Below are 57671 nucleotides of genomic sequence, written 5' to 3' on the forward strand. Positions count from 1 at the left end.
GCGTCACCACCCACTGTACCAGTCACTGGAATGGATGAGGTCGCTTTGGCTTCTTCAATGTTGATGATGCCATCACCAGCAAAGTTTGCATCCAATGCAATGGTTGCAAACAGGTTTGGATTAATCGCCAACTTATAGTCTTGGGTATCAGTCGCGGTTGCACTGTTACCAGCAGCGTTGGTCGTTGTTACACTTGCCAGGATCGTGCTGTCTGAGTCAGCTGCCAGGTCTGCGCCAGGAACATTGATGGAGAACTTACCACCATCCAGAACTGCACCAGTGAAGGTCTTGTTGTTAATGGTCAAGGTAACAATGTCACCTGCCTTGAATTGACCACTCACGGTACCAGTCACTGGAATGGCTGCAGCAGTCGATTCAGCAACGTTCACAATGCCGTCACCAGCAACGTTTGCATCCAGGCTGATCGCCAAGGCTGGAGGCAATAAGTTCACGGTGTAAGTCTGCGTATCAGTTGCGGTTGCAGTGTTACCCGCAGCGTTGGTTGTTGTCACGCTCGCAAAGACAGTGCTGTCAGGGTCAGCGGCCAAGTCTGCACCAGGGACTTTGATAGAGAATGTACCGTCGGTCGCTACAGCACCAGTGAAGTCTTTGCCATTGATCGTAATCGTAACAATATCGCCGGCCTTGAATTGACCACTCACGGTACCAGTCACTGGAATGGCGGCAGCAGTCGATTCAGCAACGTTCACAATGCCATCACCAGCAACGTTTGCATCCAGGCTTATTGCCAAAGCTGGAGGCAACAAGTTCACGGTGTATGTCTGTGTATCCGTCGCGGTTGCAGTGTTACCCGCAGCATTCGTTGTGGTCACGCTCGCAAAGACAGTGCTGTCAGGGTCAGCGGCCAAGTCTGCACCAGGGACTTTGATAGAGAATGTACCGTCGGTCGCTACAGCACCGCTGAAGTCTTTGCCATTGATCGTAATGGTAACAACATCGCCGGCCTTGAATTGACCGCTCACGGTACCAGTCACAGGGATAGCTGCAGCAGTCGATTCAGCAACGTTCACAATGCCGTCACCAGCAACGTTTGCATCCAGGCTGATCGCCAAGGCTGGAGGCAACAAGTTCACAGTGTATGTCTGCGTATCAGTTGCGGTTGCGCTGTTACCAGCAGCATTCGTTGTGGTCACACTTGCTTCAATTGTTCTGTCAGCATCAGCCGCCAGGTCTGCGCCAGGAACATTGATGGAGAACTTACCACCATCCAACACTGCACCTGTGAAGGTTTTGTTGTTAATGGTCAAGGTAACAATGTCACCTGCCTTGAATTGACCACTCACGGTACCAGTCACTGGAATGGCTGCAGCAGTCGATTCAGCAACGTTCACAATGCCGTCACCAGCAACGTTTGCATCCAGGCTGATCGCCAAGGCTGGGGGCAACAAGTTCACAGTGTATGTCTGTGTATCCGTCGCGGTTGCAGTGTTACCCGCAGCGTTGGTTGTGGTCACGCTCGCAAAGACAGTGCTGTCAGGGTCAGCGGCCAAGTCTGCACCAGGGACTTTGATAGAGAATGTACCGTCGGTCGCTACAGCACCGGTGAAGTCTTTACCATTGATCGTAATGGTAACAATGTCACCGGCCTTGAATTGACCACTCACGGTACCAGTCACAGGGATAGCTGCAGCAGTCGATTCAGCAACGTTCACAATGCCGTCACCAGCAACGTTTGCATCCAGGCTGATCGCCAAGGCTGGAGGCAACAAGTTCACAGTGTATGTCTGCGTATCAGTCGCGGTTGCACTGTTACCAGCAGCGTTGGTCGTTGTTACACTTGCCAGGATCGTGCTGTCTGAGTCAGCTGCCAGGTCTGCGCCAGGAACATTGATGGAGAACTTACCACCATCCAGAACTGCACCAGTGAAGGTCTTGTTGTTAATGGTCAAGGTAACAATGTCACCTGCCTTGAATTGACCACTCACGGTACCAGTCACTGGAATGGCTGCAGCAGTCGATTCAGCAACGTTCACAATGCCGTCACCAGCAACGTTTGCATCCAGGCTGATCGCCAAGGCTGGAGGCAATAAGTTCACGGTGTAAGTCTGCGTATCAGTTGCGGTTGCAGTGTTACCCGCAGCGTTGGTTGTTGTCACGCTCGCAAAGACAGTGCTGTCAGGGTCAGCGGCCAAGTCTGCACCAGGGACTTTGATAGAGAATGTACCGTCGGTCGCTACAGCACCGGTGAAGTCTTTGCCATTGATCGTAATCGTAACAATATCGCCGGCCTTGAATTGACCACTCACGGTACCAGTCACTGGAATGGCTGCAGCAGTCGATTCAGCAACGTTCACAATGCCATCACCAGCAACGTTTGCATCCAGGCTGATCGCCAAGGCTGGAGGCAACAAGTTCACGGTATATGTCTGTGTATCAGTGGCGGTTGCGCTGTTACCCACAGTATTCGTTGTGGTCACGCTCGCAACAATAGTGCTGTCAGCATCAGCCGCCAGGTCTGCGCCAGGAACATTGATGGAGAACTTACCACCATCCAGAACTGCACCAGTAAAGGTCTTGTTGTTAATGGTCAAGGTGACAATATCGCCTACCTTGAATTGACCACTCACTGTACCAGTCACTGGGATGGAAGCAGCAGTCGATTCAGCCACGTTCACAATACCATCACCAGCAACGTTTGCATCCAGGCTGATCGCTAAAGCTGGTGGTGCTACATCAACGCTATAAACTTGTGTATCACTAGCACTTGTTGAGTTGCCTGCTACATCGGTGACAGTGATTTTTGCATCTACAGTGCGGTCAGAATCACCAGCCAAATCTGCACCAGGGACCTTAATTGAGAAATTACCATTTGCGTCTACAGCGCCGGTATAGTTATTACCGTTTACAGTAATGGTGACTATATCACCCGCCTTAAATTCACCAGCAACTTTGCCTGTTACTGGAATACCGGCAGACTGCGACTCTGTCAGATTCACAACACCATCACCAGCAATGTTGGAATCTAGCGTGATTGTGACTTTTGGTGCATCAACATCTACGGTAAACGTCTCACTATTTTTGGTGCTTACATTCCCTGCCAGATCAGTGACTGTAATGATTGGTGTATATGTTCCACTGTTTAAAGCAGCCCCCGTTAAAGGCACGGTCCATACAGCGGTACCATTAGGTCCAGCTGATACTGTGGCTGTGTAGTCTTTACCATCAATTGTAACCACCACTTTATCAGTGACTTTTTCTGTCGTCCCGATCAAAGTAGGGGCTTGGTTTTTGGTGATATTGTCCGTTTGACTTGCACCAGTATCGTCAATCACAGTTTCAGGCAATTGGCCACTGATCTTGCTCAAATCAGGCGGAGTAGTGTCCACATCGTAAGCTTGCTTGGTGTTGGCAGTGGTTGAGTTACCTGCGATATCAGTTGTGGTGATTTTCGCATCAACTGTTTTGTCTGGGTCTGTCGCCAGGTCAGCACCTGGAACATTGATTGTAAACTTACCATTTGCGTCTACCGCGCCGGTAAAGTCTTTACCATTGACAGTAATGGTTACAACATCACCTGTTTTAAACTCACCTGTTACTGTCCCTGTCACAGGAATACCCGCAGACTGAGACTCTGTCAGGTTCACAACACCATCACCTGCAATGTTGGAATCTAGTGTGATTGTGATTTTCGGTGCATCAGCATCTACGGTAAATGTCTCACTATTTTTGGTGCTTACATTACCAGCCAAATCTGTCACGGTCAGGACAGGAGTATACGTTTTGCTGGTTAATGGAGCAGCGTTTACATCTTTAAGGCTGAGACTCCATACCGCAGTGCCATTCGGACCCGCTGTCACTGTCGCGGTATACTTATTACCATCAATCGTCACTTCGACTTTATCGGTAACCTTCTCAGTCGTACCAGTTAAGGTTGGTTGCGTATTTTTTGTAATATTATCGGTTTGGCTGACACCTGTATCATCCACAACTGTTTCTGGAAGCTCACCACTAATCTTGCTCAAATCAGGCGGGGTGGTGTCCACATCGTAAGCTTGCTTGGTGGTGGCAGTGGTTGAGTTACCTGCTGTATCAGTTGTAGTGATTTTTGCGTCAACCGTTTTGTCTGGGTCTGCCGCCAGGTCAGCACCTGGAACATTGATTGTAAACTTACCATTTGCGTCTACCGCGCCGGTAAAGTCTTTACCATTGACAGTAATGGTTACAACATCACCTGTTTTAAACTCGCCTGTTACTGTCCCTGTCACAGGAATACCCGCAGACTGAGACTCTGTCAGGTTCACAACACCATCACCTGCAATGTTGGAATCTAGTGTGATTGTGACTTCCGGTGCATTAATATCTACGGTAAATGTCTCACTATTTTTGGTGCTTACATTCCCTGCCAGATCAGTGACTGTAATGATTGGTGTAAATGTTCCATTGCCTAAAGCAGCACCCGTTAAAGGCACTGTCCATACGGCTGTACCATTAGGTCCAGCTGACACAGTAGCTGTGTAGTCTTTACCATCAATCGTCACAACAACACGATCAGTCACCAACTCAGTAGTACCAATTAAAGTCGGATTACGATTGTTTGTTATATTGTCTGTTTGGCTTGCACCTGTATCATCAATCACTGTTTCAGGTAGTTGGCCACTGATCTTGCTTAAATCAGGCGGAGTGGTGTCAACCAGCGCAGAGTCTGAGGCTGTAGGTGAAGTCTGACCCGACTGATTTGTCACAGATGCAGAGACTAAAAGTGTTTGACCTTCCAGGCTTGAGGGTACAGGAATGCTAACATCTACAAATCCTGCTGCAATAATTTCAGCTGTCAAAGTAACCGTAATTGAACCAGTGTTATGCACCACATTCACAACATCACCTGGCTCGACGCCTATTGGCAGCCCGATACGCGCTGTCGTTTGACCATTCGTGACTTCACTTGCACTCAAAAGGCCTTCTGGTGCTTGATCATTAAGTAATGTAACAGTGGGTGAACTGGTTGCGGGTAAGAGGTAAACGTAGTTTGGAGGAATGTTTACTGCACCTGCATCTGCGCCGGCACCATTGCCGCCGTTATAGTTAGCCCCTGCTGCATCAGGCGTTTGAATACGATCCAAGTTAACGAAGGAGGCATTACCATCACTACCTGCTTCACCGGCTGCCGGGTTATCAAGCACCTCAGTGACATCGCGGCCTTCATTCAAGGCAGTTAAAACGGCGTCAAATACAGCTTGGTTAACAGCATTTTCTGTGACATCAGATACATCAACTTGCGCAAGGTTATCCGTAATTTTGACGGTTTGCGCTTCGGCAAAATTAACGGTTTCACCATTTGCAAGTTTCACAGTAACCGCTGCGCCAGAGGCAGTAATTACTTTATCTCCTGCATGCAGCGTTTCGCCCTGCTTCAACATATGGCGACTGCCATTTGCATCCACAACAATTGCCATACCTTGAACGTTTGTAACTGTACCGATCACAGTAGCCATTTTTTCCTCACTTTAAGTTGAGACAATTTTGATAGTCTCGTATTAAACGCGAGTAAACAATGAAAATCTATTGTACTAAAGTACAGTATGAAACTTGGGATATAAAACGCTTAAGTAATTTAAAAGTCATAACGCGTAGAGAGATATAAAAAAAAGCGGAGTCAAATGACTCCGCTTTCATTTAAACAACTTAATCGTCTTGGAATAATTACTCAACAGCCTGGAAACGAATAATTTCTACACGACGGTTGGCATCGTTACCTTCCACTGGATCGTTTTCAGCAATCGGCTGTGAGAAACCATAGCCCTTAACAACCAGACGCTTAGCATCAGTGCCTTTTTTGATCAGATAGTCGGCCACGGCTTTTGCACGTTTTTCAGACAACAGCAAATTGTACTTTTCTTTAGAAGTACTACGCTTGTCCGTGTGGCCGGCAATCTCAACCTTGTCGTTGCCCCACTCTTTGACAATATCATTCACAATATCCAGGTCGGCATAGGACTCTGGCAAGATAATCGCGCTATTAGCCTGGAACAGAATGCGTGGCGTAAATTTCATGGTCGCCTTTTCTTGCGCTTTAGGCTTAAAGGCTTCACCACTACCTTCCCATGGCTTGGCATTTGCCAGCAATGCTGCTTTATCAGGCACGATTTGCTCAGGCACTACTGCTTTACACACATTCTCGCGATCCATGTATTCTTCACGAGGATAATCACCCACATCTGTGCGTGTAACGCCGAGTTTGCTCAGCAACAAGCCTTGACCTGCATACGTTTTTGCATAGGCCGTATTCAAATCCATTTCCGCAATGGTGAAGCTACGACGTGACTGGAAGTATTCGTTTTCAGTATCCAGCAAGTCAAGCAAGGTACGCTGGCCGATTTCGTATTGTTTGCGATAAGCCAAGCGCGCATTTTCAATCGAATCCTGATGCTGTTTGCGGTAAGCCACTTGCTCAGTCAGTTGCTTAATACTGTTGTAAGAAATTGCAACCAGTTGGCGGGTATCAATACACGCTTTGTCTCGCAAGTCGTGTGAGCGGTTTAGGGTTTCAACCGCGGAGTCCAAATTGGATTTATCCGTAAAGCCGTTGAAAATATTCCAGCTCGCAGTCACTTCCAGCGTATCGGCAGCTAAAGTACTGAGTCTACTTTTATCGTTGACGTCAATAATTTTACGGCCTTGCAAATCAACACGCGGCATAAAGGCAGCTTTACGACCAGAAACAGATTTTTCAACCGCAATAATATTTTCGATCGCAGCCAGAACGTTCGGGTTTTGCTTGTAAGCAGCATCTAACACCTGATCAGCTGAAGGAGCAAGACCATCGCCCGTCATCATCACTTCATTCAGATTCTCCGGCGGCAACTCACCTACCAGACGCTGAAAGCGCGCAGAAACATCATACAAATTATTTGTTTCCGTCACCAGATTAGCCTCGGCCAAAGCAAGACGCCCTGTTGCTTGCTCAAGGTCAACCTTCTTACCTACGCCAGCATCTACACGAGACTTGATCTTATCGAAGACTTGCTTGTGCACGACAAAGTTATCCTGAGCATAAGAGACCAAGCGGCGGTAACGGATCAAATCGTAGTAAGCCGTGGCGGTATCTAACGCTACTGCCTGCATCTGCCCTTGCAACTCGTAGAAGCGTGACTTAGCCACATGGTCCAGACGACCGACTTCTGATGGCGTCGCCAGGCCATCAAAAATCATTTGGCGCAGAGTCAGGGTGGATTGCTGGTTAGGAGAATAGGTATTGCTTACATTAGGGGTCAGGCGCTCCTGATTTCTGAACACCTGATCTACAGTCACGTTCGGCAGATATTTGCCTTTGGCCGCAGACTCATCCAGTTCCGCTGACTTAAATGCATGAAAGCTCGCTTGAACTTCTGGGTTCTCTGATACTGCTTTCTCGATAATTTTTTCGAGACTTTCAGGACTCGCCGCCCAGGCCAACGAAGAATAAGAGAACACGCCCACGAGGAGCGCTGAGGCAATTTTTTTTAGTTTCATTTGCAGACTCTTAACAAGTTATAAAGATTCATCCAAAATCAGTATAACCACGGAACTAAGCCTGCACAAGAGTGGTCACCGCAATAAACCACAAACTTTTTGATAAATTTAGTGTAATTAGTCAAAAAAATGGAATTGATGCAATATAAAAACTCAAAAAAACCTTCATATATTCATATATTTACACGATAAATATATGAGTTAACTTATTTATTACACGTTAATTTAGTTGAGATTTATTTAAGCTGGGATTTTTAATGCCCACATTACCGGCAAAATGTCCCGGCGTGGACTGCCCCTGCAGAACCAAAGCCAAATGCAACCGGTCGCGCACCTTAAGCGTATCAAAGACAGAAGTAAGATGTGCCTTAACCGTACGCTCGGAGATGGCCAGTAAGCGGGCAATCTCTTTATTACTACTTCCTTTAGCGGCCTCTAACGCCACCTCTCGCTCACGCTTGGTCAAATTCTCCAGAATATCCTCTGGCACAGCTGACGTGGCTTTGCCACCGGTTGTGAGGCTGATCAGATGCTTGAGTACATCACGTCCCAGCCATACCCCGCCTTGCGAAACCACACTAGAAACCTCTTTGAGCACATTTGGATGTGCATACGCATGCAAATAGCCAACCGCCCCTGACTCCAGTGCCTGCATGGCTTCAACTTGCTCGGGGTTATTGGAGAGGACGATGACTTTGGCGGCAGGCAACACGCGAAGAATGTGTTGCACAGATTGACGCCAAAGGCTGCCCTGCTCTAGTTGCGCATGCACCCAAATGATGGGTGCCCCTGCAATATCTGCAGAAATCACATCAGAAATGAGGGTTGATTGAGGAAAGGCCTTTTGCCAGGACTCGATTGCGTTTTTGAGGGTCGTGATAAATATATGCTTCATAGTTTTTAGCGCTCGGTCAATGCGTACGATTTAGCTTTTAACACTGGTTTTAATAAATAAGACAGCACCGTTTTTTTACCTGTGAGGATATCTACCTGTGCCACCATCCCCGGAATAATCGGCAGATGGTCGCCAAGATTATTCTTGGTTGTCCTCACTTTAACGACATAATATGCATTACCTTTATCGTCTATCGTGGAATCTGCAGCAATATCTTCTACAACACCATCCAAACTACCATAGATAGTGTAATCGTAGGCCGTGAGTTTGACCACTGCCGGCTGTTGCGGCCGGATAAAGGCGATATCCTTGGTTTGTACTTTGGTTTCAATCACCAGTGCATCATCGCCTGGCACAATCTCCATCACCTCTTTACCAGGCTGAATGACGCCGCCTACCGTATTATAGTAAAGCTTGCTGATTTTGCCGTTAACCGGCGAAGTCAGTGTCGACTGTTTTACTTTGTCTGAAAGCGCTACACTGGATTGTGTCAGACTGTTGATTTTGGCTGTCGTCTCATTCAAATCTGTGCGGACTTTGCTCATGAAGGATTGTTGTGCTTCAGAAACCTTGCGGCGCGCTTCTGAAATCGCGGCGGTCAATCGTGACATCTGTGCCGACGCCTGATCAATATCCCCTTTGGCACGGTTTGCATCACGCTCCAGGCGCAAAATCTCAATCTCCGAAACCGCCCCACTACTGAGTAAAGGGCGATTGGCAGCGAGCTCTTTACTGGTAGACTCATACGTCTTGATCGCCACTTCTTTTTTAAACTGCACTTCCGATAGTTCACGTTCACGTTGCGATAGTTGGTCACGTGCAATATTGATTTGCGAATTCAACTCATCTCTGGCAGCGTTAAATAGCTGCAGCTCTTGCAAATAGGTATCAGGCGCTTTTTCTTGCACCTCACTGGGCGGGTTAAAGCTACCGCCATTTGCCAATGCCTTCAGTCGCGCCTCTTTGGCCGTCAAGGAAAGGTACTGACTCTCGTTTTCCTTGAGGGAGGAAATCGCCCGCGTTTCATCAATCTTGATCAAGGGTTGACCGCGTTTAACCGTATCCCCCAGCTGTACCATGATGTCAGTCACAATCCCACCATCCAGCGATTGCACAACCTGTACCTGACGCGACGGAATCACACGCCCCTCGCCACGGGTCACCTCATCAACCTTGGCAATGCCGGCCCAAACCAGCAAAACTACCAAGATCCCGAGGATAGAATACATGATCAGCTTGGCATGCAGCATGGTGTCTTCAACCATCACATCATGCGCCTGCTCCACCCAGGTGCGCGATTCCGCTGTCTCGGTTTTGACAATTCTATCCACCAGCGCGTGTACAGGCTTACCCAGGCGCACCCAAATACTGTCTGGTTTGGTAATCTGACCAATTTGATCGTATATTTTTTTTGCCATGATTATCTTGCCTTACCCACTTTGCCCGCACGCAATGCTGCAGTCACGTCTTCTTTGCTGCCATCTGCAACCACTTGGCCAGAGTCAATGACGATCAACCGATCCGCCAGCTCCAGCATCGCGTTGCGGTGACTAATCACGACCAGCGTTTTTCCGGCAATGGCTTCGCCAATTCTGCGCTTAACGCTTTCTTCGCCTGAGTGATCCATGGCACTGGTCGGCTCATCGAGCAACACAATTTGCGGATGAGTGACAAACGCACGTGCAATCCCCACCCCCTGGCGCTGACCACCAGACAGCGTATCGCCACGCTCGCCGATTTCAAGATCAAAGCCTTTGGGGTGCGCATTGACAAACTCGGCAATCCCCCCCACCTGAGCCGCTTGCAAGACTGATTGATCATCGGCATGCGGGTCACGCAACGTGATGTTGTCACGCAACGATCCAAAAAACAGGTGATTATCCTGCTGCACATAGCCAATGCTGCGACGTAATTCGGCCGGATCGATTTGACGCGCGTCAATGCCATCAATCAGAATCGCGCCCTCGGTTGGCTGGTACAAGCCCAGAATCAGCTTGTTGATTGTCGTCTTGCCAGAGCCCATCCGTCCGATCAGCCCAACATGCTCACCCGCTTGAATCCTGAAAGACACCCGCTGCAAGGCAAACTCATCCGAACCAGGATATTTAAAGGAGACATTCTTAAACTCGATTTCGCCTTTGAACGCGGGGCGCGAGAGGAAATTCATGCCTTTACTACGCTCAACCGGCTTGCCCATAATGTCATCCAGCGATTTCAGGGAAGTCGCCGCAGTGTGGTACTGGGTAAACAGATTGGCAATTTGTGAAATCGGCGCCAGGGCACGGCTGGTCAACTGCGAGCAAGCAATCAAGCCACCCATGGTCAAATCACCATTTGAGATCAGGTAAACGCCCAGAATAATGATGGCGACACTAATGATCTGCTGTAAAGCATAAGTGCCATTGGTAATCGATGAAGACAGCAGTTTGATCTTGCTGCCGACTTCTGACAGAAACAGCGCACTCTTCTCCCACTTGCCTTGCATCTGCCCTTCCACGCCCATGGATTTTACCGTCTCCAGCCCAACCAGGCTTTCAATCAGTGTGGCATTGCGCTGCGCGCTGGCACGATACATGGTTTCAGACAGGTCATGCAGTTTGGTTTGCACGCTCAGTGAGTAGATCAGCACAATGGCACCGCCAATCACAGCAGGTAGCACCATCAACGGACTGATCCAGGCAATCACCACCAGAAAAATAATCCCGAACGGCAGGTCAATCAACGTCACCACCGTGGCTGAGGTAATAAAGTCGCGCACACTTTCAAACGAACGCAGATTGGAAGCAAACGAGCCAACGGAATTGGGTCTGGCTTCATACCGCGTGCCCAAGACCTTTTCCATGATCTGTGCACTGAGTTTCACATCAATACGCGCACTGGCCCAATCCAGAAAATAGGTACGCATTGAACGTAACAGCAAATCCCCCAGCACTATCAGCGCCACACCTAAGCCGAGCACCCACAAGGTCTCAACAGCCTTGTTGGGCACCACGCGGTCATAGACGTTCATGGTGAACAACGGCATGGCCAGCGCAAATAGATTAATCAGCAATGCCGCAATCATTACATCGCGGTAAATCGCGCGGTTTTCGGCCAGCGTGCCCCAGAACCAGTGCCGGACTTTGATACGGCCCACCTCAGGCGTACGTGCATCAAAAATGAAGTTTTGCCGGGTAATCAAGGCATAGCCGGTATATTGCGCAGCCAAATCCGCCAGACTGATGGTGACCGGTTCAGAAGACAGCTCAGGGAAAATAACCTGGGCAAAATGCTGCGACTGATCAACCTGAATCAACTGGCAGGCCCGGTCATTGTTCAACAGCAACGTGACATCCACCTGCGGTTGCAGCAATGTTGGAATAGCCGCTTGCTTGACCGTCACATCCAGTTGCAAACGCTCCGCAGAACGTTTGAATAATTCGGGGTTTAATTTACCATTCTGCAACGGCAAGCCTGAAATCAGGGCGTCGCGTGTAGTGGCCAACCGGTTATGGCGGCAAATATAAAGGAGGCACTCCAGCAGAGCGTCTTTCTCGGTTTTATTGAAGTATGGCGTCGTTTCCATGGCAGATGACTTATTATTATCCTTGTCCGAGTGATATCAGCGACTGATTAGCAAGATTGATTGTATGGTGTTTTAATTGATATCAAAACGGGGAGTATATGGCATAACCCCGTTGAATTACAAAAATTGACCGTATCAGAGCTCGCCAAACGAGAGGCTTTCCTGTACGTAGGGGCCGGTCACTGCCTCTATCCCCACCGCATTCAAACTATCCAGCTCCTGCTGATCCTGCACCCCCTCGGCAATCGGCACGATGCCCATGGTGCGCACCATCATGCAGAGGCCGCGCATCAGTGATTGCTGTTGTGGCCGCAAATGAATATCGCGGATTAGAGATGCGTCAAACTTGATATAGTCCAGTCCCAGTTCGTGTAAGTCACCTAACTGCGCCAAGCGGGTGGCGACATGTTCCATCCCGACCATGCAACCCAGCGACTTGACCAGATGCACAAACTCCCTGAACTTAATAAAGTCACTAAACGCCGCTTCTTCTGCTACCTCAAAACTCAACCTGGCAGGTTGATTCACGGACAGGATCAAGGCCTGCAGCTTGTCACGGTAATCATCACTACGCATTGCCGCTGCCGAGACATTCACACTTAAATTGGCGTTGCTCTTGGCCAGCATATCGACGGCATACTCCAACGCAAGACCATCCAGCGTTTTGATCATATCGAGCTGGCTGGCCCAATCAATAAAGGCCCCCGCTGCCAGCCATTGATCACCTTCATCAATATGCAAGCGCAAGGGGCATTCGTAGTGGAACAATTGTTGATGCCGCTGCATCACCGGATAGCAGGCGAGCTTGATTTGCTTTTGCTCAATTGCCTGCAGGAACTGCTGCTTCCACTGGTTCAGATAATTTTTTCTTGAGGTGACGATGCTATTGGCATTCATGACGCGCATCGGCAAGGCGGCCTGATCCTCAGCCAGGTCAAGAATAAATTGCATGACGCGGTAGATATCGGCAAAGTCGTCGCCTTTTTTGGTTTTGGTATGCGTCACGACAAACTGGAATTGCAGCATCTGCTGCGCGGCATTGAGTTTTTCCAGCACCAGTTTGAGCTCAGTCGCCACGGCGAAATCATCGACAGGCTGGCGACTGAAAATCCCGAAAACGCCCCCGGCCAGTCGGCCACAAACCACATCAGGATAATGTGCCATCTGCTGCAACAGCGCATCGCCGATTTTTTTGATCAGCTGGTTGGTCACACTGTAGCCCATTTGCCGGTCGATGTCGGACAGGTTACGCATTTGTACCAAAATCAGCATGCCCTCGACAAAACTGTCATTCTTGAGTGCCACCGATGCCGTGTTGGTAAAGTGTGACTGGTTCATGAGACCGGTCACTTCGTCATAGTTGATTTGCTGGTTAAAAGTATTCAAGCGCTCGGACTCTGCCGTCACCATAGACTTGACGCGCTCGGACAAGGTGTTCATGGTGCGCACCAGCTTCTTGAACTCTTCCGTCTCCGGCTCGGCAATCGTAATGTATTTACGCTCACCCAAGGCTTCTGCCTGTCCAATGACTTCATCCAGTGGCCGCAAGATTTTCTTGAGCCATACGCCAGAAATTGCATAACTCAACAAGGCAACCAGCAGTGTCCACAACAAGGCATGGCGCGACGTTTCCCACAGCTGGTCATACGCCAGCGACGGCTCGCTTTCCATGATCAGGGTGCCATATTGCTGCCACCCGGACTGAATATTGGCAACGCCGGGTTGGATCTCAATTGACAATAAAGACTGGAACCAGCTTGGGGCCTCTGAATGGGGCGCACGATTCACGCGTTCTATCATGGTCTTGTTGTCAGGCGACACAATCGCAATGCGGCGATAGTGCCCCATGTCAAACTGGGCGCTGACGATCAGCTCAACCGTGACATTGTCTTTTTGAATATTGGAAAGTGTAATGGCCAGCCCGTTGGCATTATCGTTATTTTTTTTCTGTAGCTGCTCCGCCATATAGCGGTGGTCATTATAGACCCCCAGAAACAGACATCCTGCGGCCACCATCAAAATGATGGCCGAAATTGCAATACGTATTTGTTTGATTAATGACATCAGAAAGCCCTCTTACTTTCCTGGGGGGAGATTGGCAGCTGCCCGGTCCTTGTGCAGACTCTATGTGCAAGCCTAGCATCCTCACCCCATAATAACCATAGCTCTAACCATTTTTCCATCATTCCAATCCGTCCTGTCGCATCCGCGTCAACACATCTCGCCATTTTGAGATGTTGGTTGGCGAGCCCGCACGTACCGTCGGGTTATTCGCCACAAACAAACCCTTGTCGTTAAAACTGAAGACAGGCGCCAGGTCGCCCCGGCGCGAAGCCGGTAGCAATTCAAAATTGAGGTTATCCAGAATCAGTGGGTCGCTGTTAGGCGTGGCATAGTAAGCCAGCACCATGTGCGGGCGGATGGAGCCGCTAGGCATGCGTGCCCGAACATACGTGAGACGTAATTTATCCTGTGAAATACCCAGTTTCTTGAGCAGAATATATTTGACAATACTGAAGTCCTCGCAGTCCCCCGCCCCCTTGCCCAAGGTTTCGAGCGGGCTGGCCCAGTAATCCTCCATGCCCCACAACGTATAGTCATCTACAAACAGCACATGCTGATTGGTAAAATCATTGACCATGCCGACCTTGGTCATTTCGCCGGAGCCGGCAATCTGCGCAAACAGCTCATTCAGGCGCATGACATTCTGATAAGCCTCTTCGCCGTAACGCTGGCGGACTTTCTCCAGCATCGCCAGCACATAATCATCCGCCTGGATCTGCGACCATAGCAGGCTGATTGCCAGGCATAGGCCTGTCAATACTCTGGCAAAGGTGGATGGCGTCAATTTCATGTCAGTTAAGGTTTTACAGGCAACGATTATGTCACGATGAAAAGAGACACAATTTAACAAACAAAATGGTTTTCATCGACAACTTCTGCGCGGTCTCATACCGCCAATCACTCAAACATGACAGAGACAACAAAGACAAGTATGGACGGATTGGGTAAAATGCTGGTTTTTCGCATCTATTAAATTGTTTAACCATGACGTCACTCACCACGCTCAACGCACTCTCGCCGCTAGATGGCCGCTATCAATCAAAACTTGACCCTTTGCGGCCTTATTTCAGCGAGTATGCCCTGATCAAATATCGCGCGATGGTAGAGGTCGCCTGGTTAAAAGCGCTAAGTGCCGCCCCTGAACTGGCTGAAATCGCGCCATTCAGCCCGACGACCATAGACGAACTGGATGCTGCGATTGCCGCATTCAGCGAAGCGGATGCCATGCAGGTCAAAGCCATCGAAGTACGGACCAATCACGATGTGAAAGCGCTGGAATACTGGCTGAAAGAGAAGTTTGACGGCAATCCTGAAATCAAGAAAGCCAGTGAATTTATCCATTTTGCCTGTACCTCAGAAGACATCAACAACCTGTCTCACGCCCTGATGCTGAAATCTGCGCGTGAAGCCGTCATGCAGCCTAACCTGCAGGCAGTCATTGCCCGCCTGACTGAGTTGGCGCAAGCGCTGGCTGAGCAACCGATGTTGTCCCGTACGCATGGTCAAACGGCCAGCCCTACCACCATGGGCAAAGAGCTGGCGAACGTGGTTTATCGCCTGCAACGCCAGTTGAAACAACTGCAAGCGAACGAAATTTTGGGCAAGATCAATGGCGCCGTGGGTAACTTCAATGCCCACTTGTCGGCCTACCCTGATTTTGACTGGGAAGGCTTTGCCAAGCGCTTTGTCGAGTCTCTGGGCCTGACGTACAACCCGCTGACCATCCAGATCGAGCCGCATGATTACATGGCTGAGATTTACGACACGCTAGCACGGATCAATACCATCCTGATTGACTTGAACCGCGACATCTGGGGCTATATCTCGGTGGGCTATTTCAAGCAAAAAGTCAAAGCGGGCGAAATCGGCTCCTCGACCATGCCACACAAGGTCAACCCGATTGACTTTGAAAACTCTGAAGGCAACCTGGGCCTTGCGAACGCGATTTTGCGTCACCTGGCCGAGAAACTGCCTATCTCACGCTGGCAGCGTGACCTGACCGACTCTACCGTGTTGCGTAATATGGGCGTGGCCTTTGGTTATACGCTACTGGGGTATGACTCTTGCCTGCGCGGCCTGAATAAGCTGGAAATCAATCCGCAGCGCCTGCTGGAAGACCTGGACAATAGCTGGGAAGTGCTGGCCGAGCCGATTCAAACTGTAATGCGCCGTTATGGCATTGAAAATCCTTATGAGCAACTCAAAGAGCTGACACGCGGTAAAGGCGGCATTAACAAACAATCGCTGCATGCTTTTATCGAGACGCTGCCTATCCCGGCCGAAGCCAAGCAGGCGTTGCTGGCAATGACCCCTGCAACTTATACCGGCAAGGCCAGTCAACTGGTTAAACATATTTAAATCGCCGTTGATTTGACCAGGGAACTCTTAGCGTACTTCATTCAACCATATTCATTCAGGACATCTGCCCCGCAGCCGCTCTGGCGGCCTGGGCAGATTTCCTTGCTTCACCGTTTCATACAGCTCTGCTTCATTACCCCTCTGTGCCTGCTGAAAAAACGCTTGCGCGGCTTGATCAAATACGTTTTTCTTCTTATCCCACTGTTATCAGCTTTGCCAGCGATTGCCGAAGAACCCTTATGGTTTGAGGTGCAAACCGACAATCGCTACCGCACGCGTTTTTTTATCAGCGGCAATCCATTACCGGCGCAGCAGTCCAAGCTGCGTGAGTTGCTGCAAAAACACTTGAGCATTCATGAGGCGATGTCCAACCCGCGCATGAATGCGAGCGAGTGGCAGCGGCTGATCCAGAAAACCCCGCAGGAAATCAGCGACTTGCTCGCCACTGAAGGCTACTTTAAGACCCAAACCACCCTACGCCGACCAGACGCGACACAAGCCGAATTCCACCTCATGTTGCCGCCACCAGCCACCGTCAAGCAGGTCAACGTCAGCATCTCGGGGGAAGTGCAACAGCCTGCCTACCAGGCTACACTCGAGGCCGCGCAAAAAAGCTGGCCCTTACCGGTGAACAGCATTTTTACACAAGCAGCTTGGACCAGCGCCAAGCGCGACATCCTTGCCGTTTTGCTAAGGGATCAATTTCCAAACGCAAAACTGACGCGCTCGCAAGCCCTGGTCGATCCGGCAACCCAGGCTGTCATGATCGAAGTCGCGGTAGACTCTGGCCCGGCAGTCAAGGTGGGGCACGTGCTCATCCAGGGCTTGCAACATTACCCGGAATCGCTGCTCAGACCGCTGATTACACTCAAAAGCGGGGCGCCCTACCGCCAGGAGGATCTGCTCACTTTACAGAACAGTTTTATGAGCACGGGCAAATTTAGAGCGGTCGATGTCATTGCCAAAACCGATCAACTCAACCCGGACCAGTCTGCCGACATCACGGTGACGGTCTCCGAACTCGAGCAATATTCCATGCGTATCGGCACCGGCGCCAGTACCAATACCGGGGCCAGAGTAGTATTCAATTACACCAACCGCAACCTGTTTGACCGCGGACTATTGTGGGACAGTAGCGTACGGCTTGAACAACGCTTACAGGCCGTGACTTCCAACATTACCTTTCTGACGGATGAGCAGGGCTATCGCGACAGCATTCAAAACAACCTTATCCGTACCGCTGTAGAAGGCCAGGTCACCACCGCCATTCAAAATGGGGTGCGTCGCTATTGGGGCCAGCCGACAAGCATAGAACAATTTGTCGGCGCCAACCTGCTCTATGAATTTTTAACCGTAGATGGCGAAAATTCCCAGTTTAATAAAGCCGCAACCGTCGCCTATGGCTTTAATATGCGCAGACTCAACAATGCGCTGGCACCCACTAAAGGCTGGATTTTCAATACACAATTCCAGCTGGCCCCATTAGACAAACTGTCAGATGGTCGTTTTTTGCAATCGCAGGCCAGGTTACAGGCGTTTTACCCGTTGACGGAGTCTACCCAGTGGCTGGGCCGCATTGAAGTGGGCAGTATTACTGGCTCTGGCAGGGTGCCAGCGACTTATTTATTCCGCGCCGGTGGCGACCAGTCGGTGCGCGGCTATGCCTTTCAGTCTTTAGGCGTGAAAGAGGCAGACGCCATTGTAGGCGGCCGCGTGCTGCTCACGGGCAGCAGTGAAATCGTGCAATGGCTCACCACCTCTTGGGGCGCGGCCGTGTTTGTCGATTTCGGCAATGCGGCCAACAGCTGGAAAGACTACGAACCTGTACTGGGCTATGGCCTGGGGGCCCGCTGGCGTAGCCCGATTGGCCCGGTCGGGGTGGATATTGCCCGTGGTCAGGAGACCGGTGAATACCGCCTGCATTTTAACCTGGGAGTGAATTTCTAATGTCACGCCTGCGCTACCTGCCTTCACTATTCAAACAATTTATAGCGCTGCTGCTTTGCCTGTCGATCATCATCACGCCGCAAATCGTGTGGGCGGCCAATATTCTGGTGCTCACCAGTCTGACCTCGTTTGAAACCGATTTGGGGAATGCGACACTGAGCGTGACCGGCATAGACTCGCATATGCAACTGACGGTCACGCCCCAGGGCAAACTCACCGTCTCACGGTTTTCTGCCAAGCAGGTCACATTGCGTTATAAACCGGCAAACGAACAAGCACCAACAACCTCGCAGCCCCAGCCGCCCCTGCCTGCCCATATTCACATCCCCTTGCCGTTCTATCTGCATCTGGGACAGATTGAACAATTGACCATTATTCAAGGCCAGAGCATCACGCAGGTTTCGCATCTCCAGTTTGATCTGGATGCAGACAATACTGCCCTGCAATTTAATATCAGCCAGGCGCACAGCCCCTGGGGCAACCTCAGCAGCCACTTTAAGATGCAGAATGCAGCGCCATTCAATTTAAGCGGCTGGCTGGACCTGCAGCAACCGCAAGGTGACCTGCCCTATCATTTGCGCATGGCGCTGGCTGGTAATTTGACGCGACTGGAAATGACGGCTAATCATCATTACCAACCGGAGGCACGGCCATTCGCGCTGATTCCGGTTGAAATGTCCGGCCCAGAGCCATCGACCAAAGATGCTATTAATAAAAATCCTATCAATAAGCACCAGAAAATACTGGATACAGTGCAGTTGCAGGCCTCCATCGGCCTGGACGACCAGCGCCAAAGCCATCTCGCGTTTCACTTGCAACAGTTTCAAGCCAAACACCTGCATCCCCAGCTAGGCGGAGCCATGGATTTGAATATCGTCGCCGATGGTAGCCTGACCGAACAAGGGCTGGTCAACATCACCGTGGATGCAGGCAATAGCCGTTTGCAACAACAGCCGCTCATCCTCAAAGGGCAAGCGCAATTGCGTGGCAGTGTATTAAGCCTGCTGGACCTAAAAGCACAGCTGGACCAGAATACATTCAGCATCCAAACCCAGCCACTGAGCCAAGCCAATCCATGGTCAACGCAACAAACTCACTTGATCTGGCAAGCCAATCTGGCCTCGCTGGCACAGTTGATGCCGGGCTTCAGCGGCAAGCTGCAAGGCCAAGGCGACATTACCCAAGGCGAGGGCAGTTTTTCGACCTCGTATCATCTGTCTGGCGCGAAATTGCAGCTGCCAAAAGGTTTATCCCTGGCGGGTCTGCAAGTCGACGGGCACTTTTCCAATCAATCACAGGCCACGCTGGACAACCAGATTCAGTTACAAGGCCTGTCGCAGCAAGATGCGCGTGGCATGGACAGCCCACCTATTGATGCCGAACTCAGACTGAAGGGCAATCTGGACCAACACCAACTCACCCTCACTGTCACTGACAGCGATGCGCAACGACAAAGAAACTTGCTGCTGGCGCTCAATGGCCATTGGCAGGACAGCGCTTTGCAAGACCAGGGCTGGCAAGCCTCCCTCACCCAATTGCAGGATCAGGCGGGTAAAGTGTTTCAGCTTGAAAAACCGGCAGCCCTGGCCTGGCAGCCTGAGCAGGGCTTTCAGCTCAGAGACTTTATCCTAAAGGCCAAATCCGGCGGGCAATTGCAGGTAACAGCACTGCACTATCGCCCGCCCCAGGCGGCCAATGCGCGCACGCAGGCGCCAGCACAAGCCGTTGCATTGCATACACAAGGCGCGCTAGACCACTTTCCAGTGCAAGCGCTGCTTGGCTGGCTTGGCCAGGGCTCTGCGGAGGCACTGCCCGCCGACGCACTGCGATTATCAGGTCAATGGTCACTGGCCCTGGACCAGCACCTGAACGGATCCTTGCATCTGGAGCGGTCTGACGGTGACTGGCAGATATTCGATACCACCGCCAATGCCTGGCAAGCGCTAGGCATACAAACATTGCAGGCAGACTGGCAAGCCAGCAATGACCGCATGCAGTTACAAGCTACGCTCCAATCCAACGGTGACGCGCAACGGGCGATCGACCTGCAATTTTCTGCGGCGACAGAAGTCACCCCCACCGCCGACGGGCTGGTGATCAAGAAAACCGCGCCGTTGCAGGCCATGCTCAAAGCACATCTGCCGCAATTAAACTGGCTCAATAAACTGCTGCCAGACACACAAGTGGGCGGGCAACTCAACATTCAAGCGGCAGCCCATGGCACCATTGCACAACCTAGCCTGCAAGGCAGCATGCAGGGCAGCGCATTATCGTTACAAGTGCCGTCTCAAGGCCTGTGGCTGGAGCAAGGCACGCTCAATGCCACGCTTGCCACAGACCAGATACACCTCCAGCAATTGCACTTTGCCGGCAAAAGCGGTGAACTGAATGGCACTGGCGTGTTTCAGTTTAATCAGGAAGACTGGCAACTCAATGCCGCCTTGCAGCTAGACAAGCTACAGGTGCTGTCACGGGTAGACCGCTGGGTGCAATTAAGCGGCCAGACCAAGCTCAGTATGAACAGCCAGCAAACAACGATCAGCGGTAATCTCAAAATTCATAAAGGCTTGTTTGAGTTGCCCAAGGCGGACAAACCCACACTGGATGAGGATGTCGTGATTGAATCCCCGCAAGCTCGAACGGAGACAGCCTCCAAACTATTGCTTCAATCATTTGCGCTGGATTTTGGCGATAAACCTACCGTGCTTCCGTTTAAGGAATCAGAACAGTTCATGCTCAGGGGTCAGGGCCTGAATGCCGCCTTGAGTGGCAAGCTGCAACTCAACGGCCTGCTGGATGCACTCAGCGCCACCGGCACACTGGACCTTACCGGCACCTATCTCGCCTACGGCCAATCGCTGAATATTGAAACCGGACGGCTGATTTTTAGTGGCAAACTGCCCAATATCGGTCTCGATGTGCTGGCGACCCGGCAAGTGGACACTACCAAGGTTGGCATTCAGATTAATGGCAGCCTGCAAACGCCGCGCCTGAAACTGGTCTCCACACCGGAAACCAGCAATGAAAACAAAGTCGCGCTACTGGTGCTGGGCCAACCCATGTCACAAGTCGGCAGCAGCGACCTCGCCCTGCTGTCCGTCGCGGCGGGCGCCCTGCTGTCTCAAGGCGACTCAGTCTCGTTACAAACCCGTTTGGCGCAAGCCGTGGGGCTGGACAGCATCGATGTCCGCGGCAGTGGCCCGACCAATTATGCCGTCAGCGTCGGCAAACGCATTAACCGCAATCTGGTGGTCGGCTATGAAAAAAGCATTGTCGGCCTGTTAAATGTTGGTAAACTGACTTACCAACTCACCAAGCGCATTTCCATTGAAACCAGGACAGGTTCAGAGAATGCACTGGATGTGTTTTATGGTTTTAGTTTTGACTAGACGACTGACTGACGCATGCATACAGATAAACCCAACCCGAGATTAGCGGTGCTGATTGATGCGGACAACACGTTTAACGTCATCCCCATCATTGATGCGCTGTTTGAAGAAATTTCCAAATTTGGCGATGCCAGCATCCGTCGCATTTATGGTGACTGGACGCAACACCAACTGAGCCGCTGGAAAGAAGTGCTGCCCAAGCATGCCATCCAGCCCATGCAGCAATATGCCAACACCAAGGGTAAAAACGCCACAGACAGCGCCCTCATTATTGATGCGATGGATTTACTGTATACCGCACCGCTGGATGGCGTCTGCATCGTGTCGAGTGACAGTGACTTTACCAGGCTGGCGATCCGCTTCCGTGAGTCAGGCAAATCGGTATATGGCTTTGGTGAGGCCAAAACGCCCGAATCATTGCGTGCCGCCTGTAACCGCTTTGTGTTTATCGAGATTCTTTCCCAAGACAAAAAAGCCGATACCGATGAATCAGCCGTGGTCATGGACAAAGGCACTGCGGACAAAGCAGATACGCTGAGCAAGCAAGCAACGGCAACCGCTGAACCGTTGTTGCTAAGCCCCACCGTCAAGAAAACCTCACAACAACTGGCCATGGATGCCAAGCTGGTGTCCCTGACGCGATCCGCCATAGAAGCGCTTTCGGAAGATGACGGCTTTGCCAACCTCAGTGAGGTCAAAAAACATATGATTAAAAACTATTCTGCGTTTGACTCCAGAAACTATGGATATGCTAAATTTAGCGAGTTGATTCAATCCATCGGGCTGTTTGAGCTGGATCACAAAAAGCAGCACGTTAAAGACAAACGAAAAAAATGACAGAAATTCTGATTCTTTATTACTCTCAAGGCGGTGCCGTGCGCGAGCTGGCACAACAGATTGCACGCGGCGTAGAGAGCGTACCCGGGGCCCAGGCACGGCTGCGCACTGTGCCCAAAGTCTCGGCCAACTGTGAGGCCACCGAGCCCGAGATCCCAAGCAGTGGGGCGCCCTATGCCACACTGCAAGATCTCGAAGAATGTGCTGGACTGGCACTAGGCAGCCCAACACGGTTTGGCAATATGGCTGCCCCCATGAAATATTTTCTCGATGGCACCTCCGGGCTCTGGCTCAAAGGCGCGCTGATTGGCAAACCGGCGGCCGTGTTCACCTCCAGTGGCTCCATGCACGGCGGCAATGAAATGACTTTGATGACCATGATGATCCCGCTGCTGCACCATGGCATGCTATTGATGGGCTTGCCATATTCCGAGCCGCAATTGGGGACGACTAAAACCGGTGGCACCCCGTATGGTGCCAGTCATATCGGCGGCGCGATGGATGATCAGCCCTTGTCTGACGATGAGAAGAAATTATGTCTGGCCTTGGGCAAACGTCTGGCCCACACCGCGCTCAAATTGCAATAATCGTTTTTTAGGGAATTTTAAGTATGTCTGATGCACCCATCCCGAAATCATTGGCTCGTGAAGCCCGTCAATTCTTGTTTTCAACCCGTCATGCCATTTTGTCGACGCATTCGATGAAGTATCCCGGCTTTCCGTTTGGCTCGGTGGCACCGTTTGTCTGCAACCAGCAGGCAGAGCCCGTGATTCTGATCAGCACGATTGCCGAACATACCAAAAATATTCTCGAAAACGCCAAAGTCTCTTTACTGGTGTTTTCCGGGGCTGAAGACTTGCAAGCCAATGCGCGCCTGACATTGATGGGTGAAGCCATGCCTTGCGACAAGCAGGATGCCGATTTGCGCGCCCGCTACCTGCGCTATTTGCCACAGGCAGCCAGCTACTTTGATATGCATGACTTCCATTTTTACCGCATTCAGGTGGAGCATGTGCGCTACATTGCCGGCTTTGGCCGCATGGGCTGGTTTGAAGGCTCGGCGCTCAGCGAAGGGCTGGGCGAGAGCATGCTCGCCGCGCAAGAAGCGGGCATCGTCGCCCATATGAACGAGGACCACAAGGATAGCCTGCTGCAGTATTGCAAGCATGTTCATGACATCACCGCCGACCATGCAGAAATGATAGGACTGGATGCTGAAGGGTTTGATGTGCAATATCATCAGGGTGAAGAAACACAAGGCCTATTGCGGTTTGCCTTTGAGCAACCGGTACTGAACGCCATGGATGCGCGCAAAGCCTTGGTAGCCTTGTCTCAAGCGTGCAAAGCATGATCGCGCGCTGGTTGATGGTCAGTCGCTGGGTCGCCAGCGTCAGCTTGATTGCGCTGATTGTATTGTGTCTGGGGTGGGAGATTTTATGGGCGCCCTTGCGGGCTGGTGGCAGCTTGCTGTTTTTAAAAGTCTTGCCGCTGTTGGGCCCGTTATTCGGCATTTTGCGTGGCAAGCGTTATACCTACCAATGGTCAGGCATGCTGATTCTGTTTTACTTTACCGAGGGCGTGGTGCGGACATGGTCAGAAACGGGGCTCAGCCATTGGCTAGCGCTGGCAGAGGTCATCTTCAGCGCATTGTTTTTTGCCAGCGTCGTCACCTATGCCAAATTTAGCGGTAGCCGCTATCAGGCCGCTTGACTAACATTGTCCTACCGCACGGGTTGGCCATTTTTGCTGTAAATTCTTTGTTGAATCCACGCTGACAAGCCCGCTAAACCTTATATAATATCGGGCATGAAAATCCTGTTATCTAATGACGATGGCTATCTTGCGCCCGGCCTCAATGTCCTGGCCGCGCATTTAAGCAAAATAGCCGAGATCACCGTGGTCGCGCCCGAGCGTAACCGCAGTGGTGCCAGCAACTCACTTACCCTGGACAGACCTTTAAGTGTCAAACAAGCCGCCAATGGCTTTTTTTATGTCAATGGCACCCCCACCGACTGCGTGCATATTGCCCTGACTGGCCTCATGCAGGAAATGCCGGACATGGTGATCAGTGGTATCAATGATGGCGCCAATATGGGCGACGATACCATTTACTCTGGCACCGTAGCCGCAGCGACTGAGGGGTATTTGCTGGGCATTCCTTCTTTTGCCATTTCGATGTCACAACATCAGGCACTGCACTTTGAAACGGCGGCCAAGATCGTGGTGGACCTGGTCCAGCAATACAACCACAGCGAGTTTACCGAGCCAACCTTGTTAAACATCAATGTGCCAGATGTACCATTTGAAGCAATCAAAGGTAAAAAAATCACGCGACTGGGCAAACGTCACAAGGCCGAACCCGTCATTCAACTGCAAACCCCCAGAGGCGAAACCGTTTACTGGGTAGGTGCCGCTGGCCAGCCGAATGATGGCGGTGAAGGGACTGACTTTCACGCCGTGGCCGAAGGCTATGTCTCCATTTCACCCATACAGGTAGATTTAACCAAACACTCTCAAATTGCCACCCTGCAGCAATGGCTGCAAAGCAAGCAATAAGTCATCAAGAATTCAGTGACATGGCGATTCCAAGAACATCACACAAAACCGGTATCGGAATGACCTCTTCGCGGACACGCGAGCGCATGTTGACGCGCCTGCGTGAGCAAGGTATTCAGGATGAAGTGGTCATTGCGGCCATGGCAGAGATTCCTCGCCACATCTTCGTCGATGAAGCACTGTCTATCCGCGCCTATGAAGACGTTTCATTGCCGATTGGTTACGGTCAGACCATTTCGCAACCGTATATCGTGGCCAAAATGACGCAAATTCTGCGTAATGGCAAACCATTGAACAAAGTGCTTGAGATTGGCACGGGCTGTGGCTACCAGACCGCCGTGTTGTCACGTGTGAGCACCGACGTCTACTCACTGGAACGCATCCGGCCGCTGGTGATGAAAGCCAGAAACCATCTGCGCACCTTGAAATGTACCAATGTCAAACTGGACCACGCCGATGGCAGCCTGGGCCTCAAGGATTATGGCCCGTTTGATGCCATTATGGTCACTGCGGCGGCCAGCCATGTGCCGCCTGAGCTGGTCGAACAATTAGCCGTCGGTGGCCGCATGGTCATCCCGGTCGGCACTACCGACCAGGTACTGCATTTAATTGAACGCACCGCCCAGGGAATTCAGCAAACCGCGCTGGAATCCGTGAAGTTTGTCCCATTGCTAGGAGGCACTGCTTTATCATGAATCTACGCACCTTGCTGACCGCGTGCGGAACCGCCTGTACACTTGCTGCCTGTGCCCTCAACTCTCCCATGCCGCGCGCACCGGTGGTCACCAGCGTGTCACCTGCGCCAGAGAGCAAACCGGCTGCGCCGGTCAGCGTGGGGGCGAATCAGTACCTGGTACAAAAAGGCGATACGCTCTACAGTATCGGCCGCAAATTTGGCATCCCGTTCATAAAGCTGGCCGAGTTTAACCAGCTGCAAGCGCCGTATGAGATTCATGTCGGCCAGGTCCTCAACCTGACCGCAAAAAGCAGCACCAGCGCAACAAACAATAAAGCCACCGATCCCGCAGGCGCGGATGATGCCGAAGTCGTCACCTCGGCCATCAGCAGACCAGACATGAATGCGACCCCTGAGGCCGCAAGCACTGCCAATGCCGCACCGGCGTTGCAGACCACCACCGAGGGCGAAAAGTCTGCAGCCCCCTTAGACCTCGAAGCCATCAACGACAGCGACATTCAATGGCAGTGGCCGCTGGCAGGTAAAGTGAGTGCCGGGTTTGACGTACAAACCAATAAAGGCTTGAATATCACGGGGAGCGCCGGTCAGGCAGTCAATGCCGCAGGCGCTGGGAAAGTAATTTATAGCGGCATGGATGTGCGTGGCTATGGCAAGCTGATTATCGTCAAACACAACAGCAACCTGCTCTCTGTCTATGCACACCAGGGCAATTCGCTGGTCAAAGAGGGCGTGTTTGTGACCCAAAGTGAAAAACTTGCTACCCTGCCCGCCCCGGCCAATAACAAGCTGCCTGTGCTGCATTTTGAAATCCGGCAAAAAGGCAAACCGGTAGACCCGGCCACGTATTTACCGAGTACGCCGGCCACTGCCAGCAGCCATTAAGCCAAGCACGGTCGGCATGCGTCGACCGCTGGCAGGTTAAACCATGCAGGTGCACTCAACAAAGGAGCTGGTATGGACCCCAACCGCTACAGCAAAAATCGCGATATCCGGCCAGACAGCGGATGGAAAATCCTGCAGGCGGTGCTGACGCTAGGCCTGGTGCTTTGCGGCCTGGTCGGGATCGCTGTCCATCTATTCAGCAGTGATTCGCGCCCGACTGACTGGTTGCAATGGCTGATGGCCAGTCTGATGAATATGGTGCTAGCGGTCATCACCCTGCTGTCCCTGTTTGTGTTTCACCGCTATATCAGCCATCTCAGTAACCAGCAGCGCCGCTCAGCCAGTGATTTCCCAGTCTATGTCATGATGCTGTTAGGCGCTTATTTTATCTACCAACTGCTGACCACAGGGCATTGGTAGACGCCTGCTAGCGCCCCAGTCCAACCAGATCAAAGCCCAGCCAGATCAAGCCGTTTTGCGCAGGCTGCCCGCCTGCACATGGCAACGGTTCATACCACTAAAAATGGCCTTGATCGAAGCGGTGACGATATTGGTATCCATCCCCACGCCGTAACACACCTTGCCCTGACACGCGACCTCGACAAACGCGCAGGCCATGGCCTCGCCAGCAGACGGGCTGGCCCCTAGCGAACGCTCTTCAAAACTGCGCACCTGTACCTCAATGCCCATATGTTGCAGGGCATGAATCGCCGCATCCACCGGTCCGTTGCCTTGCCCACTGGCGATGGCGGGCACGCCATTGACTGCCATATGCATGCGGATCGCCTGGCCCTGGGCATGACTTTCCAGCTGATAGTCCTGCATATGCATAGGCATCACCGTAGACACATAGTGAGCATTAAACAGCTGCCACAGGGTCTCAGGCCCAACCTCGCTGCCGTGTTGGTCGGTATATTGCTGCACCACGGCAGAAAATTCGACCTGCATACGTCTGGGCATCACCACCCCATAATGACTCTCAAGCAGATAAGCCACGCCGCCTTTGCCTGATTGACTATTCACCCGGATAATCGAATCATAATTGCGACCCACATCCTTGGGGTCTATCGGCAGGTAAGGCATATTCCAGGGCGCATCGGCGGGCTGCGACTGTCTTGCCGCGAATCCCTTTTTAATCGCATCCTGATGCGAACCAGAAAACGCAGTAAACACCAGATCGCCCGCATAAGGGTGGCGCGGGTGAATCTCAATCTGCGTACACTCTTCCACCGTCCGGCCAATCGCATCAATGTCAGAAAAATCCAGGCCAGGATGCACACCTTGCGAATACATATTCAGCGCCACAGTCACCAGATCCACGTTGCCCGTGCGTTCCCCATGCCCGAACAGGCAGCCTTCCACGCGATCCGCTCCGGCCATGATGCCAAGTTCGGTGGCCGCCACCGCCGTGCCGCGGTCATTGTGTGGATGCAGGCTCAGAATCACGCTGTCGCGATGCGCCAGATGTCTATGCATCCACTCAATCTGGTCGGCATATACATTGGGCGAGGCCACTTCCACCGTCGCAGGCAGGTTGATAATGATCTTGCGCTCAGGCGTTGCCTCCCAGGCCTCAGTGACTGCGTCGCACACCTCTTTGGAAAATTCAAGCTCGGTCGCCGTGAACGTCTCCGGGCTATATTGCATCACGACTTCGGTCTCAGGCATCTCGGTGGCCAGTGCTTTTACCAGACGCACCGCGTCCACGGCCATCGCCTTGACCTCTGCCTTCGTCATATTAAACACCACATCCCTAAACGTAGGCGAAATCGCGTTATACACATGCACAATCACCCGACGCGCGCCACGGACGGACTCCATCGTACGGCGGATCAGATGCTCGCGTGCCTGCGTCAGTACCTCAATCGTCACATCCTCGGGAATCTGCTTTTCTTCAATCAGGCTACGCACAAAGTTGAAATCGGTTTGCGAGGCCGAAGGAAACGCCACTTCAATTTCCTTGAAGCCCATCTGGCACAGCATCTTGAACATACGGCGCTTTTTATCCGCATCCATCGGCTCAAACAGCGACTGATTACCATCGCGCAGATCGGTACTCATCCAAATCGGCGGTTGCGTGATCACCGCATTCGGCCATTGGCGGTCCGGGAGATGAACGGGAGGAAAAGCCTGATATTTATGTGCGGATTGTGTCTGCATGTTGTGCTCCAGAATAGATGTTTTTGACAAGACACATGATAAAGACTTTGCAAAAAATTAAATTGCTAATTCAATCAATAAACGCATTAATTAAAAATAATATTTCAATAAAACAAATTATTATGTAATATTATTTCAATATTAAAATATAAAATGAAATAACCATGAAATTAGACCGTTTTGACAAAGCCATTTTAAATATCCTGCAAACCGAAGGCCATATCAGCAACCAGGACCTCGCCGACCGTATCGGCCTCTCCCCTGCACCCTGCCTGCGCCGGGTCAAAGCTCTCGAACAAGCCGGGCTAATCCTCGGCTATCAAGCGCTGGTAGACGCTAAAAAGCTAGGCCTAAGCCTGATGGCGCTCATCGGCATCTCCATGGATCAACACACACCAGAACGCTTCGCCAATTTTGAAAGCAGCATTACACAAATCCCTGAAGTACTGGAATGCCTGCTCATTACCGGCCAACAGTCTGACTACTTGTTAAAAGTGGTGGTGAAAGACATGGATGACTACCAACACCTGCTACTGCATAAAATCACCAAGATTGCAGGCGTCACCGGGGTGCATACGAGTTTTGTCTTGAGAAATGTGGTGGCACGGGCGAAAGTGCCAGTGGAATGACTCTCGAAGAAGGAGAGCTATATAAAAAATTCATTTGTTCATTCATCAAAATCAATGAATCAAATATGATTGTTTGATTGTTCTAGCCATTTAACATCCCCTAAAAACTAGGTCGATGTGTCTACTTAATTGCATTGGTAATCCAAATACCAACCATTGCCTAACGGTGTGATTTCTGAAAAATCACCCTCTTCTTTTTTTCCAGTTGACGAAGGCAAGGGTTCGTGTCGCCAATTGATTTCACCACTGCAGCCAGAAACTGATAAGCCGGCACGATAAACCAAGACATTTACCTCTTCTGGCGCATATTCTAGAGCATGGCAAAACTTAACTCTCTCCGAGCTTGTTTTTGCAAATAATTTTTTGTATTCCCCATATCGCTTTTCAGTTAAACCTACCACTTTGAGAACCTCTGAAAGTGATAACCTTGTTTTGTAATCACTGTTGCGAGTCCATTCACCGTTGTACTCCCAATACTCACCGATATTATCGAGACCTACAACAAAGCACTCTTTCTCACCAGTATCATCAGTGATCATCTTTTTGAGCACTTCAAATGCCTCAGGTGCAACTGAGTATTTTGCTGCCAACGCCTCGGTCGAGGGAGGACTTGAGCATGATACCAACACTAAGGGGACAATGATAAAAGTGGACAGCTTATTCATAACTTTAAAGCTCAGAGGCTCGCCGCTTGTGGTGCACTCCTTGAAGCACGTTGTTAGCTCGCAGTCGCAACTTTCGCCTCGACGTAGTTAACAAATGCGGAACAAACTACAAGAAAAAATTTTGCATCCTCGAATCCAATTGTTTTTGATTCAAGGATTGCATGGCGGATACCGCCTTCGTCATTTGTGTAGCCATAGAGGCTACTGAACGCTGTTCTCAATGCCGGGTGCAAGTCAATCTCATCCTCCAGCTTCTTGATTAGCTGACCGAGGGTGCCTTTCTCTGCACCCACCGTCTTTGCCACAAGCCCTTCAACAGCAGAGATGGACTCCTTTATCGAGTTGCGGTAATCGGGCTCATCTCTGTTTGATAGAAGTTCCAGTGCGCGCCGAAGGTGCATCTGAACTGGACCACGAGTTTTAGCAAGTGCAAGTTCTATCTCCTCTAACTGATCTTGCTCTGTGATACGCGATATCAGTCCATCAAGGAAGCGATATGCTGAGACCTCCTTTTCCAAGACCTTATTACAGCTTTGAATAAAGGCGTCACGGAAGGTATTCCTCTTGTAGTTGTTTGCGACGAATTCAATGAAGTCGTACACCTCGTACCACTCGCATTGAAAAAAGTAGGTGCGTAGTTGCTCAAGCACCTTTGTCCATTTACTATCGAGTTGGTCTAAGGGTTTTTTGAAGTAGTTGAACCACATTCGCTCGCACAACACATGAAGGTCACGATTGGATTCGTTAGATAGATAGTAGCCACCATACACGCCAGAGGTATAGTACACATGATCCCATACATGTATCTTTAGCAAACTCCAAAGCGCGTTCCGAAGTGGCTCGTCAATCGAATCTATCTGGACGAGTTCTCGGATTTTTTTGTAGCCATACCTTTCGGAAAATTTCACGACTCATTCCTTCTGGGCTAACTTGAAAGGTCAGCCGAAGACAAAAAGGGTAATTTTTTGATGGTCGATTGGAGCAGGCTATTAGCGGGATTTTTCATTAACGTGGCTCTGCTGCCAGACTTGGCTGCCATGACTTAAACCATTGATCAGCTTCAGACTGCCAAGGCCATACCCCACTTGTGTTTGGATAGATCAGTTGAAGAGTTTTGAAGCTCTCACGCCCATAAAACCAGTTACCCCAACCAAGATATTCTCGATAATTTACACTATCTACCTCTCGAAAGAGGCAGTCAAATCCTTCTAGGAAACCGCTTGAAAACTGCCCGTCGGAGAAACGCTCGCCTTCGCGAACACGGCGATTGTATTCGTTCAAAATGAAATGGGCAATTGGTTGTTTGAGGCCTATAACTATAAGTTCTGGTGCGTTAGATGCGCGTTGTATTCCGACTGTGTAGGAAAACGGCGGCGATTCTCCCTCTGCCATAATATGAAGAATATGACATCCATATCGCTCAATGTTTTCCAATGCTTGTTTCTCGGCAGCATCCATGGCTATTGCTCGCTAACGTAGAGCTAACCGGCGCTGCGCGGCTTTATCAAGCAGCGTCCAGCGACCGAAGGGAGCGAGGTTGAGCGCCATGTTATGCATTTGATTGAAGCTCCTTCTTAAGTGCTGCATACAGACCAGGCGCTGAATCCAAGACAAAAGCAATTTGGTTCTCAGAAACCGTTTCCCCATGGACGGCATAGTTGCAAATAGCCATAACCTCTAGAACTCCATTAATTACGTTTGGTGAAAGCTTTTCGTTTTTCTGGAGCTAGCGCAGACCATATGCATTGGATAACGGCGTGGGTCGATGCCATTCAAACGAGAGTACTCATTGATAAGCCGTTCAAAGGAAAGGCGAACCTTGAATAGATCAATGCTCTCTTTTTGAATGTCATGCGCAAACTGCAACTCGGGTTGAGCTGTCTTACCTACACTAATACCAAACTCTCTCAGGGTTTCCCCGATTTGCTGTTTTATATCTGGTATTTCCGCATCGTTAGCAGGGATCGGCGCTCCGCTGTTGATGTGTACATGACTGGTATTGGATGAAGAAATGTCAATCGACGATTGAAGCTCAACCTTCATGAGTGCCAATTGATGTGAGATGTCTTTTTTAAGCTGTTCAATGTCTTGCTTGAGTTCGAGACCGAATAGCTTCACGTCCTTGAAGATGGGAGCAAGGCAAACCGCCATCCACACCAAGAACACAACTACGTCGAAATAAGTTGGACTCCCGCCAACAAGTTGGTCTTGCCTTAGGTAGAGATAACCACCTAGAGCAATCACTAGAATTGCCCACCACACGATTTTGAAGTTGTTGGTGTTCACCATTAATTAGCTAACCTATTGGGAGATGCATATCAGTAAGCATAGAGACCCATGGGTCTCTATATTATGAATTGTATAATGGATAGACATGGCTCGAATCCCTTTCTCTTTCTTATTCTTGTTGTTTTGCATACCCTATATTTAGATTATTAATCTAGAGATATAGCGTTACTATTTCAGTGATTGTAGCCTATAGGGGCAAACTTTCAACTTTAACTGCGACATACAAAATTAATCGTCTCAGAAAAGCAAAAAGCCATGCTCAGCACGGCTTTTTAAACTTAGGCAAACTCACCAATTACTGCTTGGCGTCTTCCGCCTTGTAGTACTCGCGCACTGGCGTCATATCAAACTCTCTTGCCCATTTGATAATCTCGTCCAGCGCTGGCGCGCCAATCTCGCCGACTTGTGCGTGTATGCCGGCGCGCTCACGCACAACCAGCAAGCCAGGAATCTGCTTGACCTCAAAATAATCAGAAATTTCAGGGTCGGTTTCGGTATTGACCATGCCAAACACGATGTCAGGATTTTTTGCTGCCGCGGCCTCAAAGGTGGGTGTAAAGGCCACACAGGGATCACACCATGGCGCCCAGAAATCGACAATCACGAATGGGTGATTCTCGATGGTTTCTTTAAAATTTGCTTTGGTCAGCGTAACGACTGCCATATGATCTCCAATCCGTTCAATTATATTTTTATCGCCAACATTTTAGCAGAGGATGGCAGGCTCGCTAACCGCTTTTGCTGCAATCGCGCAAAGTTTAAACAATGCTTTGATTCCATTGACCATTGAAAAACAGCTCATTGAGCGGTTTACGGCTACGCGCTGCGGTTTCACGCTCTTTGGTTTCACCCGTGAGGCTTTCAACATCCGCCTGGTAGCCGACGGTGACCATGGCCAGAATCTGGTAGCGCTCAGGCACATTGAAGGTCGCTCTGGCTTTGTCGGCATCAAAACCGCCCATCTGGTGCGCCATCAGGCCAAGTGCGGTGGCTTGCAGACATAGGTTTTCTGTGGCGGCGCCGGTATCGTATGGTGCCCATTTGTTGGGTTTGTCGTTATGACTAAACAGGGTATCGGCACAAATCAGTAACAACACCGGTGCGTTCACAGCCCAGCTCTGGTTGCCAGGCACCAGGCAATCAAATGCTGCTTGCCAGGCTTGCAGGTTATCCGCCTTGTTGCAAACAACGTAGCGCCAGGGCTGGTCGCCAAAGCAGGAAGGCGCCCAGCGGGCTGCTTCTAGCAGGCTGATGACTTGCTCTTGACTCACGCCTTGGCTGGCATCATAGGCGCGGCCACTCCAACGGTTGGCAATCAGTTCGTGTATGGGCTGCTGGGTAATGGCTGGCTTTTGCATGGTGAAATCCTCACAGTTGTTTTTTCAATTGATAAAGTAACTCTAGCGCCTGCTTCGGTGTCAGGTCGTCAGGCTGTATGCGTTCCAATTCTGCGACCACCGGATGGGCAGGCGGTTCCTCGGGGGGCACGGCACTGGCAAACAAATCGTTTTGCGGTGTCGCTGCAATGGTCTGGTTTTCGAGTTGTTGCAATTTGCGTTTAGCCAATTGCACCACCGATTTGGGAATGCCGGCCAGTTGCGCCACCTGTATACCATAGCTCATGGTCGCGGCGCCCTCTTCAACTTTATGCAAAAAGACGATGCCCTGACCATGCTCAACGGCGTCCAGATGGACGTTGGCGGCATGCTTGGCTTCATCGACAATGCGCGTCAGCTCAAAATAATGGGTGGCAAACAAGGTCAGTGATTTATTTTTTTCGAGCAGTTGTTTGGCGACTGCCCAAGCCAGACTCAGGCCATCAAAGGTACTGGTGCCACGGCCAATTTCATCCAGTAATACCAGGCTGTTTGCGGTGGCATTATTCAGGATATTCGCCGTCTCCGTCATTTCCACCATAAACGTGGAGCGCCCGCCTGCCAGATCGTCTGAGGCGCCGATACGGGTAAAAATACGGTCTATCTCACCAATCATTGCGCTTTGGGCAGGCACAAAACTGCCGCAGTAGGCCAGCAACACAATCAAGGCCGTTTGCCGCATAAAGGTAGATTTACCGCCCATGTTGGGGCCGGTGATCAGCAATAACTGCCGATAGGGATTGAGCACGACATCGTTGGCTACATAGGGCTGCGCGATACTCTCGACCACCGGATGCCGCCCACCCTGGATATCCAGGCCATTCTCTGCGCGGAATTGCGGCTGCACATAATTGAGCGACCGTGCGCGCTCGGCAAAACAGGCCAGCACATCTAAGGTCGCCACGGCGGTGGCAATGCGCTGCAACTGGGCGATGTGTGGCAGTAAAGCCTCTAACACCTGTTCATACAGCATTTTTTCACGTGCAAGCGCACGCTCATTGGCGCTCAACACTTTATCCTCAAACGCTTTTAACTCGGGCGTGATAAAGCGCTCTACATTTTTCAAGGTCTGGCGGCGACGATACTCCGCTGGCGCACTTTCTGCCTGTAAGCGGCTGATTTCAATGTAAAAACCATGCACGCTGTTGTATTCAACCTTGAGGTTAGTAATGCCAGTACGGGCTTTTTCAGCGGCCTCAAATTGCAACAGAAAATCGCCGTGGTCGGTCTGAATCGCCCGCAAGTCATCGAGCTCGGCATCGTACCCCGTCGCAATCACACCGCCCTCACGCAACACGGCAGACGGCTCAGCTTGAATCGCCTGTACCAATATCTGCAAAGCCTCGGCAGGTACCTGCAATTCGGCGATCAGACTCTGCAACAAGCCGGATTGTGTCCGCGGCAAGACGCTGACCAGCGCCGGCAGCTGCAACAAGCTATCGCGCAGACCAGACAAATCGCGTGGTCTGGCCGACTTGAGCGCCACGCGTGCAGTCATGCGCTCAATATCACCGACGTGATGCAAAGCCTGCTGCAAGGCTTGATCTAAAAACTGTTCAAATAACTCGGCGACTGCCAGATGCCGCTGCTGTATGGTCTGCTGGTTACGCAAAGGATGATGCAACCAATGCCGCAACAAACGCGCACCCATGGCGGTTTGCGTCGAGTTCAGCAACGAATACAAAGTGGGAGAAGTCTCACCGCGTATGGTGGTATCGATTTCCAGATTGCGCCGGGTGGCCGCATCGAGTTGCAGGTAATGATGGCTCTGCTCGACACGCAAGCCGACAATATGCGGCAAGGCCGTGCGCTGCGTATGTTTCACATACTCCAGCAAGGCCCCCGCCGCCGTCACGGCCGCGGGCATCTCGCCACAGCCAAACCCGGCCAGGTCATGCGTATTGAATTGCTGGGTCAAACTGCGGTTGGCCGTTTCCAGGTCAAATTGCCAGGGGGCCAGCCGTTTTTTGGCGCAACGTGCATGCTGCAAGGCCTCAGTATTATGATCTTCAGCCATGACCAGCTCCGCCGGATGGATGCGCTCCAGCTCCTGCGGCAAGTGTCCTGGTGCAATTTCAGTCAAAACAAACTCGCCTGAGGCCAGATTGAGCCGTGCTAACCCCAATACACCCTCGCCCCTGGCTACGCAGAGCAAAGTGTTATCGCGGGTTTCATCCAGCAAGGCCGCATCCGTCAGTGTGCCCGGCGTCAGGATGCGCGTCACTTCGCGCGCCACCGGTCCTTTTGAGGTCGCCGGATCGCCCACCTGCTCGCAAATAGCCACTGCCTCGCCCATTTTTGCCAGCTTGGCCAGATACTGCTCGGCCGCATGGTAAGGCAAGCCTGCCATTTTGATCGGCTCTCCATTGCTGGCACCGCGGCGAGTTAAGGTAATCCCCAACAAACGGGCTGCCTTTTCTGCATCCTCAAAAAACAGTTCGTAAAAGTCACCCATGCGGTAAAACAGCAGCATATCGGGATACTGTGCTTTAAGCGTCAGGTATTGACGCATCATGGGGGTGTGGTTTTCGAAGGACATGCGAATAAATCAGTGCGAGTATGGGTTGAGTGAATAAGTGTGTTTAGCCTTGGCATCTTACAACAAAAGGATGCAGGATGATCATGTGTCCGGCCAGCGGCATGACGAATACAACCGTGACCAATAGATCTATAAAAAAGTCATTCTCTCAAGTGAGGAGAACAACCTTGATGCAGGTTGTCGTGCCAGAAAAAAACAAACCCGGATTGAACTCCGGGTTTGTAACAAGCCTGAACGCAATACAAAATTACAAAGTCGGCGTTTTAATCCGCTCGGTTAAATGCGGTGCAATCACCTGCAACATTTGGCTAAATACCTTAGGATTAGCAGCAACAATATTACCGGTACGCAACCAGCTCTCGTTGCCCTCAAAGTCGCCGACGATCCCGCCAGCTTCCTGCACTAATAAAGCGCCGGCAGCAATATCCCAGGGGGAGAGATTAATCTCGAAGAAACCATCACTGTAACCCGCAGCAACGTAAGCCAGGTCGAGCGCAGCCGAACCAGGGCGGCGCAAGCCAGAGGTTTTTTTGGCCATGTCGCGGAAAATATTGATGTAAGTTTCAAAGTAACTAAAATCTTTGAATGGGAAGCCGGTAGAGAGCAAGGCTTCTTGCAGTTTTGCGCGCTGAGTGACGCGGATACGGCGGTTATTCAGGAAGGCGCCACTGCCCTTGGTGGCGGTAAAAAGGTCGTTACGAACAGGGTCGTAAATGACGGCTTGCGTCAGCACGCCTTTTTCTTGCAAGGCAATCGAGATGCAATATGCCGGAAAGTTATGCAAAAAGTTAGTGGTGCCATCCAGCGGGTCAATGATCCAGATGCTATCGGACTCGCTGTTGGATTTACCGCTCTCTTCCCCATAAAAGCCATGGGTGGGATACGCGTCCTTGAGCACGGCAATAATGGCTTGCTCGGCACCCCGGTCCACTTCACTGACGAAATCGTTAGTGTCTTTCTGCTCGATCTTGAGGGCGCCAATATCCATGGCGGCACGGTTAATGATTTTGCCAGCTTCACGCGCGGCGCGGATGGCGACATTCAGGGTTGGATGCATGCTGTGGGATTCTTGATTACACTGATAAAATGCTATTTTAGCTTTTTAAGCGCTGTGTCACAAACACAACGACCAAATATACGCATGTCTTCTAACTCTGAATCCCCCATTTTTAACAATATCCGCGTCGTGTTGTGTCAAACCAGCCATCCTGGCAATATCGGTTCGACCGCGCGCGCCATGAAAACCATGGGCCTGAACCGGCTATATTTGGTTCGTCCCAAGCACTTTCCCGATGGCGAAGCCAAGTCACTGGCCGTGAATGCAGGCGACGTGCTGGACCACGCCGTGGTCACACAAACCCTGGAAGAAGCGCTGGCTGATTGCCAGTTTGTGATTGGCGTCAGCGGCAAAGAGCGCTCGTTGTCGCAACAAGTGATGACCGTGCGTGAAGCAGCACAGGAAGTCAAAGCTGTCGCAAGCCATAGCGAGGTCGCGCTGGTGTTTGGCACCGAAATGAGCGGACTCAGCAACGCCGAAGCGGACCGCTGCCATGTACTGGCGACGATTCCGGCCAATCCGGAATACACCTCACTCAACCTGGCGCAAGCCGTGCAGGTAATGTGTTATGAAACCCGCATGGCCGTGACGACCGGTGAACTGCATTACCAGGAGAAACCGGTGGAGCTGGCGACCCAGGAAGACCTGGAGCGCTTTTATGAGCATATGCGCGAAGTCCTGGAGCATATCGGCTATATCAATCCACGTGCACCGAAAAAACTGTTTGAGCGCTTGCGCCGCCTGTATGGCCGTACCCGGCTAGAAAAAGAGGAGGTGAACCTGTTGCGCGGGATTTTGACGCTCACGGTCAATCCAAAAAAACACAGCAAGTATTAGTGACTGCGTTCACCCCATAGGGACAAACAGAGCCACAGATAACCAGGCAAAACGCCGATTGCGTTTATCGGCGGTGAATACTTCTCCCCCATGCGCCGTCAAATCGCCGCCAACCCGATCTTCGCCCGCGCCTCATTGCAAACGACCGAGCCTGCTTCAAACTCGCGGCAGGTGCTCGAGCGCAAGGCATAAATACTGCACCCGACTGACTGCCCGACCTGCCCTTGTAACGCGACACAACGAACCGGCTTGATCTCGGTGCCCTGCATGCAAACATAGGTCTCATTGACTTTTTTCGTCATGGCGGCCGGCACCGTCCCCAGTGGATGCGCGTCAGTCTCAGCCCAGTAAAACGAGACGCGGAAACTGGCACAGCAGGCGCCACAGGATTGGCAATGATCTGACATTCAACACGAATTTCTAATAAACACGCTCGCTATTTTAACGGCTTTCCCTTTTTTAGCCACAACGCCCACACCAGGCAAAGAGAGACAAAAACGTGTGTTTCATGGGTTTCCTCTGCGATCTCTTCGCCCGCTGTGGCTAACCATCCCTCCCAAGCAATAACCCGGCAAGCCTAAGCCAAGACTTGTGGCATAATGCGCGCATGTTCAAACATCTTAAAGAAGATATTTCGATTGTGTTTGACCGTGACCCGGCCGCACGGACACATTTCGAGATTCTGACCACCTACCCTGGCGTCCACGCGCTGATTTTGCATCGTTTCAGTCACTGGTTATGGAGTCACCGGCTCTATTGGCTGGGACGCGCGTTGTCGCATCTTGGCCGCTGGCTGACTGGCATCGAGATTCATCCCGGTGCCACCATTGGTCGGCGCGTGTTTATTGATCATGGCATGGGCGTGGTGATTGGCGAAACAGCGATTATTGGCGATGACTGCACGCTCTACCATGGCGTCACCTTGGGCGGCACCAGCTGGAACAAGGGCAAACGTCATCCAACACTGGAATCTGGCGTTGTGATAGGCGCAGGGGCTAAAGTGTTGGGGCCCATCACCGTCGGCAAGAACGCCAAAATCGGCTCCAATGCCGTGGTGGTCAAAGACGTCCCTGAAAACGCCACTGCGGTAGGGATTCCGGCACGTATCCTCGAGGAGGAAAAAGCCAAGCAACGCCATGATGTCGCACAGAAAATGGGGTTCAACGCCTATGCGGTGGGCAATGATGAAAATGACCCGATGATCAAGGCGATCAACGGCTTGCTCGATCATGCACACAAGCAAGAAGCAGAAATTGCCGAGCTGAAGGCGCAAGTCGCCAGGCTCAATGATGTGGAAAACGACAGCAATGTCGGTGAGGCGTTTGCCAAAAAGCCGGAATAAAGGCAGCGAACAGGCCTTTCCAGCCTAACCTCGGGCCCGCATTGAGGCCTTGATTAGATGGATAAAAACAGACTGAACTTTTACAGCATAATAATTGACTAAAACAGTAGGTTATTCTATAATTCAATACTGTTTTTAAAGGTCATCTCAAGATGCGATTAACTACCAAAGGTCGTTTTGCCGTTACCGCCATGTTGGATATCGCGCTCTATGAAGCGGATAAACCAGTGACATTGGCCGGCATCAGTGAGCGCCAAAGCATTTCATTATCTTATCTTGAACAGTTATTTAGTCGCTTGCGCAAACAAGGTTTGGTTTCCAGCGTGCGCGGTCCCGGCGGCGGTTACCGTATTGCCAAAGCGCATCATGAGATTTCCGTCTCTGACATTATCACTGCCGTAGATGAGCAAATTGACGCGACCCAATGTGGTGGCAACGAGAATTGCCATGAAGAAGGCCGCTGCATGACCCATGAGCTATGGGCTTCTTTAAACAGCAAAATTCTGGACTACCTGTCAGGCGTCACTCTGGCCGACATGGTAGACATGCAACGCAACAAATCTACCGGCCAGGTGATCTTTGCCCCGCGAAAATGTGGCTCTGAAGCCAGCATTGCGGCTTAAGGCCGGGCATCAAGGCACACCAAGTCCATGACCACCGTATTCTTTGACCACAACAGCACCACCGCACTGAAACCGCAAGTGCTGGACGCCATGTTGCCGTGGCTGGGGCAAGCGTGTGGCAATCCGACCAGTCGCCATGTGTTTGGGCGCAATGCGCGCGATGCCATGGAACTGGCCAGAGCACAGATTGCAGAATGTGTGGGTGTGCAACCGTCGCAAGTGGTCTTTACCTCCGGTGGTACCGAAGCCAATAATTTTGCCATTAAAGGCATGGCGGCCAACTTGAGTGCCACGCAATTATTGATCAGTGCCATTGAACATCCCTGTGTCACCAGACCTGCGCAGTCGCTGGCTTGGCATGACTGGAAAGTGGCAACGCTACCGGTCACGGCCGAAGGCATGCTGGACCTGCAGCAAGCCGAACAAGCGCTGAACACACGCACAGGCTTGGTATCTTGCATGTTGGCAAATAACGAAACAGGTGCCTTACAGCCGGTCGCTGAATTGGCAACACTGGCAAAAGCCCGTGGCGCGCTGATCCATAGCGATGCCGTACAAGCGTTTGGTAAGGTGCCTGTCGATTTTACGTCTTTGGGCGTGCATGCGATGACGTTTTCCAGCCATAAAATTGGTGGTCCGGTTGGCGTTGGTGCGCTGATTCTGGACAAACGGGTGGATATTGCGCCCTTGCTACACGGCGGGGGACAAGAAAAAGGCTTGCGTAGCGGCACCGAGAATGTCGCCGGTATTGTAGGCTTTGCCCGTGCCTGCCAGCTTGCCATGCAAACGCTGCAAAGCCGCAGCCAGGCGACCCACGCCTTGCGGTCTCAGCTTGAAGCCGGATTGCAGCGTCTGGGTGCGGTGATCTTTGCGGAGAATGTACCACGCCTGCCCAATACGAGTTTTTTTGCCATCCCCAATATTGAGGGTGAGACCTTGGTCACCGCGCTGGATAAAGCTGGATTTGCTGTCGCCAGCGGCTCCGCCTGCTCCAGTGACAGTACTGAGCCCAGTCATGTCCTGCTGGCCATGGGGATAGAACCTGACCTTGCGCGCGGTGCGGTACGCGTGAGTGTGAGCGACAGTAATACCGCCGAAGAAATCAGCGAATTTTTAGCCGCGTTGCAGAAAGAAGTGCAACGTCTCAAAGGGTTAAGTGCCATCGCGGCATAAGTATTTTATGGAAAGAGCATTGAAATATGTCTGAAAGAAAGCCGATCTATCTGGATTATTCTGCGACCACCCCTGTGGATCCTCGTGTTGCACAAAAGATGATCCCTTACCTGACCGAGGATTTTGGTAACCCGGCCTCGCGTAGCCATCCTTACGGCTGGACAGCCGAGCAGGCGGTTGAGCATGCACGTGAAGAAGTTGCCAAACTGGTGAATGCGGATCCACGCGAAATCGTCTGGACTTCAGGTGCGACCGAGTCCAACAACCTGGCGATTAAAGGCGCTGCGCATTTTTATGCTGCCAGCAAAGGCAAACACATCATTACCGCGGCCACCGAGCACAAAGCGGTGCTGGACACCGTGCGTGAACTGGAGCGCGAGGGCTATGAAGCCACGTATTTGCAACCAGAAGCCGACGGCCTGATTTCACTGGAAAAATTCAAGGCAGCCATTCGCCCTGACACCGTGCTGGCGTCCATCATGCTGGTGAATAACGAAATCGGCGTGATTCAGGATATCGAAGCGCTGGGCAATGTCTGCCGTGCAAACAACGTGATTTTTCATGTGGATGCCGCACAAGCCACCGGTAAAGTAACGATAGACCTAGAAAAACTGCCTGTGGATTTGATGAGCTTTTCTGCGCACAAAACCTATGGCCCTAAAGGGATTGGTGCCTTGTATGTCCGCCGTAAACCACGCATCCGCATTGAAGCGCAGATGCATGGCGGCGGTCACGAACGTGGCATGCGTTCCGGGACGCTGGCCACCCACCAGATTGTCGGCATGGGAGAAGCTTTCCGCATTGCCCGTGAAGAAATGGCCAGCGAGAACGAACGTATCCGTATGTTGCGTGACCGCCTACTCAATGGTTTGCTGCAAATTGAAGAGACTTACGTCAATGGGGATCTTGATCACCGCGTCCCCCACAATCTGAATGTGAGCTTCAACTTTGTAGAAGGTGAATCGCTGATTATGGCAATCAAGGATATCGCCGTCTCCTCCGGCTCTGCCTGTACCTCGGCCAGCCTGGAACCAAGCTATGTCTTGCGCGCTTTGGGCCGCTCTGACGAGTTGGCTCACAGCTCCATCCGTTTCAGCATTGGCCGCTTTACCACCGAGGCTGATGTGGATTACACGATAGATTTGTTGAAGAGCAAGATTGGAAAACTGCGTGAACTGTCCCCATTATGGGAGATGTTCAAGGATGGGATTGATTTGTCAAAAGTTGAATGGGCAGAGCATTAATGTGATCTTTCATCGCCTGGCGGCGTTGTCGACATGCTTGTTTAGATTAGACTAAACGGCGCATGCCTCCGCCTTGCCAGACAATGAAATCTGCATTTTTTATTCATTAAAGAATTATTTTTTAAATTAAAACATGAACATAATCTTTATGTGACGTTTTAATTGATAGGAGCAATCATATGGCTTACTCAGATAAAGTATTAGACCACTACGAAAATCCACGTAATGTGGGTTCTATGGACAAAAACGACCCGAATGTCGGCACCGGTATGGTCGGTGCGCCCGCTTGCGGCGACGTGATGAAATTGCAGATCAAGGTCAATGATGCGGGCGTGATTGAAGACGCCAAATTCAAGACCTATGGCTGTGGCTCTGCCATTGCCTCGAGCTCACTGGTGACAGAATGGCTCAAGGGCAAAACTCTGGATCAGGCGCAAGAGATCAAGAACTCTGCGATTGCGGAAGAGTTGGCGTTACCGCCAGTGAAAATTCACTGCTCAGTGCTGGCCGAAGATGCGATCAAATCCGCGATTGCCGATTTGAAATCCAAGCAAGGCGCGTAATATGGCGATTACCCTGACAGAAGCCGCGGCCCAACGTGTTGAAAAGTTTCTGGCGAACCGTGGCAAAGGCATAGGCTTGCGCCTCGGTGTCAAAACCACAGGGTGCTCGGGCATGGCTTACACGCTGGAGTTTGTGGATGATCTGCAGCCAGAGGATACGACGTTTGAAAGCCATGGCATTAAAGTGATTGTAGACCCTAAGAGTCTGGTCTACATCGATGGCACCGAGCTCGACTTTGCCAAAGAAGGCCTCAATGAAGGCTTTAAGTTCAACAACCCCAACGTCAAGGACGAATGTGGTTGTGGTGAGTCTTTTACGGTTTAATTGTTGCCGCAGATAACCTTCGTTTTCTGCGGCTGATGACTTTATGCAAAACCATTTCTCGCTGTTTCAGCTGCCAGCCCAATTTGAAATTGATCTGGCCACACTCGATGCGCACTACCGCAAACTGCAAGCTGAAGTGCATCCTGACAAGTTTGTGAACGCCTCCCCTGCTGAACGTATGCAATCCATGCAGATGGCCACCTTGGCCAACGAGGCCTATCAAACCTTGAAGCAGCCGACCGCCCGTGCCCGTTATCTGCTGCAACTGCAGGGCATTGCTACCGATGAGGAACAGAATACCGCCATGCCAGCGGATTTTCTGATGTCGCAAATGGAATGGCGCGAGGCGATGGAAGACGCCAAGTTTGGCAAAGACATTCCAGCACTGGAACGCTTGCTGTCACAAATGCGTCTGGCGGCCAAAGACTTGCAGCAACAGGTGAAAGCCGAACTGGCTGACGCCCCGCAAGCGGCGGCGATGACCGTGCGTAAAATGCGTTTTATTGACAAAGTGACTGAGGATATCCACCAGATCATCGCCCAGTTGGAAGATTAGAATTTCATGGCCCTATTACAGATTTCAGAACCAGGTTTTTCCCCAGCCCCACACCAGCACAAACTGGCGGTGGGCATAGACCTGGGCACAACCAACTCGCTGGTGGCGACCGTGCGTAGCGGCATGAGCACCGTGTTGCACGATGAACACGGGCATGCCTTGTTACCTTCTGTGGTACGTTACCTCGAAGAGGCTGTCGTCGTCGGCCATGAGGCGCAAGCGGCACAAAGCCAGGACCCGGTGAATACCATTGTTTCGGTCAAACGGTTTATGGGCCGGGCCTTGCACGACATCACCGACCGCGCGCATATCCCCTACCATTTTGTCGAGAACGACAGCTCACACGGCATACTGGAGCTGAAAACCCGTGCCGGTCTCAAAAGCCCGATTGAGATTTCTGCCGAGATTTTAAAGACACTGAAAGTACGCGCTGAAAAGGCGCTGGGCGGTGAACTCACCGGTGCAGTCATTACCGTGCCCGCCTATTTTGATGATGCGCAACGCCAGGCGACCAAAGACGCGGCCCGACTGGCAGGCTTGCATGTCTTGCGCCTGCTCAATGAACCGACGGCCGCCGCCGTTGCCTACGGCCTGGATAACGCTGCAGAAGGCGTCTATGTCATTTATGACCTGGGCGGCGGTACATTTGATATTTCCATCCTGCGCTTGAGCAAAGGGGTGTTTGAAGTCCTGTCAACCAATGGCGACTCTGCCCTGGGCGGCGATGATTTTGACCACCGAATTTATTGCTGGGTGCTCGATCAGGTGCGTAGCAAAACGGCAGACTTCAAACCGTTAACCGAAGAAGACACGCGCTTGTTGCTGACCAAAGCGCGCCAGGCGAAAGAATGGCTGACCGATAACCATGAAGCCAATATTGTCTGCAAACTCAGTAATGGTGCATTGGTGGATGAAACACTGAGCGTGAGCCAGTTTGTTGCTCTGACCGAACATCTGGTCAATAAAACCCTGAGCCCTACCCGCAAAGCCATGCGCGATGCTGGCCTGGCCATCGATGAAATCAAGGGCGTGGTACTGGTTGGCGGCGCGACACGCATGCCGCATATCCGTCATGCCGTACAAGCCTTTTTTCAGCAAGAACCGTTAACCAATCTGGATCCGGACAAAGTGGTCGCCCTGGGGGCTGCCATTCAGGCCAACATTCTCGCTGGCAACCGTAGTGGCGATGATTTATTGCTGCTGGATGTGACGCCGCTGTCCTTAGGACTGGAAACCATGGGTGGGCTGGTTGAAAAAGTCATTCCGCGCAACTCGACCTTGCCGATTGCACGTGCCCAGGATTTCACCACCTATAAAGACGGCCAAACGGCAATGGCGATCCATGTGGTACAAGGCGAGCGCGAGCTGGTCAGCGACTGCCGTTCACTGGCACGCTTTGAACTGCGTGGCATTCCGCCCATGGCGGCCGGTGCTGCCCGTATCCGCGTCACCTTTCAGATTGATGCCGATGGCCTGCTCTCGGTCTCCGCGCGCGAACAGACCAGTGGCGTCGAGTCCAATGTCACCGTCAAGCCGTCTTATGGCCTCAACGAAGAACAAATCACCAGTATGCTCAAAGACTCGTTTGGCGCCGCCGAAGCAGACAAACAGGCGCGCATGCTGCGTGAAGCGATAGTCGATGCCCAGCGCCTGATTGAAGCGATTGAAGCCGCCCTCGCAGAGAGTGGCGATACCTTGCTCGATGCGGCGGAGCGTGCGCAGATAGAAGCGTCTATCCAGGCGTTACGTGCCCTGTGTAATGAACACGATAGCCAAGCCATCAAACAAGCGACCGAAACCCTCAACCATGCCACCGAAACCTTTGCCGCCAGACGCATGGATGCGTCTGTCAAAAAAGCGCTGGCCGGTAAAAACCTGGATTCACTGGAACTCTGATATGCCTAAAATTACCATCCTCCCCCACGCTGAACTGTGCCCGGAAGGCACCGTGATTGAAGCAGCCTCAGGGACTTCGATTTGCGACGCCTTGTTGAAGCACGACATAGACATTGATAATGCCTGTGGCGGCGTGTGCGCCTGTACCACCTGCCATGTCATTGTGCGTGCAGGCTTTAACAGCCTGAACGAGATCGAAGAAGATGAAGAAGACATGCTGGACCGTGCCTGGGGCCTGCAACCGCATTCACGCTTGTCCTGCCAGGCCGTGTTGCAGGATCAGGATGTCACGGTTGAGATTCCGAAATACAGCATCAATCTGGCCAAAGAGGGTAACCACTAGGCGCCTGACTCCTGCGCTCCCACAAAAAAAACCGATGCATGCATCGGCTTTTTATTTGTACCAGACCAGCCACTAGCCAATATACGTCTCTTCGAGAAAGTCCACTTTACCATTCGAGATATCATAAACCGCGCCAACAATACCAATTTGTTTGCTTTGCAGCATGTCATCGACAATATCACTGCAGCGGATGATGGTATCGATTTGATATTTCACATTGAGTGCACAAATCTTTTCCACGAAGTCGCCATTCTTGGAATTACGCTGCGCCGGATCTGAGACTGTTTTTTCGTGACGGATAGAGGGTTTGATCAGATTGATAATCTCACCAATATGCCCGTCTTTGAAATCGTCACAAGCTGCTTTGACTGCGCCGCAAGAGCTATGGCCCATGACCACAATCAGTTTGCTGCCCAGGTATTTACTGGCGAATTCAAGACTGCCAATCGCTTTATCCGAGGCAATATTGCCTGCCAGACGCACACTGAACACATCGCCCAGCGCCTGATCAAACAACAACTCCACCGGTGCTCGGGAGTCACTGCAACTGAGGAATGAAGCAAACGGGTGTTGCTTATCTTTGGTGATTTGAATCAGGCTTTTGAAGTCCTTGTCCTGCTCGAGATCACTGGTAAAACGGTGGTTGCCTTCGACCAGAATCTCCAGCGCTTCACGCGGGGTCATTTTGTCACGGTCGAGCAAGGGATGTTTGTACATATCAATCTATCCTTAATAATCAGTTTTTTATTATTGATCAGCCAAAATCTTAATGGCCAAGCATAAATTTGGGCGGGTTAAACTGGATGGTTTCAACCGCAATATTTTTCAGTTTGGCCTGTTGCTGGTAGTCTTGAATAAACTCCACCACATCATAGGCGATGGATTTGCTATTGGTGCAATCAATCACCACCTTGCTATTGCGCGGGATGGATGCCAAGACTTCGAGGATGCTCGCTTTATTAAAAAACGATACTTCTTCGGCCAAAACGAGATGATACACTTCGCGGCCCTCTTCGTTCGAGCGCGTTTGCTTGATGTAATGCGAATTACGATAGCTATGGTGCAAGGTGAAGAAAATAGCCACCACCAGGCCCAAGCCGATGCCGGTCAGCAAGTCAGTCAACACAATCGCGGCAATCGTTACCACAAACGGCACAAACTGTTCCCAACCCAAGGCATACATCTGCTTGAACAGGCTGGGTTTGGCCAGCTTATAGCCGACCATAATCAGAATGGTTGCCAGGCTGGCCAGCGGAATCATATTCAACAGGCTGGCGATGGTGATGGCACTCAACAGTAACCAAAAACCATGCAGTATCGCTGACATTTTTGTGTGTGCACCAAAGGTAATGTTTGCACTGCTACGCACGATCACCTGTGTGATGGGTAAACCGCCAATCAGGCCAGACAAAACATTGCCTAACCCCTGCGCCTTGAGCTCACGGTTAGTCGGTGTCACACGCTTGTGCGGGTCTAGTTTATCCGTCGCCTCCACACACAGCAGGGTTTCCAGGCTGGCCACAATCGCCATCACCAATGCGGTTTTGATCACCAAAGGCTGAGCCATCTGACTAAAATCCGGGTGGGTGAAAAAACTGGCGAAGTCGCCGAGACTGCTGGCAACGGGCAAGCTCACAATCTGGTCAGCCGCCAGTTTGAAGTCCAGCCATTCATGCATAAACGCCCAGTTGAGCGCGATACCGGTGAACACCACCACAATCGGCCCTTGCAGCACTTGAAACACACGATGCTTTTTACTCAAATAGACATCCCAAAAAATCAGGATGGCAAAGGAAACAGCGGCAATCAGGATGGCGCCTGGCGTCAATAAATCCCAGGCCTGCAAAATATCACTAAATGTGTTGTGACCCCCTGCCTCCTCAAAGGCTTCGTCACCTTCAAAATCCGCATCATAGCCAAAGGCATGCGGAATCTGCTTGAGGATAATCAACAGGCCGATGCCGGTCAGCATGCCTTTAATCACCGAAGATGGCACAAAATAAGCAATGAAGCCGGCTTTAAACTGGCCCAGCAAAAACTGGAACACCCCGGCCAGTACGACCGCAGCGAGAAATGCCTCATAAGAACCCAGGTTGCTGATGGCGGCCAGCACAATCACCGCCAGGCCGGCCGCGGGTCCACTCACCCCCAGTTGCGAACCACTGGCGAGGCCAACCACAATGCCACCGATAATGCCGGCAATCACGCCGGAAAACAAAGGAGCGCCAGAAGCCAGTGCAATACCCAGGCACAGGGGCAAGGCGACAAAAAAGACGACAATCGAAGCCGGTAGGTCGCGGTTCAAATGCGCTAACAATGACAACGGCCCTGACCGTTGAGTATCGGTTGACATGGTGTATCAGTCCTCTTTTAATTTATTCGTTTTTATCATCATTTTTTCAAATACTAGCCCCGCCTGTATGCGGGATGTGCGATCACCAGTGTGCAACGGAGGGAATACGGCCATCGCTGACCTGTTCCCACCCGATCTTGTTCAGTGCCGCCTTAGTCAGCCATGGGCGCAGTGTAAGGACGCCTGCCGATAAAATGCAGTTGCATTTGCTGGTGCTTGTCAAAGCCCTTCTCAGGCTTGTCAGTCACGATGCCTGCGCCAATCCATTTGCCATCGGCATCCTGTTTGGCAAATGGCACTTTTGCATAAGGCCGTTTGCTCAAAAAGTTGTGATGATGCTGTTGCTTGACCGCTTGCGCCTGATCAACATCATCCGCATAGACTGAACCCATTAAACCAAATGCAGCGATGACTGCCAACCATAATTTTTTCATTGTTTATCCTTTTCGTGTCACTGATTCATCTCAATGACGCCGGGTATCCCCTGCACCACAATGCGTTGTCTGATAACCAGATCGAGCATTGTGCACGGGTCCTGACAATAAAAAATCAACCAATATACGGAGTTCGGTATATACTAAATGGCATATGCCTAACGACAGTGCTCACTCCCTCATACCTCATACTGCAAACGCGCCTGCCACGGAAAGTGCATTTGCCCTGCGCAACGCCCTCAAACAAAATCAGGTGCAAATCGCGCATGAGCGCCTGTTTGAAAAGCTCGGGCAGCAATTATTCAGTCATGGCTGGTCAGAGAGCCTGCTGCAATGGGTACTGGATGAATTAAGCGGACAATTTGGTGCGCCGCATGCCCTGATTAGCCAGCAACATGCCGGGGCGCTCAAAATTCTGGCACAAAGAGGCAATACCTATCCGGTGGGCGCGCGTATCCCCATGCTGGGTGCGCTGGCGCTATGGCTCAAGGAACCCATCACGTTTGAAGTGCATACTCAATATGTCGCCAGCTTATGGACGCTGCAACCGCCCGTAGGCACAGCACCCACCTTGCATTGCTATCATCTGCCGATTGCCGTCCAGCAGCGGGCGGTTGGCCTGCTGGCACTCATGACCAGCAATCCACTTAGCCCCGCCAATCTGCAGCTATTGCATAGCCTGTGCGGATTGATTGGATTTGCCCTGCAACAATCCACCCGCACTGCCACTGGCATTGATGACAGCGTGCTGCAAAAACTGACCCCGCGCGAACGCGAGGTCTTTGCCTTGTTACCCTCTGGCGCCAGCAATGCCATCCTGGCGCAAAAGCTGGGCATTTCACCGGGCACGATCAAGATTCATGTAGAACGTATTTTAAGCAAACTGGACTTGCGGGACCGCACACAAGCGGCAGTCAAGGCAGTTGAAGCCGGTTTTAGCAGCGACGGGCTATAAGCATGCAGTGGATCGTGGCAGGCCTACACCAATTCAGCAACCGCATGAACCGGCTGTGGCAGGATTTATCGCTCACCACCAAGGGGATCGTGCTCAATGCCTTGCCGCTCACAGTCTTACTGGCGTCACTGGCGCTGATTTTCGAGAGTGAACAGCAAGCAGCCCTGCTCGAAAGACGGGTGCAGAATGCCTTGCAAATCCAGCAGGATATCCAGACCCTGCAAACCTTGTTGCTGGAAGCCTCCACTGGCGTAAGAGACTTTTTACTCACGGGTAATCGGCAATTTCTGACTGGCTACGAAAGTGCCAAGCAAAGTATGCCGCATTTGCTGCACTCACTCGAAACCAATCTGGACGATGCCTCGCAACAACACCTGCTCGATGTCATTCATCCGCTGGTCGCCCAAAACCTGGAAGACTTGGCCGTAATGGCCAGTCACCGAGCACAGGAAGCCGACCAAGCGCTGATTACAAAGTTTTCCTCACAAGGCAAAGCCTTGAATCAATTGCGCAACCATTTGAATCAGATGAGCGCGCGCGAATCAGCCATCGTCGAGCAAGACAAGAAAGAAGTGATTTTTGAGCGCAAACGCAATTTGCGCATTACGCTGATGGCGGTCATCGCCGGGGTAGCAGGCTCCCTGATTGGTGTCTGGCTTTTCAGCCAGACCATCGTCGCAAGGGTGCGGACCATCCGTGACAGTGCCACCCATCTGGTCAAAGGCGAACCGCTGGCATTGCCCAGCATTAGCCGCGACGAACTCGGTGAGCTGACCAGTGAGCTGGAGCATGCCTCACAATTGCTGACCAAAAGTGCACAGGAGGCACATTTGGCAAGGGTAGAAGCCGAAGAAGCCAGTGCCGCAAAAAGTAATTTCTTGTCGCGCACCAGTCATGAGTTGCGTACGCCACTCAATGCCATTTTAGGCTTTGCCCAGATCCTGGAAAATGACTTGCCCGAGGGGCGGCAAAAAGACAGCGCAACCTTGATTCACAATGCGGGCCAGCATCTGTTAAAGCTGATTAACGAGGTGCTGGACATCTCGCGGATTGAAAGTGGCGATATTGACATGGCACTGGAACACGTCTCAGTGAGTGGACTGCTAGAAGAGGCTTACCACTACCTCAAGCCCTTGGAAAAGGTGCGTGATATGACGATCCAAACCGAGTTTGCAGCAGACCTGGCCGTACAGGCAGACCGTCAGCGGCTGATGCAAGTGGTACTTAACCTGCTGTCGAATGCCTTGAAATATGGCCCCGAAAACAGTGTGGTCAAGCTCAGGGCCTATCCCCAGCATGGTCAGGTACGCGTAGAGGTCGAGGATGCGGGCAAAGGCATTCCGCTCGCGATGCGCTCCCGGCTGTTTACGCCATTTGACCGCCTCGGCGCCGAACGTACCGTGACGGAAGGCACCGGCTTGGGGCTGGTGCTCAGTAAACAACTGATGGACGCCATGGGCGGGCAAATCGGGGTCGCTGAAGATAAAAGCCTATTCTGGATCAGCCTGCCGGCACAGCCTAATGCACACCCCCAGCCCATGCATGTGTCTGCGCCAGTGGAGCCAGGCGCGCCTGTGCAGCCGGTCACCACCCCTTCCACCGGCAAACGGCCTATTTTGTACGTGGAAGACAACCCGAGTAACCAGGCCCTGATTGAAGCGATTGTAAGCAAGCATCGTCACCTCAAGCTGCATCTGGCTGCCAACCTGCAGGAAAGCATGGTTTGGTTAAGGGATATGCAGCCAGATTTGCTATTGCTGGATCTCAATTTGCCAGACGGTTCGGGGGAGAGACTGATTCAGCACATACAGGCCGAGCGGCAGTCCTTGCAGTCCATGCCCATCGTCGTGTTAAGTGCGGATGCCTTGCCGGAAACCAGGGAGCGCCTGAGTCAGCTGGGCATTACACATTATTTTACCAAGCCATTAAATGTAGCCAGTTTCAACCAGCTATTGCTTAAATTATTACCAGAGTCTGCCTCATGAACATAGAACAACTGCGTGCGTCCAAAATTCTGATTATTGATGATGCTGAAGCCAACTTGCGCTTACTCGAAGAACTGCTGACCAAAGAAGGGTTTGAGCAGGTGATCAGCACCACAGACCCAACCAAGACCATGGATCTGGTCAACGCCTTTCAACCTGATTTAATCTTGCTGGATTTGATGATGCCGGTACTGGACGGGTTTGCCGTGCTCGACCAGCTCTCGCACCATGTCGGCCATAATGAATACTTGCCGGTGCTGGTACTGACTGCGGATGCGACCATCGCTACCCGTAGACGGGCGCTGGCCCTGGGGGCAAAAGATTTTTTAACCAAACCTTTTGACCCCATGGAGGCCATGTTGCGCGTCTGGATTCTGCTGGAGACGCGTTGGTTATTCACCCAGCTCAAGCAACATCAACCTGATTTGCAATTGCCGGGCTATCAGTAAGCAACCTTATTGATAAGCGCGTTTGCTGGCAAAGCGCAGATTTAATAATTGACGCTGATGCTGTGCAACGCTTTGTGCCGGATCAGTTACCTTCAAGCCGGTGCCTTCCCAAGCCTGTTCTGATTTTTCAGCAGTCGCATTTACTGTTAATGGGCGTTTACCAAAGTTTTGTTGCTGAACAGGGATGCTCTGATCCGCTAATGCAGTTCCTGCAACAGTGAATAATGCCATACCCACAACAACCAATGATTTAGAAATATTCATTTGAAACTCCTGTCTTTAAGTGGTTACGAGGGCCGTCTTGCTTAACAAATGAGGCTTAACGGATTCTGTAAGTGTCATTCTGCACACAATCCCTTACAACAGCCTTGCAAATATTAAAAAAATATGAATTAAAAAATACTTCTTGAATAAAGGGCTTTTCAGCTTGAGTTAAGGCTGCGCAGGTATCTTGACGGTTCATTGTGAAACAAGGAGCCCCAAATGAACAAAATACTGCCTTATGTATTGAGTAGCCTGCTAATTGCCAGCAGCTTGTTGCAGCCAGCTTGGGCTGACGACGACGATGAAGACGATATGCAGAAAATGGAACAAATGGTAAAAGCGTTCGGCCTGATTTCTCAGCAGGAGGCACAGACCAAAGCCCTGGCAGCCAAACCTGGCGTGGTGAAAGAAGTCGAGCTGGAACGCCGCAAATTTAGAGACGGCTGGGACTACGAAGTGGAAATCGTCGATGCCAAGGGCAAAGAGTGGGAAGTCACGCTGGATGCCAAGACTGGCAAAGTGAATAGCCTCAACCGCGACTGGTTTTAACGGGTCGACTCAAGCGCTCAGGCCTGCACGCCGGGCCTGAGCGTGAATGTCACCCGCAGTCCGCCCAGCCGTGGCGAATGGTCGAGTACGATGCTGCCCTGATAATGCTGCACAATATCCTGCACGATGGCCAGACCCAATCCGCTGCCCGGCTTGGATTCGTCCATACGCATGCCACGTTGCAGCAAGGCCGCCAGTTCTGAAGCCTGGCTACCGGGCCCATCGTCTTCAACAATGATGTGTATCTCCGCCTGCACCGAGATATTTAACTGAACCTGGCTGCGGCACCATTTAAATGCGTTATCCAGCACATTCCCGAGTAGTTCCAGCATGTCTTCGCGATCTATCATCACGCGCGGCTGACCGTCGTGCTGCCAGGCAAATCCGACGGTCTTTTCGCTATAGATTTTTTGCAGGGTCGCCACCAGCGTGGGTAGCACCAGTTCCAGGTCCGTCGTTTGGCTGGTATAGGCATCGCCCATCAAGCGCGCCCGTTTTAACTCGCGCTCCACATCCTGATAAATTTCATCGGCACAGCTTTGTACCATGTGCCGCAACTGAGCATCACTCTCTAGTGAGGCGTCCCCTGACAACAATTGCAGCTGGGCGAGACGGGTTTTAAGCCCATGGGCCAGATTGCCGATAGCCAGCCGCGAGCGCCGGGTTTTCTGGCTGGCACTTTTGAGGATACGGTTAAACTCATTGATGAGCGGCATGACTTCGGCCGGACCGCTGGCATTCATCTGCTGCAACTCGCCGCTGGCCACTTTTGCCAGGCTTTCCTTGATCTGCTGTAAGGGATGGAGCGTATTCACGACAATCCAGCGCTGCAAGGCGAGCAGTGCCAGCAACCCCAGCAAGGAAAACACGCCATACAACCAATGAAACATGCGCAAACTTTGCTGCAATTCCACCAGGCTTTCGGCGATATAAATCGTGATGGTTCGCTGCTGCTTGCGGTAGCCATGCCCCAATAACAACAGTGGCTGCGACTCAGGGCCGGTGACGTGCATGACCCGCTCTTCACCCACCTTGAGCGCGCTCATCGGCAAGTTCACATCCCACCACGAGCGGGATTGGGTTTTAGACTGATCCAGCATCACAATAAAATAACGCCCGGAAAAAGGACGCTGGTATGCCGCCGTCATCACATGCGGGGCCAAGACCAATTGCCCGTGCGCATTCACTGTAACACCCGCGAGCACCCCTTCTACTTCCTGCTGCATGCGCGCCGTCATCTGCGACTGGATCAGGTGGTCTATGGTAAACGTCACCACCGCCCATTGCAGCGTCAGCAACCCCACCAGACTGAGCGTCAACCCTAGTGACAATTGCGTGCGTAAGGACTTCATGCTGCCTGCACGACCAACACATAGCCCTGACCGCGCCGGGTCTGGATACGCTCAGCGCCGATCTTGTGCCGCAAGCGGTTCACATAGACTTCGATCACATTACTGTCCTTGTCTGCATCATAGGCGTACACGTGTTCGGTGAGCTCGGTTTTAGAAAAAATACGCCCGGGATGCAGCATCAAATACCGTAACAGCCTGAACTCGGTGCCCGTCAACACGTGCGCGCGCTGCGCTTGCCACACCGTTTGCGTTTGCTCATCCAAACGCAGATCGTCCACCACCAACTCACCACTGACCACCCCCACCGTGCGTTTATGCACGGCCGCCAATCTGGCAATTAGCTCCTGCAAGTGAAAGGGCTTGGTCACATAGTCATCGGCGCCCACATGAAAGGCTTCGACTTTTTCCTGCCAGCTGCTACGCGCGGTCAGGACAATCACCGGCAACGCCAGCCCCTTGCGCCGCCACTCGGCCAAAATATCCAGGCCCGGACGGTCCGGCAAGCCCAAATCCAGAATCGCCAGATCATAAGGTTCCAGGCTACCCTGTATCGCAGCCTCAACGCCCGCTTGCAACCAATCGCAAGCGTAGCCCGCCTGTGCAAGTGACAGCTTCAGCTGCGCGCCCAACAAGGCATCATCCTCTACCAACAGCAACCGCATCAGTCGTCCTGCTCCATTTTCAGCAACTGCCCGGTCTTGGCATCCAGTTTCAGCTCCCACACCTGGCTACCCGCATCCAGTATGTCGATCTCATACACGTAGCGGCCATGTTTCTTCTCCAGCTCAACCTCGAGAATTTCACCGGGTTTGTAAGCTCTGGCTTTTTGAGAGATTTTTTCCAGACTCAGAATTTCACCTTTGGCAGACAGGCGGCCGGCATTGGCAGGGCTTTCCCCTGAATCTGCCTGCGGCAAGCAGGCTAATGTAGTGCTCATGATCAAAAGCGCGAGAAGTACTCTCCTGGCGCGACGGGGCATCCCAACCATGCTTATCCAACTCCTGCAACAGAGACTATGCCCAAAAGTTTAACAGCATTCATCTTAAACCAAGCTTAAATTGGGCCATGACCTGGCTGCATGGCCGCAGACGACGGATTATTTCAAAACCCGCCCTTTAAAAAGCCGGTTGCAGCTACAATATTGGTTTGGCACACATCTCCAACGCCCAACGCATCATGCAATTTTTATCTCACAGCTCCACCGCCCGCTTACCTACCCAGTTTGGCGAGTTTGATATCCATGTCTTTACCGATAGCCGCAATGGCCTCGAACATGTTGCGCTGGCCTGTGGCAACCTGCAAGGCGCGCAGTCGCCGCTGGTCAGAGTGCATTCCGAATGTTTAACCGGCGATGTGTTTGGCTCAACACGCTGTGATTGCGGCGAACAATTGCACCATGCGCAACGCCTGATCCAGCAAACCGGCCTAGGCCTGATCCTGTATTTAAAAAACCATGAAGGCCGCGGCATTGGTCTCAATAACAAAATGCGCGCCTATGCGCTGCAAGACCAAGGCCTGGATACCGTAGAGGCTAATATTGCCCTCGGGCTGCCAGTGGATGCCCGCACCTACGAAGCGGCCGCTGAGATGCTGCACTATTTTGAGATCAACACGATCCAGCTACTTTCCAACAACCTGGAAAAACGCACGGCCTTGCAATCGCTAGGCATCAGCGTTGCGCAGCAAGTGCCATTGCTCACGCCGCCTACGCCTGACAATCTGAAGTACCTGCAAACCAAGGTCAACAAGTTAGGGCATTTACTGCCAGATTTACCTGCTTAAAGGCAACCCGCTTCATCGCCCTCTATCTACCGCCCTTCTTCCCAGCATTTGCCGACGTCGGCAACGCCTGTTTCAGTCTTAAACGCTTATTCAATCCGCATGCGGCCTGCCTTTGTCAGGGCACGCTGACAGCAAGCTGCTTTTCAAAAAGCATGTCATCCATACGCAAAAAAATTATAAGTCTTTGTTTTTAATAAAATCTTACCCTGGCACACTTTCTGCAAAGGATAGTTAAGCTAGGTCACCTTCTTGACGTACGAGTGGTGCAGTACCTGCATGACAGCCGACTTGAAAACCAGAAGGAGTTTTATCTTGAAACATGCATTTCCATTCTTTACCCATTCCCCTTTAATCGCCATCGGCCTCTCTCTGTCGATGATTACTGCCACCGTGCACGCGGACACAGACCTGTCGCCATGGCAATTACGTGCGGGGATTTCATTGATTGATCCTCAATCCCACAATGGCCGTATTATCCAAAACACCGCTGCTGTGACGGTGGATAGTCAAACCGGCCCGACCTTCAATATTGGCTACTACTTGACGCCGCACTGGGCAATCGATCTGCTGGGCGGACTCGCCTTCAAGCACCAGATCAACGTCAATGGTGAGCGTGCTGGCTCTACCAAACATTTGCCGCCCATCCTCAGCCTGCAATACCACTTCCGTCCAGAAGCGACCATACGGCCATTTGTTGGGCTCGGCATCAACTACACACGTTTTCTTGATGAAAAACTCGATAACGGCGCCAAACTGTCACTCGGCAGCTCCTGGGGGCCTGCAGTGCAAGCGGGGGTAGATGTTGCCATTGACGAGCATTGGTCTGTGGGCGGTGATATCCGCTATGCACGCATTGATACGCGCACAGAAATCAATGGCGCCAATGTTGGCAAAGTGGAGATCAACCCCACGGTTTACAGCCTTACTGTCGGCTATCGCTTTTAATCTCCCGTGAAAGGAACCCTCATGAGTCAATCCAATACACTTGCCATACCAGCATTAGACACGCTCCCGGCGGCACACCGCATTCGCAGTGACGAAGAGGCGATTGCCGTTGCAAAACAGTTAGCAGAGACCTTTGCCAAGGAAGCCTCTGCGCGCGACCGAGAGCGCCGTTTGCCAGTGGCCGAACTGGACGCATATTCGCAAAGCGGCCTGTGGGCTATCACCATCCCCAAAGCCTACGGCGGCGCGGGCGTCTCTTATCGCACCTTGGGCGAAGTGATAAAAATTATTTCTGCGGCGGACCCTTCACTGGGCCAATTACCGCA

General features: G+C 51.6%; 53 protein-coding genes (1 of these 53 running past the window's edge). 29 read left to right on the forward strand and 24 right to left on the reverse strand.

The window, feature by feature from the left end; translation table 11 throughout:
* The 7 genes from ACT53D_RS05720 to ACT53D_RS05750 all read right to left on the reverse strand — a co-directional run.
* Positions 1–5453 (reverse strand): retention module-containing protein (locus ACT53D_RS05720; RefSeq protein WP_476154976.1); only part of this gene is annotated, 5453 nt, incomplete at its 3' end.
* A gap of 208 nt (positions 5454–5661) precedes the next feature.
* The gene (locus ACT53D_RS05725; protein WP_476154978.1) at positions 5662–7470 is read right to left on the reverse strand and encodes a TolC family outer membrane protein; all 1809 of its coding nucleotides are present in this window, start codon (positions 7468–7470) and stop codon (positions 5662–5664) included.
* Positions 7471–7690: 220 nt separating this feature from the next.
* Positions 7691–8365, reverse strand: a complete 675-nt coding sequence (locus ACT53D_RS05730) for a response regulator transcription factor (protein WP_313984242.1) — start codon at positions 8363–8365, stop codon at positions 7691–7693.
* A 5-nt stretch (positions 8366–8370) separates the two neighbouring features.
* Positions 8371–9783 (reverse strand): HlyD family type I secretion periplasmic adaptor subunit, encoded by a 1413-nt coding sequence (locus ACT53D_RS05735; RefSeq protein ID WP_194746987.1) that lies wholly within the window; start codon positions 9781–9783, stop codon positions 8371–8373.
* A gap of 2 nt (positions 9784–9785) precedes the next feature.
* Positions 9786–11930 carry a type I secretion system permease/ATPase gene (locus tag ACT53D_RS05740; RefSeq protein WP_194746988.1) on the reverse strand — a complete coding sequence of 715 codons (2145 nt, stop codon included), beginning with the start codon at positions 11928–11930 and terminating at the stop codon, positions 9786–9788.
* A 135-nt stretch (positions 11931–12065) separates the two neighbouring features.
* Positions 12066–13994, reverse strand: coding sequence for a bifunctional diguanylate cyclase/phosphodiesterase (locus tag ACT53D_RS05745; protein ID WP_194746989.1), 1929 nt, complete (start codon positions 13992–13994; stop codon positions 12066–12068).
* Between the two features lie 118 nt (positions 13995–14112).
* Positions 14113–14784: a transglutaminase-like cysteine peptidase gene (locus ACT53D_RS05750; protein WP_194746990.1), complete on the reverse strand. Its 672-nt coding sequence runs from the start codon at positions 14782–14784 to the stop codon at positions 14113–14115.
* Between the two features lie 194 nt (positions 14785–14978).
* On the opposite strand from ACT53D_RS05750, the gene purB reads away from it, so the two are divergent.
* From purB to ACT53D_RS05805, 11 genes are all read left to right on the forward strand, one after another.
* Positions 14979–16352, forward strand: coding sequence for an adenylosuccinate lyase (gene purB, locus ACT53D_RS05755; protein WP_476154983.1), 1374 nt, complete (start codon positions 14979–14981; stop codon positions 16350–16352).
* 102 nt (positions 16353–16454) lie between these two features.
* Positions 16455–18299, forward strand: coding sequence for an autotransporter assembly complex protein TamA (locus tag ACT53D_RS05760; protein ID WP_476154985.1), 1845 nt, complete (start codon positions 16455–16457; stop codon positions 18297–18299).
* Entirely contained in the window at positions 18299–21688 is a 3390-nt protein-coding gene (locus ACT53D_RS05765; RefSeq protein ID WP_476154987.1) for a translocation/assembly module TamB domain-containing protein, read from the forward strand. Before ACT53D_RS05760 ends, ACT53D_RS05765 begins: the two co-directional genes overlap by 1 nt.
* Positions 21689–21703: 15 nt before the next feature.
* Positions 21704–22525 (forward strand): NYN domain-containing protein, encoded by an 822-nt coding sequence (locus ACT53D_RS05770; protein ID WP_476154989.1) that lies wholly within the window; start codon positions 21704–21706, stop codon positions 22523–22525.
* Entirely contained in the window at positions 22522–23112 is a 591-nt protein-coding gene (gene wrbA, locus ACT53D_RS05775) for an NAD(P)H:quinone oxidoreductase (protein WP_476154991.1), read from the forward strand. The genes ACT53D_RS05770 and wrbA overlap by 4 nt, the downstream gene beginning before the upstream one ends.
* 23 nt (positions 23113–23135) lie before the next feature.
* Positions 23136–23876 carry a HugZ family pyridoxamine 5'-phosphate oxidase gene (locus tag ACT53D_RS05780; protein WP_476154993.1) on the forward strand — a complete coding sequence of 247 codons (741 nt, stop codon included), beginning with the start codon at positions 23136–23138 and terminating at the stop codon, positions 23874–23876.
* Positions 23873–24235, forward strand: a complete 363-nt coding sequence (locus ACT53D_RS05785) for a DUF2069 domain-containing protein (RefSeq protein WP_194746995.1) — start codon at positions 23873–23875, stop codon at positions 24233–24235. The genes ACT53D_RS05780 and ACT53D_RS05785 overlap by 4 nt, the downstream gene beginning before the upstream one ends.
* A 96-nt stretch (positions 24236–24331) precedes the next feature.
* Positions 24332–25081: a 5'/3'-nucleotidase SurE gene (gene surE / locus ACT53D_RS05790; protein ID WP_275356815.1), complete on the forward strand. Its 750-nt coding sequence runs from the start codon at positions 24332–24334 to the stop codon at positions 25079–25081.
* Positions 25082–25101: 20 nt separating this feature from the next.
* Entirely contained in the window at positions 25102–25776 is a 675-nt protein-coding gene (locus ACT53D_RS05795) for a protein-L-isoaspartate(D-aspartate) O-methyltransferase (RefSeq protein ID WP_194746997.1), read from the forward strand.
* Complete coding sequence (locus ACT53D_RS05800; RefSeq protein ID WP_476154996.1) at positions 25773–26660, forward strand: peptidoglycan DD-metalloendopeptidase family protein; 888 nt, start codon at positions 25773–25775, stop codon at positions 26658–26660. The genes ACT53D_RS05795 and ACT53D_RS05800 overlap by 4 nt, the downstream gene beginning before the upstream one ends.
* 72 nt (positions 26661–26732) lie before the next feature.
* A complete protein-coding gene (locus tag ACT53D_RS05805; protein WP_476154998.1) occupies positions 26733–27080 on the forward strand; it encodes a hypothetical protein in 348 nt (115 codons plus the stop codon).
* Positions 27081–27125: 45 nt separating this feature from the next.
* Here ACT53D_RS05805 and leuA read toward each other — a convergent pair whose 3' ends face one another.
* The gene (gene leuA, locus ACT53D_RS05810) at positions 27126–28820 is read right to left on the reverse strand and encodes a 2-isopropylmalate synthase (RefSeq protein ID WP_476155000.1); all 1695 of its coding nucleotides are present in this window, start codon (positions 28818–28820) and stop codon (positions 27126–27128) included.
* A 164-nt stretch (positions 28821–28984) separates the two neighbouring features.
* On the opposite strand from leuA, the gene ACT53D_RS05815 reads away from it, so the two are divergent.
* Positions 28985–29449 carry an Lrp/AsnC family transcriptional regulator gene (locus ACT53D_RS05815; protein WP_194747001.1) on the forward strand — a complete coding sequence of 155 codons (465 nt, stop codon included), beginning with the start codon at positions 28985–28987 and terminating at the stop codon, positions 29447–29449.
* A 125-nt stretch (positions 29450–29574) separates the two neighbouring features.
* On the opposite strand, the gene ACT53D_RS05820 is transcribed toward ACT53D_RS05815, so the two are convergent.
* The 8 genes from ACT53D_RS05820 to ACT53D_RS05855 all read right to left on the reverse strand — a co-directional run bounded on the left by ACT53D_RS05820 (position 29575) and on the right by ACT53D_RS05855 (position 37375).
* Positions 29575–30114, reverse strand: a complete 540-nt coding sequence (locus ACT53D_RS05820; protein ID WP_194747002.1) for a hypothetical protein — start codon at positions 30112–30114, stop codon at positions 29575–29577.
* Positions 30115–30167: 53 nt separating this feature from the next.
* Positions 30168–31022, reverse strand: a complete 855-nt coding sequence (locus ACT53D_RS05825) for an AbiJ-NTD4 domain-containing protein (RefSeq protein ID WP_194747003.1) — start codon at positions 31020–31022, stop codon at positions 30168–30170.
* 97 nt (positions 31023–31119) lie between these two features.
* Positions 31120–31572 (reverse strand): DUF4262 domain-containing protein, encoded by a 453-nt coding sequence (locus tag ACT53D_RS05830; RefSeq protein WP_194747004.1) that lies wholly within the window; start codon positions 31570–31572, stop codon positions 31120–31122.
* Positions 31573–31806: 234 nt separating this feature from the next.
* Entirely contained in the window at positions 31807–32403 is a 597-nt protein-coding gene (locus ACT53D_RS05835) for a hypothetical protein (protein WP_194747005.1), read from the reverse strand.
* A 295-nt stretch (positions 32404–32698) separates the two neighbouring features.
* Positions 32699–33067: a thioredoxin family protein gene (locus ACT53D_RS05840; RefSeq protein ID WP_194747006.1), complete on the reverse strand. Its 369-nt coding sequence runs from the start codon at positions 33065–33067 to the stop codon at positions 32699–32701.
* Positions 33068–33161: 94 nt separating this feature from the next.
* The gene (locus ACT53D_RS05845; protein WP_476155004.1) at positions 33162–33761 is read right to left on the reverse strand and encodes a nitroreductase family protein; all 600 of its coding nucleotides are present in this window, start codon (positions 33759–33761) and stop codon (positions 33162–33164) included.
* A gap of 10 nt (positions 33762–33771) precedes the next feature.
* On the reverse strand, positions 33772–36318 hold the full coding sequence (mutS, locus tag ACT53D_RS05850; protein WP_476155006.1) for a DNA mismatch repair protein MutS: 2547 nt from the start codon (positions 36316–36318) through the stop codon (positions 33772–33774).
* A 247-nt stretch (positions 36319–36565) separates the two neighbouring features.
* Positions 36566–37375 (reverse strand): inositol monophosphatase family protein, encoded by an 810-nt coding sequence (locus tag ACT53D_RS05855; RefSeq protein ID WP_476155008.1) that lies wholly within the window; start codon positions 37373–37375, stop codon positions 36566–36568.
* Between the two features lie 84 nt (positions 37376–37459).
* Between ACT53D_RS05855 and ACT53D_RS05860 the strand changes: the two genes are divergently transcribed.
* Positions 37460–38212 carry an RNA methyltransferase gene (locus ACT53D_RS05860; RefSeq protein ID WP_476155010.1) on the forward strand — a complete coding sequence of 251 codons (753 nt, stop codon included), beginning with the start codon at positions 37460–37462 and terminating at the stop codon, positions 38210–38212.
* A 98-nt stretch (positions 38213–38310) separates the two neighbouring features.
* On the opposite strand, the gene ACT53D_RS05865 is transcribed toward ACT53D_RS05860, so the two are convergent.
* Complete coding sequence (locus ACT53D_RS05865) at positions 38311–38619, reverse strand: YkgJ family cysteine cluster protein (protein ID WP_476155012.1); 309 nt, start codon at positions 38617–38619, stop codon at positions 38311–38313.
* A gap of 200 nt (positions 38620–38819) precedes the next feature.
* Between ACT53D_RS05865 and cysE the strand changes: the two genes are divergently transcribed.
* The 9 genes from cysE to fdx all read left to right on the forward strand — a co-directional run bounded on the left by cysE (position 38820) and on the right by fdx (position 46277).
* On the forward strand, positions 38820–39554 hold the full coding sequence (cysE, locus tag ACT53D_RS05870) for a serine O-acetyltransferase (RefSeq protein ID WP_275356828.1): 735 nt from the start codon (positions 38820–38822) through the stop codon (positions 39552–39554).
* Between the two features lie 152 nt (positions 39555–39706).
* On the forward strand, positions 39707–40177 hold the full coding sequence (gene iscR, locus ACT53D_RS05875) for a Fe-S cluster assembly transcriptional regulator IscR (RefSeq protein ID WP_194747013.1): 471 nt from the start codon (positions 39707–39709) through the stop codon (positions 40175–40177).
* Between the two features lie 27 nt (positions 40178–40204).
* Positions 40205–41350 (forward strand): cysteine desulfurase family protein, encoded by a 1146-nt coding sequence (locus ACT53D_RS05880; RefSeq protein WP_476155014.1) that lies wholly within the window; start codon positions 40205–40207, stop codon positions 41348–41350.
* A 26-nt stretch (positions 41351–41376) separates the two neighbouring features.
* A complete protein-coding gene (locus ACT53D_RS05885; protein WP_476155016.1) occupies positions 41377–42594 on the forward strand; it encodes an IscS subfamily cysteine desulfurase in 1218 nt (405 codons plus the stop codon).
* Between the two features lie 179 nt (positions 42595–42773).
* Positions 42774–43157 (forward strand): Fe-S cluster assembly scaffold IscU, encoded by a 384-nt coding sequence (gene iscU, locus ACT53D_RS05890; protein WP_194747016.1) that lies wholly within the window; start codon positions 42774–42776, stop codon positions 43155–43157.
* A 1-nt stretch (position 43158) separates the two neighbouring features.
* Positions 43159–43482: an iron-sulfur cluster assembly protein IscA gene (gene iscA / locus ACT53D_RS05895; RefSeq protein ID WP_194747017.1), complete on the forward strand. Its 324-nt coding sequence runs from the start codon at positions 43159–43161 to the stop codon at positions 43480–43482.
* Between the two features lie 43 nt (positions 43483–43525).
* Positions 43526–44038, forward strand: a complete 513-nt coding sequence (hscB, locus tag ACT53D_RS05900) for a Fe-S protein assembly co-chaperone HscB (RefSeq protein WP_476155018.1) — start codon at positions 43526–43528, stop codon at positions 44036–44038.
* A gap of 6 nt (positions 44039–44044) precedes the next feature.
* Positions 44045–45934 (forward strand): Fe-S protein assembly chaperone HscA, encoded by a 1890-nt coding sequence (gene hscA, locus ACT53D_RS05905; protein ID WP_476155020.1) that lies wholly within the window; start codon positions 44045–44047, stop codon positions 45932–45934.
* Position 45935: 1 nt separating this feature from the next.
* Positions 45936–46277 carry an ISC system 2Fe-2S type ferredoxin gene (gene fdx, locus ACT53D_RS05910; protein WP_194747020.1) on the forward strand — a complete coding sequence of 114 codons (342 nt, stop codon included), beginning with the start codon at positions 45936–45938 and terminating at the stop codon, positions 46275–46277.
* Positions 46278–46349: 72 nt separating this feature from the next.
* Here fdx and ACT53D_RS05915 read toward each other — a convergent pair whose 3' ends face one another.
* From ACT53D_RS05915 to ACT53D_RS05925, 3 genes are all read right to left on the reverse strand, one after another.
* Positions 46350–46994, reverse strand: a complete 645-nt coding sequence (locus tag ACT53D_RS05915; RefSeq protein ID WP_313984155.1) for a carbonic anhydrase — start codon at positions 46992–46994, stop codon at positions 46350–46352.
* A 49-nt stretch (positions 46995–47043) separates the two neighbouring features.
* The gene (locus ACT53D_RS05920; protein ID WP_476155023.1) at positions 47044–48630 is read right to left on the reverse strand and encodes a SulP family inorganic anion transporter; all 1587 of its coding nucleotides are present in this window, start codon (positions 48628–48630) and stop codon (positions 47044–47046) included.
* 152 nt (positions 48631–48782) lie between these two features.
* Positions 48783–49064: a hypothetical protein gene (locus ACT53D_RS05925; RefSeq protein ID WP_476155025.1), complete on the reverse strand. Its 282-nt coding sequence runs from the start codon at positions 49062–49064 to the stop codon at positions 48783–48785.
* 253 nt (positions 49065–49317) lie between these two features.
* Between ACT53D_RS05925 and ACT53D_RS05930 the strand changes: the two genes are divergently transcribed.
* From ACT53D_RS05930 to ACT53D_RS05940, 3 genes are read left to right on the forward strand one after another with little or no spacing between them, the layout of a single operon-like run.
* The gene (locus ACT53D_RS05930) at positions 49318–50019 is read left to right on the forward strand and encodes a LuxR C-terminal-related transcriptional regulator (RefSeq protein WP_476155027.1); all 702 of its coding nucleotides are present in this window, start codon (positions 49318–49320) and stop codon (positions 50017–50019) included.
* A 2-nt stretch (positions 50020–50021) separates the two neighbouring features.
* A complete protein-coding gene (locus ACT53D_RS05935; protein WP_476155029.1) occupies positions 50022–52004 on the forward strand; it encodes a hybrid sensor histidine kinase/response regulator in 1983 nt (660 codons plus the stop codon).
* Entirely contained in the window at positions 52001–52453 is a 453-nt protein-coding gene (locus ACT53D_RS05940) for a response regulator (protein WP_194747026.1), read from the forward strand. The genes ACT53D_RS05935 and ACT53D_RS05940 overlap by 4 nt, the downstream gene beginning before the upstream one ends.
* A 6-nt stretch (positions 52454–52459) precedes the next feature.
* Here the strand turns inward: ACT53D_RS05940 and ACT53D_RS05945 are convergent, their stop codons facing one another.
* Entirely contained in the window at positions 52460–52717 is a 258-nt protein-coding gene (locus tag ACT53D_RS05945) for a hypothetical protein (RefSeq protein WP_194747027.1), read from the reverse strand.
* 219 nt (positions 52718–52936) lie between these two features.
* On the opposite strand from ACT53D_RS05945, the gene ACT53D_RS05950 reads away from it, so the two are divergent.
* Entirely contained in the window at positions 52937–53266 is a 330-nt protein-coding gene (locus ACT53D_RS05950; RefSeq protein WP_338657327.1) for a PepSY domain-containing protein, read from the forward strand.
* 17 nt (positions 53267–53283) lie between these two features.
* Here the strand turns inward: ACT53D_RS05950 and ACT53D_RS05955 are convergent, their stop codons facing one another.
* Genes ACT53D_RS05955 through ACT53D_RS05965 form a run of 3 tightly spaced genes read right to left on the reverse strand, consistent with a single transcriptional unit; the run spans position 53284 to position 55606 of the window.
* Complete coding sequence (locus tag ACT53D_RS05955) at positions 53284–54618, reverse strand: ATP-binding protein (protein ID WP_476155032.1); 1335 nt, start codon at positions 54616–54618, stop codon at positions 53284–53286.
* Complete coding sequence (locus ACT53D_RS05960; RefSeq protein ID WP_476155034.1) at positions 54615–55280, reverse strand: winged helix-turn-helix domain-containing protein; 666 nt, start codon at positions 55278–55280, stop codon at positions 54615–54617. Before ACT53D_RS05960 ends, ACT53D_RS05955 begins: the two co-directional genes overlap by 4 nt.
* Positions 55280–55606, reverse strand: a complete 327-nt coding sequence (locus ACT53D_RS05965) for a PepSY domain-containing protein (RefSeq protein ID WP_445241986.1) — start codon at positions 55604–55606, stop codon at positions 55280–55282. The genes ACT53D_RS05960 and ACT53D_RS05965 overlap by 1 nt, the downstream gene beginning before the upstream one ends.
* 188 nt (positions 55607–55794) lie before the next feature.
* Between ACT53D_RS05965 and ribA the strand changes: the two genes are divergently transcribed.
* The 3 genes from ribA to ACT53D_RS05980 form a co-directional block, all read left to right on the forward strand.
* A complete protein-coding gene (gene ribA, locus ACT53D_RS05970; protein ID WP_338657320.1) occupies positions 55795–56400 on the forward strand; it encodes a GTP cyclohydrolase II in 606 nt (201 codons plus the stop codon).
* A 312-nt stretch (positions 56401–56712) separates the two neighbouring features.
* Entirely contained in the window at positions 56713–57345 is a 633-nt protein-coding gene (locus ACT53D_RS05975) for an OmpW/AlkL family protein (RefSeq protein ID WP_476155037.1), read from the forward strand.
* A 21-nt stretch (positions 57346–57366) separates the two neighbouring features.
* Positions 57367–57671, forward strand: partial view of an SfnB family sulfur acquisition oxidoreductase gene (locus ACT53D_RS05980; RefSeq protein WP_476155039.1) — the 5' end (the start) only. The gene runs 925 nt beyond the window's last position; the window shows 305 of its 1230 coding nt (coding positions 1–305); its start codon is at positions 57367–57369; its stop codon lies off the right edge, out of view.

This window comes from Methylophilus sp. DMC16, assembly GCF_056314045.1.

Coding starts and splice junctions, on each gene's coding strand:
- ACT53D_RS05725 (WP_476154978.1), bottom strand. CDS start 7,470: ATGAAACTAAAAAAAATTGCCTCAGCGCTCCTCGTGGGCGTGTTCTCT.
- ACT53D_RS05730 (WP_313984242.1), bottom strand. CDS start 8,365: ATGAAGCATATATTTATCACGACCCTCAAAAACGCAATCGAGTCCTGG.
- ACT53D_RS05735 (WP_194746987.1), bottom strand. CDS start 9,783: ATGGCAAAAAAAATATACGATCAAATTGGTCAGATTACCAAACCAGAC.
- ACT53D_RS05740 (WP_194746988.1), bottom strand. CDS start 11,930: ATGGAAACGACGCCATACTTCAATAAAACCGAGAAAGACGCTCTGCTG.
- ACT53D_RS05745 (WP_194746989.1), bottom strand. CDS start 13,994: ATGTCATTAATCAAACAAATACGTATTGCAATTTCGGCCATCATTTTG.
- ACT53D_RS05750 (WP_194746990.1), bottom strand. CDS start 14,784: ATGAAATTGACGCCATCCACCTTTGCCAGAGTATTGACAGGCCTATGC.
- purB (WP_476154983.1), top strand. CDS start 14,979: ATGACGTCACTCACCACGCTCAACGCACTCTCGCCGCTAGATGGCCGC.
- ACT53D_RS05765 (WP_476154987.1), top strand. CDS start 18,299: ATGTCACGCCTGCGCTACCTGCCTTCACTATTCAAACAATTTATAGCG.
- ACT53D_RS05770 (WP_476154989.1), top strand. CDS start 21,704: ATGCATACAGATAAACCCAACCCGAGATTAGCGGTGCTGATTGATGCG.
- wrbA (WP_476154991.1), top strand. CDS start 22,522: ATGACAGAAATTCTGATTCTTTATTACTCTCAAGGCGGTGCCGTGCGC.
- ACT53D_RS05780 (WP_476154993.1), top strand. CDS start 23,136: ATGTCTGATGCACCCATCCCGAAATCATTGGCTCGTGAAGCCCGTCAA.
- ACT53D_RS05785 (WP_194746995.1), top strand. CDS start 23,873: ATGATCGCGCGCTGGTTGATGGTCAGTCGCTGGGTCGCCAGCGTCAGC.
- surE (WP_275356815.1), top strand. CDS start 24,332: ATGAAAATCCTGTTATCTAATGACGATGGCTATCTTGCGCCCGGCCTC.
- ACT53D_RS05795 (WP_194746997.1), top strand. CDS start 25,102: ATGGCGATTCCAAGAACATCACACAAAACCGGTATCGGAATGACCTCT.
- ACT53D_RS05800 (WP_476154996.1), top strand. CDS start 25,773: ATGAATCTACGCACCTTGCTGACCGCGTGCGGAACCGCCTGTACACTT.
- ACT53D_RS05805 (WP_476154998.1), top strand. CDS start 26,733: ATGGACCCCAACCGCTACAGCAAAAATCGCGATATCCGGCCAGACAGC.
- leuA (WP_476155000.1), bottom strand. CDS start 28,820: ATGCAGACACAATCCGCACATAAATATCAGGCTTTTCCTCCCGTTCAT.
- ACT53D_RS05815 (WP_194747001.1), top strand. CDS start 28,985: ATGAAATTAGACCGTTTTGACAAAGCCATTTTAAATATCCTGCAAACC.
- ACT53D_RS05820 (WP_194747002.1), bottom strand. CDS start 30,114: ATGAATAAGCTGTCCACTTTTATCATTGTCCCCTTAGTGTTGGTATCA.
- ACT53D_RS05830 (WP_194747004.1), bottom strand. CDS start 31,572: ATGGATGCTGCCGAGAAACAAGCATTGGAAAACATTGAGCGATATGGA.
- ACT53D_RS05835 (WP_194747005.1), bottom strand. CDS start 32,403: ATGGTGAACACCAACAACTTCAAAATCGTGTGGTGGGCAATTCTAGTG.
- ACT53D_RS05840 (WP_194747006.1), bottom strand. CDS start 33,067: ATGGCAGTCGTTACGCTGACCAAAGCAAATTTTAAAGAAACCATCGAG.
- ACT53D_RS05845 (WP_476155004.1), bottom strand. CDS start 33,761: ATGCAAAAGCCAGCCATTACCCAGCAGCCCATACACGAACTGATTGCC.
- mutS (WP_476155006.1), bottom strand. CDS start 36,318: ATGTCCTTCGAAAACCACACCCCCATGATGCGTCAATACCTGACGCTT.
- ACT53D_RS05855 (WP_476155008.1), bottom strand. CDS start 37,375: ATGCATCCAACCCTGAATGTCGCCATCCGCGCCGCGCGTGAAGCTGGC.
- ACT53D_RS05860 (WP_476155010.1), top strand. CDS start 37,460: ATGTCTTCTAACTCTGAATCCCCCATTTTTAACAATATCCGCGTCGTG.
- ACT53D_RS05865 (WP_476155012.1), bottom strand. CDS start 38,619: ATGTCAGATCATTGCCAATCCTGTGGCGCCTGCTGTGCCAGTTTCCGC.
- cysE (WP_275356828.1), top strand. CDS start 38,820: ATGTTCAAACATCTTAAAGAAGATATTTCGATTGTGTTTGACCGTGAC.
- iscR (WP_194747013.1), top strand. CDS start 39,707: ATGCGATTAACTACCAAAGGTCGTTTTGCCGTTACCGCCATGTTGGAT.
- ACT53D_RS05880 (WP_476155014.1), top strand. CDS start 40,205: ATGACCACCGTATTCTTTGACCACAACAGCACCACCGCACTGAAACCG.
- ACT53D_RS05885 (WP_476155016.1), top strand. CDS start 41,377: ATGTCTGAAAGAAAGCCGATCTATCTGGATTATTCTGCGACCACCCCT.
- iscU (WP_194747016.1), top strand. CDS start 42,774: ATGGCTTACTCAGATAAAGTATTAGACCACTACGAAAATCCACGTAAT.
- iscA (WP_194747017.1), top strand. CDS start 43,159: ATGGCGATTACCCTGACAGAAGCCGCGGCCCAACGTGTTGAAAAGTTT.
- hscB (WP_476155018.1), top strand. CDS start 43,526: ATGCAAAACCATTTCTCGCTGTTTCAGCTGCCAGCCCAATTTGAAATT.
- hscA (WP_476155020.1), top strand. CDS start 44,045: ATGGCCCTATTACAGATTTCAGAACCAGGTTTTTCCCCAGCCCCACAC.
- fdx (WP_194747020.1), top strand. CDS start 45,936: ATGCCTAAAATTACCATCCTCCCCCACGCTGAACTGTGCCCGGAAGGC.
- ACT53D_RS05915 (WP_313984155.1), bottom strand. CDS start 46,994: ATGTACAAACATCCCTTGCTCGACCGTGACAAAATGACCCCGCGTGAA.
- ACT53D_RS05920 (WP_476155023.1), bottom strand. CDS start 48,630: ATGTCAACCGATACTCAACGGTCAGGGCCGTTGTCATTGTTAGCGCAT.
- ACT53D_RS05925 (WP_476155025.1), bottom strand. CDS start 49,064: ATGAAAAAATTATGGTTGGCAGTCATCGCTGCATTTGGTTTAATGGGT.
- ACT53D_RS05935 (WP_476155029.1), top strand. CDS start 50,022: ATGCAGTGGATCGTGGCAGGCCTACACCAATTCAGCAACCGCATGAAC.
- ACT53D_RS05940 (WP_194747026.1), top strand. CDS start 52,001: ATGAACATAGAACAACTGCGTGCGTCCAAAATTCTGATTATTGATGAT.
- ACT53D_RS05945 (WP_194747027.1), bottom strand. CDS start 52,717: ATGAATATTTCTAAATCATTGGTTGTTGTGGGTATGGCATTATTCACT.
- ACT53D_RS05950 (WP_338657327.1), top strand. CDS start 52,937: ATGAACAAAATACTGCCTTATGTATTGAGTAGCCTGCTAATTGCCAGC.
- ACT53D_RS05955 (WP_476155032.1), bottom strand. CDS start 54,618: ATGAAGTCCTTACGCACGCAATTGTCACTAGGGTTGACGCTCAGTCTG.
- ACT53D_RS05960 (WP_476155034.1), bottom strand. CDS start 55,280: ATGCGGTTGCTGTTGGTAGAGGATGATGCCTTGTTGGGCGCGCAGCTG.
- ACT53D_RS05965 (WP_445241986.1), bottom strand. CDS start 55,606: ATGGTTGGGATGCCCCGTCGCGCCAGGAGAGTACTTCTCGCGCTTTTG.
- ribA (WP_338657320.1), top strand. CDS start 55,795: ATGCAATTTTTATCTCACAGCTCCACCGCCCGCTTACCTACCCAGTTT.